A 56,728-nucleotide genomic window follows, 5' to 3' on the forward strand; every position below is an offset into this window, starting at 1 on the left:
CACCCGACCCGGGCGGGGTCAGGCCGGGGCGGGGCGAGGCGGGTGGGTAGGCCGGAGTTGGTCAGAAGCCGAGGGCCTGAGCGCGGCGCTTGACCTCGCGGGCCAGGTCTCCGCCCAGGGCGACGGCCGGGGTGCCGGGGAGGGTGTCGTCGGGCTCGTAGAGCCAGCGCAGCGCCGCCTCGTCGTCGTAGCCGGCGTCGGTGAGCAGGTTGAGCACGCCGGGTAGGTGCTTGAGCACGGTCTGGTTGGCCACCAGGTCGGCGGGGATCCGGCGGACGCCGTCGCGGCGTACCGCGATGAGTTCGCGGTCCCGGATCATCTGGTGGACCTTGCTGATCGACAGGTCGAGCCGTTCGGCGACGTCCGGCAGGGTCAGCCAGGCGGCCAGGTCGGTGGGTCCGGGCAGGTCCGCGCCGGTGGCGGCCTGGTCGGCGGGTATGGAATCGGTCACCCGACCACCCTGCCACGTGCCCCGTCCGGGCCCGGCAACGGCACCCCCACCGATGCGACGACCGGGACCCCGTGGGCGGGGCGAGCGCGGCGGGACGGGGCGGATCGGATCCCGGCTGTAGCATCCTGTTCAACCTTCACCCTCCCGACACATAGACTGCCTGCCGATGGACACACAGGTCGCCGACACGTTGCTGGGCTCGCTGATCGACGGGCGCTACCGCATTCGCGGTCGCGTGGCCCGCGGCGGCATGGCGACCGTGTACACCGCCACCGACGAGCGCCTCGAGCGCACCGTGGCGGTCAAGATCATTCATCCGACCCAGGCCCCGGAGGCCCGGTCCCGGATGGCGGGCTTCGTGGCACGGTTCACCGACGAGGCGAAGACCATCGCCCGGCTGACCCACCCGAACGTCGTCGCCGTCTACGACCAGGGCACCCACCGCGGCCTCCCCTACCTGGTGATGGAGTACGTCCGCGGTCGCACCCTGCGCGACGTCCTCGCCGAGCGGCGTCGGCTCAACCCGGACGAGGCGCTGGCCATCGCCGAGCAGATGCTCGCCGCGATCGCCGCCGCCCACCGGGCCGGCCTGGTGCACCGGGACGTCAAGCCGGAGAACGTCCTGATCGCCGAGGCGCCCACCGGCGGCCCGGCCAACCTGGTGGACAGCGTCGTCAAGGTGGCCGACTTCGGGCTGGCCCGGGCGGTCGAGGCGAGTGCCGAGGAGGAGAACGGCAACCAGCTGATGGCCACCGTGGCGTACGTCGCCCCGGAACTGGTCACCGAGGGGCGCGCGGACACCCGCACCGACGTCTACTCGGCCGGGATCGTGCTGTTCGAGATGCTCACCGGCCGGGTCCCGTACGACGGCGACCGGCCGGTGGACGTGGCCTGGCAGCACGTGGACCGGGACGTGCCGGCCGCCTCGACGCTGGTGCCCGGCCTGCCCAGGGTGCTCGACGACCTGATCGCCCGAGCCACCCGGCGGGATCCGGGGGCCCGCCCCGCCGATGCCGGCGCGCTGCTGGCCGAGGTGCAGGTCGCCCGGGACGACCTGGGCAACGCGAACTCGCACACCGCCATGCTGCGGCGGCTCGGCGACGACACCGGGCCGATGTCCCAGCCGACCATGGCGGTGGCCGCCCTCCGGCCCGCCGAGCGCCCCGCCTGGGCCCGGCTGCCCGAGGCTGGCGGGCCGCGCCCGCACCGCCGTCGGGCCGCGCCGGAGGGCGCCGACCTGGGCGGCCGGCTGGCCGGGCTGCGTACCCGCGTCATGGGTTCCCCCCGCGGCCGGCTGGCGGTCGCCGCAGCGGCCGTGGTGCTGGGCCTGGTGGCCGCCTTCGGCGGCTGGTGGTTCGGGGTGGGGCGGTACACGGTCGCCCCGCAGTTGGTGAGCCTGAGCAAGGCCGACGCGGAGGGGCGGGCCGCCCGCGCCGGCTTCACCCTCGCCTACGCCGAGCCGCGGTACGACGAGAAGGCGCCCAAGGACAGCGTGCTCGGCCAGGACCCGGTCTCCGCCACCCGGATCGTCAAGGGCGGCACGATCACGCTCACCCTGTCGCTCGGGGCGGAGCGGCTGCCGGTGCCCGACGTGGTGGGCAAGGACTTCGAGCTGGCCCAGGCGGAACTGACCGACGCCAAGCTGGTGGTGGCCAAGGGCACCGCCCGGTACGACGACAATCTGCCCTCCGGGGTGGTGGTGGCCACCGAACCGAAGGGGGGCACGGTGGTCAAGCCGGGCAGCAAGGTGACCGTCGTGCTGAGCAAGGGCAAGGCCCCGATCTCGGTGCCGAACCTGGTCGGCAAGAACATCAACGAGGCCCGGGCGGCGCTGGCGCAGCTCGGGTTGACGCCGGTGGAGACGTACAAGGACTCGGACAAGCCGAAGGACGAGGTCCTCGGCCAGAGCCCGGCCGACGGCACGGGTGTGGAGAAGGGCGCCCAGGTCAAGCTGGACATCAGCAAGGGCCCGGCGCAGGTGGTCGTCCCCCGAGTCATCGACCTGCCCTGCCCGCAGGCCCAGCAGCAGCTGCAGAGCCAGGGCTTCCCGGTGACGGTGCAGGGCGATCCGAACGCCGTCGTCCGGTTCCAGAATCCGGCCGAGAACTCCCCGGTGCCGCCCGGCACCCCGGTCACCATCGGATGCCTGTGAACGCGCACCGGCCGATCGGCTCGCACACCCCTACGTCGGGCGGGCTGGCGAAGGCGGCCCTGCCGTACGTCGAGGCGACCGGCTCCGAGGTGGTGCAGGTCTACGTCTCCAACTCGCGCGGCTGGGCGCTGCCCGCGGGTGACCCGGCCCAGGACGCGCTGTTCCGCGACGGTTGCGCCGAGCGCGGCGTCCCGGTGTATATCCACGCGTCGCTGCTGGTGAATCTCGGCTCCCCCACCCCGGCGACGGTGGAGAAGTCGGCGCAGACCCTGGCGCACGCCCTGCGCCGGGGGGCGGCGATCGGCGGCCGGGGCGTGGTCTTCCACGCGGGCAGCGCGGTCGACGCGGGGCACGCGGAGGCGGCGATGCGGCAGGTCCGGGAGGTGCTGCTGCCGCTGCTGGACGAGGCGGCGGCGGTCGGTGGGCCGATGCTGCTGGTCGAGCCGAGCGCGGGCGGGGGCCGGTCGCTGGCCTCCCGGGTGGAGCAGCTCGGCCCCTACCTGGACGCGGTGGACCGGCACCCCGGGCTGGGGGTCTGCTTCGACACCTGCCACGCCTGGGCGGCCGGGCACGACCTGGCCGCCGAGGGTGGCATGACCGCGACGCTGGACGCCCTGGTGGCGACGGTCGGGCCGGGCCGGTTGACGCTGGTGCACGCCAACGACTCGAAGGACCTGCGCGGCTCGACCCGGGACCGGCACGAGAACATCGGCAAGGGCACCATCGGGGAGCCGGCGTTCGCCGAGCTGATGCGCCATCCGGCCACCGCGGGCGTCCCGATCGTGGTGGAGACCCCGACGGAGAAGCACGTCGGCCACGCCGCCGACATCGCCACCCTCAAACGCCTCCACCCCTGACCAAACCGGCCGAGGGCCGGCGTGCGACGGGCGGGGTCAGCCGCGCAGGACGCGGGTGAGTACGGTCGCCGCGCGGTCGACCGCCGCGTCGTCGACGTCCAGGTGGGTGACCAGGCGGGCGGTGCGCGGGCCGAGCACCGACATCAGCACGCCCTCGGCGCGGGCGGCGGCCGCGAGGGCCTTCGCGTCGAGCGGGTGCTTGGTGAGGTCCAGCGGAACGATGTTGGTGCGGACCGCCGTGGCGAGCACGCCGAACGGGGCGACCGCCTCGGCCAGCCGGGCCGCCTTCGCGTGGTCGTCGGCGAGCCGGTCGACGTGGTGGGCCAGGGCGTACCGGCCGGCGGCGGCGAGGAAGCCGACCTGCCGCATCCCGCCGCCCATCCGCTTGCGGACGAACCGGGCCCGGGCGATCTTCTCGGCGCTGCCGACGACCAGCGAGCCGACCGGAGCGCCGAGGCCCTTGGAGAGGCAGACCGACAGGGTGTCGAAGAGCGCGCCGTACTCGGCCAGCGGCACGCCGTCGGCGACGTGCGCGTGCCAGATCCGGGCGCCGTCGCAGTGCAGGGCCAGACCGGTGTCGTCGGCGACCCGGCGCAGCTCGCGCAGGGTCGCCAGGGGGATCACCCCGCCGCCGCCCCGGTTGTGGGTCTGCTCGACCGCGATGGCCCGGGTGGGGACGGCGAAGTAGCCGTCAGGCCGGACCATGCCGGCTACCACGTCCGCGTCGATCTCCGCGCCGACCGCCGGCCAGGTCCGCGACGAGATCCCGCCGTACGCGGCCGCCGCCCCGATCTCGTACGTGACGACGTGCGCGTCGGCGTCGCAGAGCAGCTCGTCGCCGGGGGGCACGACGAGCTGGAGGGCGATCTGGTTGGCCATCGAGCCGGTCGGGGCGAACAGCGCCGCCTCGTGCCCGAAGAGCGCGGCGACCTCGGCCTCCAGCGCGGCGACGGTGGGGTCCTCGCCGTACACGTCGTCGCCGACCTCGGCGCCGGCCATCGCCTCGCGCATCCCGGCGGTGGGCCGGGTCACCGTGTCGGACCGCAGGTCGATCAGGTTGTCAGCCACGCAGCATCTCCGCTACCAGGAAGGCCAGCTCCAGCGACTGCTGGGTGTTCAGTCGCGGGTCGCAGGCGGTTTCGTACCGGTCGGGCAGGTCGAGGTCCTCGATGCCCTGGGCGCCGCCGAGGCACTCGGTGACGTCCTCGCCGGTCAGCTCCACGTGCAGGCCGCCGGGGTGGGTGTCCAGGCCGCGGTGCACCTCGAAGTAGCCGAGCACCTCGTCGACGATCCGGTCGAAGTGCCGGGTCTTGTAGCCGTTCGAGGACTCGTGGGTGTTGCCGTGCATCGGGTCGCACTGCCAGACCACCTTGGCGCCGGCCGCGGTGACCTTGGCGACGATCGGCGGCAGGGCGTCCCGGACCCGGTGGTTGCCCATCCGGCTGATCAGGGTGAGCCGGCCGGGGATGTTGTCCGGGTTGAGCTTCTCGCAGAGCTCGATCGCCTCGTCCGGGGTGGTGGTCGGGCCGAGCTTCACGCCGATCGGGTTGGCGATCCGGGAGATGAAGTCGATGTGCGCCCCGTCGATCTGCCGGGTCCGCTCGCCGATCCAGAGGAAGTGCCCGGAGAGGCCGTACGCCCGCTCGTCGGAGACCCGGGTGAGGGCCCGGTCGTACTCCAGGGCGAGGGCCTCGTGGGAGCAGTAGAGGGTGACGGTCCGCAGCGCCTCGTCGTCGTTCATCCCACAGGCCCGGATGAAGGCCAGCGCCCGGTCGATCTCCCGGGCGATCGCCTCGTAGCGCTCGCCAGCCGGGGAGTTCTTGACGAAGCCCTTGTTCCAGTCGTGCACCGCGTGCAGGTCGGCGAGCCCGCCGGCCAGGTACGCCCGGAGCATGTTCATCGCGGCGGCCGAGTTGGCGTACGCCCGGATCATGCGCTGCGGGTCGGCGACCCGTGCCTCCGGCGTGGCCTCCAGCGAGTTGATCATGTCGCCGCGGTAGGCCAGCAGGCCGCGCGCGTCGGTCGGCAGCGACCGGGGCTTGGTGTACTGGCCGGCGACCCGGGCCACCTTGACCACCGGCAGCGACGCGCCGTACGTCAGCACAATCGCCATCTGGAGCAGGGTGCGGGCGTTGGTCAGCAGGTGGCTCTCGGTGTTGTCGGCGAAGGTCTCGGCGCAGTCGCCGCCCTGGAGCAGGAACGCCTTGCCCTCGCAGACCAGGGCGAGCCGCTGCCGGAGCTGGTCGACCTCGTAGGGCGCGACCACCGAGGGCACGGTGTCGAGCACCTTGCAGACCTGGGCCACCGTGTCCTGGTCCGACCACGGCGGGGTCTGCGCCCGGGGAAGGTCCCGCCAGCGGTCCAGGCCGAGGGCCGCGTCCTCGGCGGAGTCGACGGTCGGACGACTGGTCTGCAGGCCCGGGCTGCCCACCGCGGGGTGACTCAGCTGATGCCACTCATGGCGCATGACAGAAAGCCTACGGCGACCGTCGGGGCGGCCCGCCGCCGAGGGGACGGTTCCGGCAGTTGGGAGATGAGCGACACAGCCGGGGCGGGCGCAGGTCAGCGCCGGGTGACCCGGTCAGGGGGTGACGCCCGGCTCCGGGGTGTTGCCGCCCGGCGCCTCGGCGGAGATGCACCAGTCGGCACCGCTGCGGGTGACGGTGAACAGCACCGGCCGGGTGGCCTTGCGGCTGCCGACGGCGACGGCGACCGCGGTGCTGACCTCCTGCCCGTGCGGGCCGGACCGGACGTCGGTGATGGTGGCCTGCGGGACGGTGAAGTGGTCCGCGAAGTCGCCGTTGGGGCCGGTGGCGGCGGCGTCGAAGGGCTTCTGCAGGGGGGCGCAGAGCTGAGTGCGGCCGGCGTCGACGTCCTTGGCCGCCATCGCGTCGAGGTATGCCTGCACCCGTTCCCGGGACTTGGCGGCGGCCTCCTCGGCCGGCGCGCGCTGCGCCTGGGTCGCCGGGGCCTGGGCCTTGTCGTCCCCGCCGATGCCGCAGCCGGCCAGGGTGAGCGGCAGGAGCGCGAGCAGGGCGACGGTGCTCGCCACCCTCAGGTGCGTCGGGCCCATCGGTCCCCCTCCATCGGCGCGGACATCGGGACATGTCGAGCGGCGAGTCTGTCACATCGACGCACTTGCATATCGCGCCCGCCATGCCCGAAACTTTTAGTTAACTTTCCTTAAGAAAAAGGAGAACTCATGATCCGACGACACCGGGCCCCCGTCGCGGCGATCGGCGGCATCCCCATCCTCGCCTGCGTGGCGCTGGTCAGCCAGGCCGACGCGCAGGGCAGCATGCAGTCCCCGGTCAGCCGGACGTACGCCTGCGCGCTCCCCCCGGGCGGGACCTGGACCTTCGCCTACCGGGCCACCGCCCCGCGCGGCACCTTCGAGCTGTACGTCACCCGCGACGGCTACCGCCCGACGCAGCCGCTGCGCTGGGCGGACCTGGAGCTGTTCCACACCGCCACCGACCCGGCGCTGACCGACGGGAGGTACCGGATGACCGCACGGTTGCCGCAGCGCGCCGGGCGGCACCTGATCTACTTGATCTGGCAGCGCTCGGACAGCACGGAGGCCTTCTACACCTGCTCGGACGTCACCTTCGGCGCGGGCCGGGGCAGTTCCGCGCCGGCACACTGACTAGTCTGCTGTGCACGAGGCCCGTCCGGCCGCGCCGTCCGGGAGGTGACCAGTCATCCTTGCTGTGGCGTCGGTCGACACCGCGGGGTTGCCCGCGGCCGAGCGGTTCGACTTCTGGCGGGAACTGGTCGCCCGCGAGTCGGTGCCGGCCCGGATCAGCAGCGGGCACGAGGCGGACTTCACCGCCTCGGCCCGCGCGGTGGACCTCGGCGTGGTCCGGCTCGGCGCCTGGCGGTACCCGTCGCTGGAGCTGACCCGTACGCACCGCATGATCCGCAGCACCGACCCCGAGCTGTACCAGCTCGCCCTGCCGCTCTCCGGCCACGGCGTGATGTCGCAGGGGCGGCGGGCCGGTCCGCTCGGACCGTCCGGCTTCGCCTTCATCGACACGGTGCGCCCGCACGCCTCCACACACCGGTCGACGGGCCCGCTCCCGGGCCCGCTGCACACCGTCACCGCGCTGGTGCCGCACGCCGCGCTGCCCCTGCCGGCGCACCGGCTGGCGGCGCTGCTCGCGACCGAGATCCCGGCCGACACCGGGATGGGGGCGCTGCTCGCCGGCTTCCTGCGGCAGATCGTCGCGCACCCCGAGCAGTACGCCGCGGCCGACGCGCCGGAGCTGGACCGGGTCGCCCTGGACCTGATCGCCGGCACCCTGGCCCGCCGGTTGGACGTCGAACGGGACCTGCCGGTCGAGACCCGGGTCACCGGCCTGCGGGCCGGGGTCGAGGCGTTCGTGCGGCGGCACCTGACCGATCCGGACCTGACCCCGGCCGCCGTGGCCGAGGCTCACCACCTGTCGCTCCGGTCGCTGCACCGGCTCTTCGAGGGCACCGACACGACGGTCGCCGCGCTGATCCGTACCGGCCGATTGGCACGCTGCCGCCGCGACCTGACCGACCCTCGGCTCGGGCAGCTGACGGTCCGGCAGGTCGCCGCCCGCTGCGGCTTCCGGGAGCCGGCCCACTTCAGCCGGGCGTTCCGGGCCGCGTACGGGCTCTCGCCCCGGGAACACCGCGAGCGGGGCGGCCGGGGCTGAGCACGCGGGCGGGGAGGGACCGGCGCGTTCCCTCCCCGCCGTGCGGGTGATGCGTCGGCGCTCGGCTCAGCCGAGACCGCCCTTGATGGCGCCGATCAGCTCGCCGTTGCCGGTGTCACCGGAGAGCTCCCAGAAGAAGGCGCCACCGAGGCCCTGGTTCTTCGCGTACGTCATTTTGCCGCCGATGGTGGACGGGGTGTCGTAGCTCCACCAGTTGCTGCCGCACTTCGCGTAGGCCGTGCCGGCGACGGTGCCGGTGGCCGGGCAGGTGTTCTTGAGAACCTTGTAGTCCTCGATGCCCTGCTCGTAGGTGCCCGGGGCGGGGCCGGTCGCCGTGCCGCCCGGGGCGGCCTGGGTCACCCCGGTCCAGCCCCGGCCGTAGAAGCCGATGCCGAGCAGCAACTTGTTCGCCGGTACGCCCTTGCTCTTGAGCTTCTGGATCGCGGCGTCCGAGTTGAAGCCCTGCTGCGGAATGCCGGCGTACGAGGTGAGCGGCGAGTGCGGGGCGGTGGGGCCCTGCGGGTTGAAGGCGCCGAAGTAGTCGTACGTCATCGGCATGAGCCAGTTCAGGTTCGGCGCGGCGCCGGCGTAGTCGGTGGCGTCGATCTTGCCGCCGGTGCTGCCGTCGGCGGTGATCGCCGCGGTGACCAGCGCCGACGAGCCGAACTTGGCACGCAGGGCGCTGATCACGTTCTTGAAGGCGTTCGGGCCGCTGGCGTCGCACTGCAGGCCGCAGGCGTTGGGGTACTCCCAGTCGACGTCGATGCCGTCGAAGACGTCCGCCCAGCGCGGGTCCTTCACCAGCGCGTAGCAGGAGTCGGCGAAGGCGGCCGGGTTCTGCGCGGCCTGGGTGAAGCCGGCCGACCAGGTCCAGCCGCCGAAGGACCAGAGCACCTTCAGGTTCGGGTACATCTTCTTCAACTTGCGGAGCTGGTTGAAGCTGCCGCGCAGCGGCTGGTCCCAGGTGTCGGCGACGCCGTCCACACTGTCCGCCGCGGTGTACGCCTTGTCGTAGTCGGCGTAGCTGTCGCCGATGCTGCACCGCCCGCCGGTGGTGTTGCCGAAGGCGTACAGGATGTGGGTGAGCTTGGCCGCGGACCCGCTCGTGTGGATGTTCTTGACGTGGTAGTTGCGGGCGTAGACGCCCCACTCGGCGAAGTAGCCGACCACCTTCTTGTCCCCGCTGGGCGGGCTCGTGGTCGGCGGCGTGGTGGTCGGGGGCGTCGTGGTGGGGGGCGTGGTGGTCGGGGGTGTGGTGGTCGGCGGGGTCGTGGTGGGCGGCGTCGTGGTGGGCGGCGGGGTGCCGCCACCGGAGCAGGACGCCCCGTTGACGGTGCAGTTCAGCGGCCCGGCGTACGGGCCGACGCCGTTGTAGCCCCAGCTGAAGCTGGTGCCCGGGGCGAGCGGGCCGGCCCAGCTCTTCTTCACCGCGACGTAGTGGTTGCCGCTGCTGGTGACGTCGGCGTCCCAGAAGGTGCTGATGGTGGTGCCCGAGGGCAGGTCGAACTCGATGCGCCAGGTGTCGACGCTGGCGCTGGTGCCGTTGGTGACGGTCACCTTCGTCTCGTGACCGGTCCCCCAGTCCTGCACCTTGGCGAACGTGGCGGTCACGCTGCCTGCGGCGGCGGCGGTGGCCATCGGCACCGCCGCGACCGCCAGCGCGACCACGGCACCGGCCCAGAGGGACCGGCGGAGCGATCTCTTCATGTGGCGTCTCCTCAAACAGTTAGGAAACTTTCCAGATTGGATGGTGAGACGCTACTCACGCCGTCATCACTTCGTCAAGATGTGCATACGTCGATTCCTCCGACCGTCGCCGCACCCGTCCAGGAAGAGCGCGTAGCCTCGCGGCATGACCGTTTTCGACGTCCAGATCGACGCCCTCACCGGCGGCCCCGCCGACCTCGCGCAGTACCGGGGCCGCACCCTGCTGGTGGTCAACGTGGCCTCCCGGTGCGGGCTGACCCCCCAGTACGCCGGCCTGCAGGCCCTCGCCGACGAGTACGCCGACCGGGGACTCACGGTGCTCGGGGTGCCGTGCAACCAGTTCGCCGGCCAGGAGCCCGGCACGGCCGACGAGATCGGCGAGTTCTGCCAGGTCAACTACGGCGTGACCTTCCCGCTCACAGAGAAGGTCGACGTCAACGGGCCGGACCGGCACCCGCTCTACGCCGAACTGGTGTCCACCCCGGACGCCGAGGAGCACTCCGGCGACATCCGGTGGAACTTCGAGAAGTTCCTGGTCGCCCCGGACGGCACGGTGGCGGCCCGGTTCGCCCCGACGGTGACCCCGGACGCCCCCGAGCTGCGCGCCGCCGTCGAGAAGGTCCTCCGCGCCTGACGTCCTGACCGGTGGGCGTCCCTGGCGGCCAGCTTCGCGTTCCAGCTCAGGCTCGCGGCGGTCACCGACGCGCTGCCCAGCTCCGCCGCCGGCTGACCGCGGGAGGGCGGCCGGGCGAGCCGGCGGACTAGGCTCCCGGGATGCGGCTGATCACGGGGGACGACATCACGGCGGCCGAGCAGCGCCTCGACGGGCGAATGGTCCGAACCCCGCTGCTGGCGGCTCCCCCGCTCAGCGCGGAGCTGGGCCTCCGGATCTCGGTGAAGGCGGAGAACCTCCAGCACACCGGCAGCTTCAAGGCCCGGGGCGCGACGAACGCGCTGCTCGCCCGCGCCGAACGCGAGGGCATGCCGGCTGGTCTGGTGGCCTTCTCCGCCGGCAACCACGCGATCGCGGTGGCCTTCGTCGGCCGGGCCTTCGCCCTCCCCACCGTGGTCTGCATGCCGCCCGGCGCGGTGCCCACCAAGGTGGACGCCGTCCGCCGTCTCGGCGCCGAGGTGGTCCTCACCCACGACCTGCTGGACACCGCGCGGAGCCTCGCGGCCGACCGCGGCTACCACCTGCTGCCGCCCTTCGACGACCCCGACGTGATCGCCGGCCAGGCCACCATCGGCCGGGAAATCCTGGCCGACGGCCCGGTCCCGGCGGTGGTGCTGGTGCCGGTGGGCGGTGGGGGCCTGATCAGCGGCATCGCGGCGGCGGTGAAGGAGGCGTCCCCGAGCACCCGGATCGTCGGGGTGGAGCCGGACGGCGCGAACGCGATGTCGTACGCCCTGCGCACCGGCACGCCCACCCCGCCGGTACGACCGGTCTCCGTCGCCGACGGCCTGGCCGCCCCGTTCGCCGGGCGGCACACCCTGGCCCACGTCCGGGCGCTGGTCGACGACCTGGTGGAGGTGCCGGAGGAGTCGATCCTCCCCGCCTGGTCGGACCTGGTGGACGCGACGAAGCTGCTGGTCGAGCCGGCCGCCGCGGTGACCCTGGCGGCGCTGCGCGCGGGCCTGGTCGAGGTGGCCCCCGGCGATCGGACCGTGCTGGTCCTGAGCGGTGGCAACGTCGCCCTGTCCCGCCTCACCACCCTCGGCTGACGCCGCTCGGACCGGTCCCGGCTCGGGCCGGACGGCGGCCGGTCAGACCGGGCGGCGGCCGGCGAAGCCGCACTCCAGCCGGTGGTACCAGCGCACGTCGGTGTCGCCCTCCAGCCAGCACCAGAGCACCTGGCGGCCGTCCCGCTCGCCGGGGAAGTCCAGCAGCACCGGGGCGATCCCCTTGACCTGGATCTCGTGGGTGTGGAACTCGTCCACGGTGGCGTGCAGCCGGGCTTCGAGGGCCTTGACCTCGGCCAGCCCGCCGAGCACGCTGGCCCCGTGGTCGGCCAGGTCGACCCGCAGTTCGGCCAGGTCGGCCCGGAGCCGGATCAGCTCGTCGACGCGCGGCCGCAGGGTGGCCACCAGGTGTCGCGCCTGCGCGAGTGTGAACACCGCGCCAGTATGCGGCACGGCCCGCCGCCGCTCGCCCCCACCGTCGGGTGGCGCGCCCGGCGACCCGGTGACACCCGGCTGGCCTCAGTCCGCCTGGGCGGCCAGCTCGCGGGCCCGGTCCCGGGCGGCTTCCAGCGCGGCCAGCATGGCGGCCCGGACGCCGTGGTTCTCAAGCTCGCGGATCGCGGAGATCGTCGTACCGGCCGGTGAGGTGACCGCCTCGCGGAGCTTGACCGGGTGCTCGCCGGAGTCGCGCAGCATCACCGCCGAGCCGATCGCGGTCTGCACGATCAGCTCGTGTGCCACCTGCCGGGGCAGGCCGAGCAGAATCCCGGCGTCGATCATGGCCTCGACCAGCAGGTAGAAGTAGGCGGGGCCGGAGCCGGAGAGTGCGGTCACCGCGTCCTGCTGGGACTCGGGCACCCGCATGGTCGCGCCGAGCGGCGTGAACATCTCCTCGGCGAGCGCCAGGTGCTCGCCGGTGGCGTGGGCGCCGGCCGAGATGGCGCTCATCGCCTCGTCGACCAGGGCCGGGGTGTTGGTCATCACCCGCACCACCGGCGTGCCGTCGGGCAGCCGGCGGCTGAAGAAGGTGGTGGGCAGGCCGGCGCAGAGCGAGATCACCAGCTTGTCGGCCGGGACCTTGGGGCCGATCTCGTCGAGCAGCGCGGCGGCGTCCTGCGGCTTGACGGAGATGGCCAGCACCGCCGCCTCGTCCACCGCGGTGAGGTTGTCCACCACCCGGACGCCGTACCGGGCGGTCAGCTCCTCGGCGCGGCTGGGCCGCCGGGCGGTGGCGAGCAGCCGATCCACCGGCCAGCCCGAGCGGAGCAGCCCGGAGAGCATCAGCTCGCCGATCTTGCCCGCGCCGATCACCGCGACCGTGTGCCCCCCGGATGCCATGACGCCGTACCCCTCTCGGTCGAAGCCGCGGCGCGGCGGGTCCCCTGCGGGCCGCCGCGCCGCGCGCCGTCGATCAGCTGCCGAAGAAGACCTCAGCCTCGGCGTACCGCTCCAGCGGCACGGTCTTCAGCTCCCGGGTGGCCTCCGCCAGCGGCACCCGGACGATGTCCGTGCTCTGCATCGCGACCATCTTGCCCCAGTCGCCCTCGTGCACCGCGTCGATGGCCTGGAGGCCGAGCCGGGTGGCGAGCACCCGGTCGAACGCCGTCGGGGTGCCACCGCGCTGGATGTGGCCGAGCACGACGGTGCGGGCCTCCTTGCCGGTCTTCGCCTCCAGCTGCTCGGCGAGCCACTGGCCGATGCCGCCGAGGCGGACGTGGCCGAACGAGTCGAGCTCCTGGTTGTGCAGGACCATCTGGCCGTCCAGCGGCTGGGCGCCCTCGGCGACCACGACGATCGGGGCGTACTGGTGCTGGAAGCGCTTCTCGACGTAGCCGGCGACCTGCTCGACGTCGAACTGCCGCTCCGGCAGCAGGATCACGTTGGCGCCGCCGGCGAGGCCGGCGTGCAGGGCGATCCAGCCGGCGTGCCGGCCCATCACCTCGACGACCAGGGTGCGGTGGTGGCTCTCCGCCGTGGTGTGCAGCCGGTCGATCGCCTCCATGGCGATGTTGACCGCGGTGTCGAAGCCGAAGGTGTAGTCGGTGGCGCCGAGGTCGTTGTCGATCGTCTTCGGCACGCCGACGACGTGGACGCCCAGCTCGTACAGCCTGGTGGCGACGCCGAGGGTGTCCTCGCCGCCGATCGCGATCAGCGCGTCCACGCCCTGCGTGGTCAGGTTCTCCTTGATCCGCTCCACCCCGTTCTCGATCTTGAAGGGGTTGGTGCGGGACGAACCGAGGATGGTGCCGCCGCGCGGCAGGATGCCACGGACGTCCGCGATGCTGAGCGGCCTGGACAGCCCCTCCAGCGGGCCCTTCCAGCCGTCCTGGAAGCCCACGAACTCGTGACCGTAGGTGGCGACGCCCTTACGGACCACCGCCCGAATGACCGCGTTGAGACCTGGACAGTCGCCGCCGCCGGTGAGCACGCCGATACGCATGATCTGCTCATCCTCCTGGAGCATCAGGTGAAGCCCGGATAAGCCCCAGGATATGCGTCAGATCAGACCATCGGCGCCGTTGCCGGCCCGGGGCGGGCCGTCAATGCGCACTGTAGTCGGCATGGGTGTCCGCCGACACCGCGCCCCGGGCCGGTCCCGCCCGCCGAACCGGCTACCAATCAGTACTGACCTCGTGGTTCACCGCCGCCTTGGCGAAGCCGAGCAGGTTCACCACCGTGCCGCCCGGCGAGTCCCAGTACTCGGCCGAGCCGGCGTGCACCTTGATCAGCGTGATTCCCGGGGTGTCCAGCCCGTCCGGGAACCAGGTCTTGAGCAGCGGGTTCCACAACCCCTCGGCGCGGGCCCGGTCCCAGCCCTCCTGCGCGGTGCCCGCCACGGAGACCCAGGCATGGTGGCGCTGGTCGGAGAAACCGACGTTGACCTGTGGGTTCACCCGGATCTGGCGGACCTTGGCGGAGTCGGCGTAGGCGAAGAACCAGAGGTCCCTGTCGAACTCCGCGGCCTGCAGGCCCATCGGCCGGCTGACCAGCCGCCCGTCCACGGCGATCGTGGTCAACAGGCAGATCCGGGCGTCCCTGATCAGCTCGGTGACCCGCCCCCGGGCGCCCTCGGCGGTGGTCGGCTCCGTAGTCATGGCGCACTCCCTCGCATCGGCTCGATGCCAAACCGTGCCCGGGACAGAACCGGTCAAACCTGTGGGAAGTCGTGTTCCGGACAGCTCACCGCCGGGTCATCGCCCGCCACCGCGCCAGGTTGTGCCGGGCGTCGACCAGGGCGTCGTGCCGGTCCGCCTCGGCGTCCGGCAGCTTCGGGCGACCCCGGTCGTCCCAAAGCTGGCGCAGCTCCTTGGTGAAGCGGGGGATCTCCCGGGGCAGCGCCGGCATCGCGCCCCACAGCTGGGCCAGCACCAGGTGGTCGTACGCGGCGTACCAGGCCCAGAGTTCGAGCTGCTCGCCCGGCCGGTCCCGGACCGGTTCCATCAGGAAGTCGTACAGGTCGTCGCGGATGCGCTCCCGCGACCGCCAGGACCGGTCGGCCGGCGAGGGGAGCTTGTCGAGGACGTTGCGGCGCACCCAGGGCACGGCCCGGGAGTCGTCGAACTCGGTGGAGACCGCGTAGAACTCGCGGCCGTACTCGTCGACGACGCCGATCGACACGAGGTCGACGATCCGGCCGTCCTCGATGAACTCGCAGTCGTAGAAGTAGCGGTAGACCATCCCGACCATCCTCGCCCACCGCGGCAGGAGGCCGGTCGGCGGGGCACCGGTGAACCGGGCGGCACCCCTACGCCGCAGCTCGGCAGGGTCACGGAAGTGCTTCCAGGGGTGTACAGCAAGCGACCGGACCGTCATGATCTGATGTGTACCTACCGGCCGCCGAACCGGTTCAGAACCTCGTACCGGGGGCTGTCAGGTTCACCCGGCTGCGAGTTGTGGTCCTTGACCGGGGAGGGGTTGGGCCGTGGAGGTTCGCCTGCCGGAGCCGGGTGATGCGCTCACGGGCGTCGACATGTTCGCCGGGCTTGAAGCGGAGGTGCGACAGCGGGTGATCGCCGCGGCGGTGCCCCGCACCTACCGCAAAGGCCAGCTGCTGTTCGTGGAGAACGATCCCGGCGAATCGCTGATCGTGCTGCGCCGGGGGGCCGTCGCGGTGTTCCGGACGGCGCCGACGGGCGAACGGGCGATCCTGACCGTGATGCGCCCGCCGGACGTGCTGGGTGAGGTCTCGCTGCTGGACGCCTCGACCCGGTCGACGTCCGCCGAGGCGATCGAGGACACCGCCGCGCTGGCGCTGGGCCGGGGCGCGTTCATGGAGCTGGTGCACTCCAACCCGCGCATCCTGGACGCGGTGATGCGCTCGTTGGGCGGCCTGATCCGCCGGCTCACCGAGCAGAACGCCGACCACGTCTTCCTCGACCTGCCCGGCCGGGTGGCCAAGACGCTGGTCCGGCTGGCCGGCGAGAGCCAGGCCCCGATGATCACGATCGAGCTCAACCAGAGCCAGCTCGCCGAGATGGCCGGCGGTTCCCGGCAGAGCGTCAACCAGGCGATCGGCTCGTTCGCCAGCCGCGGCTGGCTGCGTACCGAGGGACGCCGGATCGTGGTGACCGACGTGGCCGCGCTGCGCCGCCGCGCCGGGATGAACGAGCGCTGAGCCGCGCGGGCGGCGACGGCGCAGGGACGTACGCGAGGGGCCGGGGTGGCGTCGCCGCCCCGGCCCCTCGCGGCTCCGGCCTCAGACGCCCGCGCTGCCCGGCCCCGCCCACGCGGTGGTGCTGCCCGGCCCGGCCCAGCCGGTGGTGTCCTTGCCGCTGGACCCCTCGCTGACGATCCCGTCGGCCTGCAGCGCCGCGAGCGTGGCGGCGTCCACGTCGACCGACTCACCCGCGGAGTGGTTGACCCCGTCGGCGTCGGTCCAGTCGCTCTCCAGCTTCACGTACACCATGGCGTGTCCCCCTTGATCGCGGTCTGCGTTCGGCACCCGAATGTAGCTCTTGACGGCGTCCGGAGACTGTCCACAAGCCAACAGCCGGGTACCTGACACCGCCGCCAGCGGCGATACTCACGGTGGACGCCGCGGGGGGCGCGGCGCCCGGCCGCGGGCCGGCCGGCAGAACCGCCAGTGGAGGGTGTCATCTCCGCGCAGTGTGACCGATGTGGACGTACCGCCGCCGACGGCGACCGCTTCTGCGGTGGCTGCGGCGCGGAGCTGGGTGCCGTCTGCCCGCACTGCCTGCGCCCGCTCGCCACCGACGTGGCGTTCTGCACCTCGTGCGGGGCGCCCCGGACCGGGGCGCAGCGACCGGCCGCGGCGCCGCAGGAGGACCGCCGCCGGGTCAGCGTGCTCTTCGTCGACCTGATCGACTTCACGCCGTACGTCGAGCGAGCCGACCCGGAGCAGGTCCGGGGCATGCAGACCGGCTTCTTCTCGGCCGCGAAGCGGGTGGTCGGTCAGTACGGCGGCGTGGTCGAGAAGTACATCGGCGACGCGGTGATGGCACTCTTCGGCGCCCCGGTGGCCACCGAGACCGACGCGCTGCGCTGCGTGCGGGCCGGTCTGGAGCTGCAGCGGGTGCTGACCCGGTTCGCCCCGACCGGCGCCCATGAGCTGCGTTTCCGGGTCGGCGTGGCGACCGGTGAGGCGCTGGTCGACGTGGCCGCCGCCCGGGACGGCGGGCAGGCCATCGTGGCCGGTGACGTGGTCAACACCGCGTCCCGGATGCAGTCGGTGGCGCCGCCCGGCGGGGTGCTGGTCTGCGGCACCACCCACGCGCTGACCAAGGACGCCATCCGGTACTCCGAGCAGCCGCCGGTCACCCTGCGCGGGCGTTCCTCCCCGACCGAGGTCTGGCTGGCCCTCTCCCCCGTCCGCCGGCAGCCGACCGACCGGGAACCGGACACCACCCCGCTGATCGACCGGGAGCACGAGCTCGGGCTGCTGGTCAACGCCCTGCACCGGTCGCTACGGGACCAGATCCCGCAGGTGGTGACCGTCTTCGGGCGGGCCGGCATCGGCAAGAGCCGGCTGGTCCGCGAGCTGTACCGGCACGCCGGGCGGCTGGCCGACGAGCCGCTGACCTGGCGTACCGGGCGGTGCCCGCCGTTCGGCGAGAACGTCACGTTCGCCGCGCTGGCCGACGTGGTGAAGACCGAGGCGGGCATCCTGGACACCGACCCGGCGCCGACCGCCGCGCAGCGGCTGGCCTCGGCGGTGACCGAGCTGGTCGGGCCCGGGGAGCGGGACCGGATCGTCGACGCCCTGCGCCCGCTGGTCGGGCTGGCCGGCACCGCGCTGCCGGCGGAGGAAGCCGAGTCGGCGTGGCGGCGCTTCCTGCTGGCGCTGGCCGCCCGCCGGCCCACCGTGCTGGTCTTCGAGGACCTGCACTGGGCCGACGACGCGATGCTGCGCTTCGTCGAGCTGCTCGGCGCGGCCGCCCGGGACGTGCCGCTGCTGCTGCTCTGCACGGCCCGGCCGGAGCTGGTCGACCGGGACCCGAGCTGGGCCGGGACGATCACCGGGTCGGTCACCATCACCCTGCCGCCGCTGCGGGACACCGGCATCGCCTCGCTCTACGCGCACATGTTCGGCCAGGCGGCCTTCTCCGCCGACATGCTCAGCCCGCTGGTCGAGGTGGCCGGCGGCAACCCGCTCTACGCCCACGAGTACGTCCGGATGCTGATCGAGCAGGGCTCGCTGCGCCAGTCGGGGCGGGGCTGGTCGCTGGAGAAGCATCTCGACCTGCCGATGCCGGAGAGCGTGCACGCGGTCATCGCCAACCGGGTCGACCTGCTCGACGCCAAGGACCGGGCGGTGCTGCTCGCCGCCTCGGTGGTGGGGGTCCAGTTCTGGCCGGGCGCGGTGGCCGCCGCCCTCGGGCTGGCGGCGGAGTCGGTGGAGCGGGCGCTGCGCCGGCTGGAGCAGCGCGACTTCGTGCACGAGCAGGCGGCGTCGACGATGGCCGGGCAGCCGGAGTTCCAGTTCCGGCACGTCCTCGTCCGGGACGTCTGCTACCAGCGGCTGCCGCGCACCGAACGGGTGGCCCGGCACGAGCGGACCGCGGACTGGCTGGACGCGTTGTCGCAGAGCCGGGACACGGACCTGGCCGAGGTGCTCGCGCACCACCGCTGGGCGGCGCACGAGATCGCCCGGACGCTGGACATGGACACCCACCGGTACGCCGGCCCGGCCCGGGCGGCGCTGCACCGGGCGGCCCGCCGGGCGTACGCGCTGCACGGCCTGGACGCGGCGGCCGGCCACGCGGGGCGCGCGCTCGGCCTGGCCGACGACGGCGACCCGGTCGGCCGGCTCCAGCTGGAGCTGCTGAGCACGGAGATCTCGTTCTACCGGGACGGCAACGCCTTCCTCTCCGGCGGCGGGCCGGAGCAGTTGCAGACGCTCGCCGACCGCCTGCTCGCCCACGACGACGACGCCTGCGCCGCCCGGGCCTGGACGCTGCTCGGCCAGGCGGCCTGGCTGCGCGCCGACCGGGGTGCGGCGGTGGCCTGCCTGGACCGGGCGGTGGGGCTCTTCGAGCCGCTGCCGGACAGCGCGCAGAAGGCGGACGCGCACGCGGAGCTGGGCCGGCTGCACATGCTCAACTACGAGCGGGACGCGGCGGTCGCGGCGGCCGAGACCGCGGCCGAGATCGGCGAGCGGCTGGGGTTGGCGGAGACCCGCACCAACGCCCGGATCACCGCGGCCACCGCCCGCTACCAGGCCGGCGACCGGGTCGGCCTGGACGAGCTGTACGCGCTCGTCGAGTACAGCCGGACGCTGCAGTTGCTCGCCCTGCCCCGGGCGGTGCAGAACCTCGCGTACGCGGTCCGCGAGGAGGGCGACTGGCTGCGCTCGGACGGCCTGCTGTCGGCCGCGCCGGCGCGTACGGTCAGCGGGCAGACGCTGACCACCAGCTACTCGGGCGAGGCGATGCGGGCGTACTTCGACGTGGACTTCCCCCGCCTGCTCGCCGCCGCGGACGCGTTCGTGGACACCCCGACCGGCGGCTGGGACATGCAGGTACGCGGCCTGCGCTCGTGCCTGCTGGTGCTGCGCGGCCAGCCGGTCCCGCCGGCGCCCCGGCCGGCGCCGCCGCAGCGGGACACCGCCTCGGCGGCGGGCCGGGACGGGGCGCGGTACCTGGACGACGTGGCCGCCGCGCTGGACACCGCTCGCCGCAGCGGCTTCCACCGGCCGCACTGGACGATGCTCGGCATGGCGGCGCTCTGCCGCGCCCTGCAGGGGCGGGCCGACGAGGCGGCGGCGCTGGTCGAGGAGCTGGCCGACTCCTGGTCGGCGGTGCCGGCGCTGGCCAGCGGCGAGTGGATCGCCGCGGCGTCGTACGCGGCGGCCCTGGCGGGCCGGGACGCGGCGGTGCGGGTACGCGCGATGCTGGACCGGCTGGGACACCGCACGCCCTGGTCGGAGGCGGCGCTGCGGACGGTCACCGGGGCGGTGGCCGCGGCCGACGGCGATCACCGGCGCGCCGGCGAGCTGCACCTGGCCGGCGCCGAGATCTACGCCCGGATCCCGGACGTGACCGACCGGATGCTGGCGCTCGCCCTGGCCACGGCCGAGCTGGACCGGGCCGGTGATCCGGCGGCGGCCGGGGCGCCGCTGGCCGAGCTGCGGACCTTCGCGCTGCGCAACGAGGCGCCCGGCCTGCTCGCCCTGGCCCGGCGTCCGGTTTCCGACACCGGGCCCGCGGTGGCCTGCTGAGGCCCGCTCAGACGGGGACGGGCTCGGCCGGGACGGCCGGCTGGCTCTTCGCCTTCTGGGCGTACATGTCGACGTACTCGCGGCCGGAGAGCTCCATCAGCTCGTACATGATCTCGTCGGTGACCGCGCGTTCGACGAACCGGTCGCCGGTCAGCCCGGCGTACCGGGAGAAGTCCAGCGGCGCGCCGAAGCGGATCCGCACCCGCTTGACGTTGGGGATCAGTTGGCCGGGGGGCTGGATCTCGTCGGCGTTGAGCATCGCCATCGGGACGACCGGGGCGCCGCTCTCCAACGCCAGCCGGGCCACCCCGGTCTTGCCCCGGTAGAGCCGGCCGTCCGGCGACCGGGTGCCCTCGGGGTAGATGCCGGCGATGCCGCCGGACCGCAGCACAGTGAGCTGGGTGTCCAGCGCGGCGCGGGCGGCGCGACCGCCGGAGCGGTCGACCGGGATGGCGCCGGAGCCGACGAAGAACAACTTGGTCAGCCAGCCCTTGATGCCCTTACCGACGAAATATTCCGCTTTAGCGATGAATGTTACTTTTCGCTTGACGATGAGCGGGGTGAAGATCGAGTCGGAGAAGGAGAGGTGGTTGCTGGCCAGGATGACCGGCCCGGTCTCCGGGACGTTCTCGAGCCCTTCCACCTGCGGGCGGAAGATCAGCCTCAGCAGCGGGCCGAGGATGATGTACTTCATCAGCCAGTACAGCACCGGTGTCCTTCCAGCGGGGGCGGCGACGCCCGTCGCCGGGAGCCCGGCCGGGCCACCGGCACCCGCCCGGGGCGCCGTCGGCGGGCGGGACTGTCGGGGAAGAGCCTACGAACCGGGAGCGGCACGCCACAACGCACTCCCGGAACCGGGTCCTGACGTGTCACGATTCAGGGCACGGCGTAGGGCGCGCCGCGGCGACCGCACCGCCAGGTGCGACGAGGAGGGTGTCCGGTGTCAGCGGGTGGGCCCCGCCGGGGACGGCGGGACAACGGGCTCGACGCGAGCGAGTACGCCGTCGCGGGCGACGTGGACCCGCGCGTCGGCGAGCATCTGCTCGACGTGCTCGCCGCCGGCGGCATCGCCGCGTACCTCCAGCCCTCCGCCGACCTCAACCCGGTGACCCGCACCACCACCGTGCCGTCCCGGCCGGTCGACCGGCTCTACGTCGACCGCTCCCACCTGACCACCGCCCGGGACTACCTGACCCAGCTCGCCGACGAGGGCACCCCCGAGCCGCCCCGGGACGACGAGCCCGACATCGAGGCCGAGTGGGCGCGGATCGTCGCCGGCTTCCACACCGACCCGGCCCCCGGAAGCCACCCGTGGCCCGCCGCGGAGGACGTCGACGACCCGGCGGAGCCGACCGAGCCGACCGGTGGGGCGGCGCCACGCGCCGGGGCCGAGGAGTCCGGTGGCCCGACCGCCACCGACGTGCGGCGGCTGCCGTACGCGGCCGACATCTCCGGGATCTCGGTGAGCCGCGGCCGGCAGGACGAGCCGTCGCTCCTGGACGGCCTGGACACCTTCGGCGCCGACCTGCCCGAGGACGCCGACGAGGAGCACTACACCCCGCCACCGCCACCCCCGCTGCCCCGCTTCTCGAAGTACGCGGTGGTCGGCGTGCTGGCCATCGTCGTCGGCTTCGCGCTCTTGCTCTACCCCACGGCACTCCCGGTCGACCCCTCGGTGGTGACGCTGCTCGGCTTCACCGGCATCCTGGCCGGCTTCGTGACCCTGGTCTGGCGACTGCGTCCCGGCGACACCGACGACCACGACCCGGACGACGGCGCGGTCGTCTAACCCCCGCCCGCATGCCGGGACGCCGACCGCCCCGGGCCTCCGGCGTAACAATGGTGTAACTTACGGTCAGTAGGAATACCGCTGTAGGTCGCTTCCCCCACTGACTGCCCGGTTCCTCCTCACTCGCGGCGGTCAGCCCTCTGCTGATCGGAATGCCCGAGATGCGACAGAGTCCCCTCGTGGTGGTCGCCAACCGCCTCCCCATCGACGACAGTGTGGCGCCGGACGGCGCCTGCGAGTGGCGCCGCAGCCCCGGCGGACTGGTGAGCGCCCTGCACCCTCTGCTGCGACACACCCCGGCCACCTGGGTCGGCTGGGCGGGCGGCACCGGCCCGGCGCCGCACCTGCCAGAGGTCGACGGCGTCCGCATGCACACCGTGCCGCTGACCGCCGAGGACCTCCGCGACCACTACGAGGGGTTCGCCAACGCGACCCTCTGGCCGCTCTACCACGACGCCGTCGAACAGCCCGAGTACCACCGCCGCTGGTGGGAGGCGTACCAGCGGGTCAACCAGCGGTTCGCCGAGGCCGCCGCCGAGGTGGCCGAGCCGGGCGCCCTGATCTGGGTGCAGGACTACCACCTGCAACTGGTCCCCGGCCTGCTCCGGGCCCTCCGGCCCGACCTGCGGATCGGCTTCTTCCTGCACGTGCCTTTCCCGCCACCGGAGCTGTTCATGCAGCTGCCGCGCCGGGCCGAGCTGCTGCGCGGGATGCTCGGCGCCGACCTGATCGGCTTCCAGCGGGACCAGGCGGCGCACAACTTCGCGCAGCTGGTCGCCAAGGTGCTCGACCTGCCCGCCACCGACCGGCGGGTCTGCGTCGACGACCGGGTGGTCCGGGTCGGCGCGTTCCCGGTCTCCATCGACACCGCCGAGATGGCCGCGCTCGCCGCCCGACCGGAGGTCGCCGACCGCGCCCGCCGGCTGCGCCGCGACCTCGGCGACCCCGAGCACGTCATCCTCAGCGTCGACTGGATGGACTACACCAAGGGCATCGAGCAGCGGCTCAAGGCGTACAGCGAGCTGCTGGCCAGCGGCGACGTCAAGGTCCGCGACACGGTGCTGGTACAGGTCGCGGTGCCGAGCCGGGAACGGGTCGGCCAGTACCAGATCCTGCGGGACCGGGTGGAACGCGAGGTCGGGCGGATCAACGGCGAGTTCGGCCGGGTCGGTGAGCCGGCGATCCACTACCTCACCCAGACCTTCGACCGGGCCGAGCTGGCCGCCCTCTACCGGGTCGCCGACGTGATGGCGGTGACCCCGCTGCGGGACGGGATGAACCTGGTCGCCAAGGAGTACGTCGCCGCCCGGGTGGACGACACCGGCGCGCTGCTGCTCAGCGAGTTCGCCGGGGCGGCCACCGAGCTGTCCCAGGCGTTCCTGGTGAACCCGCACGACCTGGAGGGACTCAAGCAGGAGCTGCTCTCCGCGCTGCGGGCGACGCCGGCCGACGTGGCCGCCCGGATGCGGGCGATGCGGGAGCACCTGCACCGCAACGACATCCACGCCTGGGCCAGCTCCTACCTCAGCGCCCTGGACGAGAGCGGCTCGCTGCTCACCCGGTTCGCCGGGACCGACTGACCCGCACCCGGCGCCCAGGGCGCGAGGCTCAGCCGGCCGTCGGCGCCGGGTCCTTCTCCAGCCAGTCCAGGATCGCGTCGATCGGCTCCCGCCAGCGGGCGTCCAGCATCAGGTCGTGGCCCATGCCGGGAAAGAGCAGCGGGGCCGAGGCGTACCGACCGGCCGCCCGGGTCAGCGCGGCGGCCGGCACCACCCGGTCGTCGGGGCTGCCCAGCACCAGCACCGGTGGGCGGCCCACCGCCGGCTCGGGCTCCCGGCCGGTCAGCAGCTGCCACTGCGCGCGCCGGCCGGCCCGGCCCAGCCGGGCGACGTGGCGGCGGGCCTCGCCGTCCGGCAACTCCCGGCTGAACAGCTGCCGGCGGCGCAGCCGCAGGCCGCCGCCGAAGACCGCCGGCAGGGTGCCACCGGGATTGCGCCGCAGCGCCGCGCCGAAGGTCCCCCAGCCGCCGAGCACCGGCGCCACCAGCACCGCGGCCCGGGCCGGGTAGCGGGCCAGCGCGTGGGCGACCACCCGGGCGCCGGCGCCGTGCCCCACCAGCACCGCCTGCCGCGGCAGGGCCGCCGCCACCTGGGTCACGTCATGGGTGTACGACCGCAGCGTCGCCTTCGGCGCCGGCTCGCTGCCGCCGTGCCCGCGCAGGCTGAGCGCGTACGCCGGGAAACCGCGGGACGCGGCGTGCTCCAGCCAGTGCTCGGCGAACGCCCACGCCCCGTGCCCGAACCCCGGCACGAAGAGCAGCGGCGGCCGTCCCTCCTCCAGCTCCGGCACGGCGCTGAGCACCTCGCGACGGGCCGGGCGCTCCGGCCGGGCCCACTCCCGCACCCGTACGACCCGCACCCGGTCGGTGGTCACTGGACCTTCCTTTCGTTCGCGACTGCGGGGCTCCGCTGCGCTGCACTCCTCGCGCTCACCGGGGCCTTCCTTTCGTTCGCGACTGCGGGGCTCCGCTGCGCTGCACTCCTCGCGCTCACCGGCTGCCCTCCAGGTCGTCCAGGGCGCGTTCGAGCGCCCGCAGGTAGTCGGCGTGGCCGACCTCGAACCAGTGCCGGGTGCTGTCCTTGACCGCGCCGGAGTAGCGCTCGCCGATGCCCGCGGCGACCTTCCGGTCGAACGCGGCGGCCCCGTCCGGCCGGCTCGCCCGCAGCCGCAGCAGCCGGGCGAAGAGGACGCTCTGCCAGTGCGAGATGGTGAAGATGCCGGAGTCCGGCTGCACCAGACCGACCACCGCCAGGGTGGGGTGACCGGCGGCGAACTCGTTCAACCAGAGGCGGGGCCGGCCGACGCCCTCGTCGTCGCCGAGCACCTTCGCCTCGAGGAACTCGAAGCGCGGCAGGTAGCCGGTGGCGAAGACGACCAGCTCGGGGTCGATCCGGCGACCGTCGGTCAGCTCGACCGACCGGTCGTGGAACCGGGCCAGCTCCGGCACCGGGGTGATCTCCCCGTGGCCGACGTAGTAGACGAGTTGGCTGTTGGCGATCGGGTGGGTCTCGTAGACCCGGTGGTCCGGCTTGGGCAGGCCGAACCGGGTGAGGTCGCCGACGGTGAGCCGCAGCGTCCAGTGGTAGAGCCACTGGCGGACCCGCAGCGGCACCCGCAGCGCGAGCAGGGTGTCGTTGACCTGGTCGGCGGGACGGCCGAGGATGTACTTCGGGGCGTACCAGTAGCCGCGGCGGGTGGAGTGCCAGCAGCGGGACGCCTGCTGGGCCGCCTCGACCGCGATGTCGCAGCCGGTGTTGCCGGCGCCGACCACCAGAACCCGCTTGCCGCGCAGCTGCGCCGGGTCCTTGTAGGACGACGCGTGCATCACCTCGCCGCGGAACTCCTCGAGCCCCTCGTAGCGGGGCAGCTTCGGCGACCAGTTGTGCCCGTTTGCGATGACCACCGCGGCGTAGCGGGAGGTGCGCTCCGGGCCGTACCCGCCAGTGCTGCGGGTGGTGACGTCCCAGCGGTCCCCCTCGACCGGCTCCACCCGGACCACCTCGGTGCCGAACCAGATGCGCCGGCGCAGGTCGAAGTGGTCGGCGTACCGCTCAAAATAGGAGAGCAGCTGGCTGTGGTGCGGATAGTCCGGCCAGTCGTCCGGCATCGGGAAGTCGGGGAACTGGGTGAACGGCCGGGACGAGATGAGGTGGGTGCTGGCGTAGACCGGGCTGCGGTCGTGCCGCCAGTTCCACGCCCCACCGACGCCGGTCTCCCGCTCGTAGCAGTCGACGCCGAAGCCGTGCTCGGCGAGGTTCTTTATCGCGGTGAGGCCACTGGCCCCGGCCCCGATGACGCAGACCGTGTCACCCCGGTCCGAGACCGGGCGGCCGTCCCGGGTCAGGGCGAGCGTCGCCGTCGGAGGATCGGGGCGGCCAAGGTCGGTGGAGGAGGACACCGGGGAATCTCCTTTGTGCGGCACGGTGTGCCGGGTCGCTGCGAAATCCTGCCGACAACTCCCGCCGTTGTCCAGCCCCGCCGCGCCGGCCGTGGTCGGCGGTTCAGTCGACGGCGGGCAGCAGCAGGTCGACCAGGACTGGGAAGTGGTCGCTGGCCCGGCGGGTCTGTGGCGTGTCCACCACGTCGTAGTCGACGACGGTGATCCGCGGGTCGACGAAGAGGGCGTCGATCCGGCGGCGCGGGTCGGCGCAGGGGTAGGTGTGCCGGTCCGCCCGGTCGGCCGCGACCGCGGCGTCGGTCAGTCCCTCCGCGACGGTCCGCCAGGCGGGCCCGTCCGGCCCCTCGTTGAGGTCGGCGCCGGCGATCACCGGCAGCGTGGCGGCGGCCAGCTCCCGCTTGAACGTCGCCGCCTGGGCCGGCCGTTCCGCCGGGTCGGTGGACAGGTGCGAACCGGCCAGCAGGAACCGCGCGGCCCCGACCTGGCACTCGGCGTACGCGGCGCCGCGCAGGTGCCGGCCGGGGGTCAGCGGGTAGCGCTGGCAGCGGGTGCTTCGCACCCGGATCTGGAGGCTGGTCAGCAGCAGGTTGCCCAGCGACGGCAGGCCGCCGGCGGCGACCACCAACCCGAACGACTCGGCCAGCGTGGCCGACTTCTGCCGCCACCGGAACCGCCGCGGCGCCTCCTGCACGATCACCACGTCCGGCGCGGCTTTCCGCACCACGGCGGCCAGCGCGGCCGTGTCGTCCCGCTGGCTGTGGATGTTGTACGACACCACGCGCAGCGGCACCCCCTGCACCGGCACCTCAGATCCGGCGGGCGAGGTCGGCGGCGCCGATGACGCCGGCGCTGTTGCCCAGCTCGGCCGGGCGGATCTCGGCCACCGGGAGGCGGCTGCGCTGCGCGAGGGCCTCGGTGAACGACCGACGGGTCGGGCCCATCAGCAGGTCACCGGCGTCGATCACGCCACCGCCGACGACGAGCACCTGCGGGTCGAGGATCTGGGCCATGTCCGCGAGGCTGGTGCCGAGCCAGCGCCCGACCTGGGCGAACGCCTCGGCGGAGACCAGGTCGCCGCCCTTGGCGGCCGCGGTCACCATCGGCCCGGTGATCGCCTCGGCCTCGCCGCCGGCCAGCTCCAGCAGGGCGGTCGCCCGGTGCGGCTCCTGGCGGGCGGCGGCGCGGGCGAAGCGGACCAGGGCGCTGCCGCTGGCGTACTGCTCGATGCAGCCCAGCCGGCCGCAGCCGCACTGGTGGCCGTCGGGCACGGTGAGCATGTGCCCCAGCTCCGCCGCGATGCCGTGGGCGCCGCGGAGCAGCTCGCCGTTGAGCACGATGCCGCCGCCCACGCCGGTGCCGATGGTGAACATGACCATCGAGTCGTCGGCTTCCCGCGCCGCGCCGTAGCGGAACTCCGCCCAGGCGGCGACGTTGGCGTCGTTCTCCACGATCACCGGCAGGCCGGTGGCGGTGCTGACGTACTCGCGCAGCGGCTCGTCCCGCCAGGCCAGGTTGGGGGCGAAGAGCACGGTGGAGCGGCTGGCGTCGATCCAGCCGGCCGCGCCGATGCCGACGGCCGCGATGCTGCGCCCGACGGCCAGCTCGGTGACCAGCTCGATGATGACGTCCCGGGTCTTGGCCACGTCGTCGGCGGGGGTGTCCCGTCGGGCCTGCACGAGAACCTTGCCGGTGTCGTCAACGACACCGCCGGCCACCTTCGTGCCACCGACGTCGACTCCGATGGTCAGCGTCACCGCTGCCACTCCCCTCTGCTCTGCTGCCCGACAGCGGCCGAACCGGCCGTGCGCTGTCCGGATGTCCGGTGGTCAGGCCCGGTCGCCTGGTACGTCCTCGCCCACCTCGCCGGACGCCCGCGAGGCGGGCACCACGGGACGGCCGGCCGGCGGCCGGATCGTCACCGGCGCGTCCGGCCCGGCGCCATCGGCGGGCGGCACGACGGAACCCGGATCGGCCGCGCCCTGCCCCCGGGTGGCGGCGGACCAGACGTCCTGCTCGGGTGCCGGCTGAGAATCATGCCCGGTACGGGTGGCCTCGCGCCACACGTGGTCCCCCGCCGCAGCTCCGGCGGCCGCTCCGGCGGACCCGCCGGCGGTCGGCTCGTCCGCCGGGCGGGCGGGTTCGGCCGGGGCGAACGCGCGCAGCAGACTGGCCACACCGGCGGCCAGGTCACCGGCTCCGGTGGCGAGCCGCTCGGCGAATTCGGGACTCGGGTCGCGCAACGCGGCGACACCCCGACAGACCGGGCAGATGCAGCATTCGGCCGAGCCGGTGGCGAAACCGACCGGCCCGGAGCCGGCACCGGACGCCGGGCCGTCCTCCCCGACGGTCCGGCCGGAGCCGGTGGTGTGACCGAGGACACCGGAAAGGATCCCACCGAGCGGACCCCAGGGCCCCGCCCCGGAAGCCGAACCGGCCAGCCGGGCGGTCGCCAGCAGCATGGCGACCAGACGTTCCGCCTCTTCCCGGGCCGAACCCGGATCCGTACTCCCCATGGTCGGCTCCTCTACCGTGCAGACCGGGTCGCCGGTCGGGTCAGTGGGCCGCACCGGGTGCTTCTACCCGGCGCTTGAGCTGCTTCAACGCGGTATCCATGATCATTTTCTCGGCCTTGCGTCGAAACATGCCGAGCATGCCCACCGAGAGCTCCACCTCGAGCGTGTACGTCACCGTCGTGGTGCCGTCCGGGTTGCCGACCAGGTCGTACGAGCCGCGCTGGGCCTTCTGCATCTTCGAGGGCTCGACCAGGTGCCACTCGATCCGCGAGAGGTCCTCGGCGTACTCGTAGGCCAGCACGTACTCGTCGGCCATCACGCCGGCGTCGATGGTGAACCGGACCTGGCTGGCGTACCCGTCCTCGTACTCCTCGACCACCTCGGCCCGCCGCACCGCTTCGGTCCACTCCGGGTAGCTGGGGAAGTCGCAGATGACCGCCGCCACCCGGTCCGGTGACGCGCCGATGATGATCGACTGGGTGGAGGAGTCCGCCATGGGGGGAGGCTACCCGGCGGCGGCCCCGGGCGCGCCGCTCCACCCCCACCCCCACGCCACCGGCGTCGGCGGCGCGGGGGCGGTGTCCCAACAGCCGGGCGGGCAACCTCCCTACCTCTCCCACCGGGGTGGCCAGGTAGGTTTCGACAGAGCCGACCACGGCCGGCCCGGCCAGTGCGAGCACGAGGGAGTGCAGGTGCGCGAGTTCTCCGTTCCGCCCATCGTCACCGTCGGCGACGCGGCGAACCTGACCGACCCGGTCTGGGACAACGCCGAGGTCGCCCCGGACACGGTGCAGTTCGTCCGGCCGACGCCGGCCGGCACCGAGAGCCGGGCCAGGGTGGACGTCACCTGCCGGCAGTTCCGCGACGAGGTCGTCGCGGTGGCCCGCGGCCTGGTCGCCGCCGGCATCTCCCGCGGCGACCGGGTCGCCCTGATGAGCCGCACCCGCTACGAGTGGACGCTGCTCGACTACGCCATCTGGACGGCCGGCGCGGTCACCGTGCCGATCTACGAGACCTCCAGCGCCGAGCAGGCCGCCTGGATCCTCGCCGACTCCGGCGCGGTCGCCGTCGTCGTGGAGAGCACCGCGCACGCCACCATGGTGGCCGGGATCCGGGAGCGGCTGCCCGAGCTGCGCCACGTCTGGCAGATCGAGCTGGGCGCGGTCAACGAACTGGTCGCCGCCGGCGAGTCGGTCGACCCGGCCGAGATCGAGGTACGGCGCAAGACGGTGAAGGCCGGCGACATCGCGACGATCATCTACACCAGCGGCACCACCGGCCGCCCCAAGGGCTGCGTGCTGACCCACCGCAACATGTACGCCAACATCGCCAACGCGGTGCCGGTGCTGCCGAACCTGTTCCGGCAGGGCGCCTCCACCCTGCTGTTCCTGCCGCTCGCGCACGCCTTCGCCCGACTCATCCAGATCGGCGTGGTGCAGGCCCGGGCCACCATGGCGCACTGCGCCGACCCCAAGAACCTGGTCGGCGAGCTGCAGGAGGTCAAGCCGACCTTCGTGCTCTCCGTACCCCGGGTCTTCGAGAAGGTCTACAACGGCGCCCGGCAGAAGGCCGAGGCGGACGGCAAAGGCAAGATCTTCGACCGGGCGGAGCAGGTCGCCCTCGCGTACAGCGAGGCGCTGGAGACCGCCGACGGGCCCGGCCTGTCGCTGCGCGCCCAGCACGCGGTCTTCGACAAGCTGGTCTACCGCAAGCTGCGGGCCGCGCTCGGCGGCCGCTGCCGTGACGCGATCTCCGGCGGCGCCCCGCTCGGCGCGCGGCTCGGGCACTTCTTCCGGGGCATCGGGGTGACCATCTGCGAGGGCTACGGCCTCACCGAGACCTCGCCGGCCGCCGCCGCGAACCTGCCCACCGGCACCAAGGTCGGCACGGTCGGTCGCCCGCTGCCCGGAGTCACGGTCCGGATCGAGGACGACGGCGAGATCCTGATCTCCGGCGACCTCGTCTTCCAGGGCTACTGGCACAACGAGGCGGCCACCGCCGAGGCGCTGACCAGTGACGGCTGGCTCCGCACCGGCGACCTGGGCCATCTCGACGAGGACGGCTACCTGAGCATCACCGGCCGCAAGAAGGAGATCATCGTGACCGCCGGCGGCAAGAACGTCGCCCCGGCCGTCCTGGAGGACCAGGTCCGCGCGCACCCGCTGATCAGCCAGTGCGTGGTGGTCGGCGACCGGCAGCCGTTCATCGCGGCGCTCGTCACCATCGACGAGGAGGCACTGCCGAAGTGGCTCGCCGCGCACGACCGGCCGGAGACGACCACGGTCACCGAGCTGCGGGACGACGAGGCGTTGCGGGCCGAGGTGCAGGCCGCGGTCGACCAGGCCAACCAGTCGGTCTCCAAGGCCGAGGCGATCAAGGTCTTCCGGATCCTGCCGCACGACTTCACCGAGGCCACCGGCGAGTTGACCCCCTCGCTCAAGGTCAAGCGGCAGGTCGTGCACAAGACGTACGCGGCGGAGATCGCCGACATCTACCGAGGCTGACTACGATCCGTCACGTGCCCGCCTCCACACCCCGCCAGCCCCAGACGCAGACCCTCGCCGCCGCGGCGCGCGGGGTCCTGCTCGCGCTGGTCGCCGTCCTCACCCTCTTCGCCACCCGCGACGTCGCCCAGCTCTGGTGGATAGCCCTGCTGGGCGTCGCCGGGCTGCCGGCCGTCCTCGCCCCCCAGCACCGGCTGCTCGGCCCGCTGAGCCGGTTCGCAGAGGTGGTCATCCTCGGGCTGGCCGCCAGCCAGGTCGCCGCCGACACCCAACTCACCGGCGTGATCGCCGGGCTGGGCGCCTCGGCGGTGCTGCCGTACCTCGCCGTGCCGGTGACCGTGACGGCGCTGCGCCGCCGGTTCGCCGAGGGTGCGGCGCTGCTCGCGGTCGCTGCGGCCACGCTGCTGGTCGCCGGCGCGTTCACCGAGGCCGACGGCGGCCGGCAGGTCACCGAGCCCGGCTACCTCGCGGTCTGCGCGCAGTGGCTTATCCTCGCCGGGCTCGGCCTGTACACCGCCCGCACCCTGCAGCGGGTGATGCGGGTCCGCAGCGAGGGCAAGCCGCAGCCGTACGCGGAGGCCACCCGCCTGCTGACCCAGCTTCGTACGGTCGCCCGCCAGCTGCCCGGGGCCACCCTCGACCCGGGCGGCATCTCCGAGCACCTGCTGGAGGAGCTCCGGGTGGTGGCGAAGACCGACCGCGGTGCGGTGCTCTCCGCAAGCGGCGGCGGCCGGCTGGTGGTGCTCGCCCAGGTCGGTGTGGACCGGGTCGACTGGGAGACCACCCTCGACGCCGACTCGGCGATCGCCGACGCCTGGGCCAGCCAGCAGGCGCAGACCTCGGCCCGCTCACAGGCCCGCTCGCACCGGTCCGGCGAGGTGTCGGCGCTGATCGTGCCGCTGGTCGCCGGGGTCCGGACGGTCGGCCTGGTGGTCCTCGAGGCGGACGCCGGGCACGCGTACCCGCCGCCGGTGGTGTCCCGGGTGACCGCGCTGACCGGGCCGGCGGCCCTACGGCTGGAGGCCGCCCTGCTCTTCGACGAGGTGCGGTCGCTGGCCACCAACGAGGAGCGGCAGCGCCTGGCTCGGGAGATCCACGACGGGGTCGCCCAGGAACTGGTGATGGTCGGCTACGGCATCGACAACGCGCTCGCCACGGTGCACGACGACACGGAGGAGACCGCCGAGTCGCTGCGCACCCTGCGCCATGAGGTGACCCGGGTGATCACCGAGCTGCGGTTGAGCCTGTTCGAGCTGCGCAGCGAGGTGGACCGGCACGGCGGCCTGACCGCCGCGATCGCCGAGTACGCTCGCACCGTCGGCGCGTCCGGCGGCCTGCGGGTGCACCTGTCGCTGGACGAGTCGACCGCCCGGCTGCCCGCCGCCACCGAGGCCGAGCTGCTGCGCATCGCGCAGGAGGCGGTGACCAACGCACGCAAGCACGCCGGGGCGTCCAATCTGTGGGTCACCTGTGAGGTGGACCCCCCGTACGCCCAGATCGAAGTGTCGGATGACGGTCACGGCATCGGTGACCAGCGCCCGGACGGGCACTACGGTCTTGCGATCATGGCCGAGAGGGCGGAACGTATCCGGGGCCGGTTGGAGATCAGGCCGCGGCAGCCCAGCGGGACGACCGTGGCGGTGGTACTCGGCTCCTCGCCCCGGCGCGATAAGGTGCGCGGCAGCACAGCAGCAGAAGGGGAGTAACCCGAGGATGACCACAAGTCCGACACCGGCCACTCGCACCAAGGTCCTCCTTGTCGACGATCACGATCTGATCCGCAAGGGTCTGCGGCACGCCTTCGAGCGGGACCGGCAGTTCGAGGTCGTCGGCGAGGCCGCGACGGCGGCGGAGGGCGTACGCCAGGCAGGGGCGCTCCAGCCGGACGTAGTGATCATGGATCTGCGGCTGCCCGACGGCAGCGGGCTGGAGGCCACCCGGGCGCTCCGCAAGTCCAGCGCGTCGATGGGCATCGTCGTGCTCACCATGTACGCCGGCGACGACCAGCTCTTCGGCGCCCTGGAGGCGGGGGCCAGCGCCTTCGTGCCGAAGACCGCCCCGGCCGACGAGGTGGTGGCCGCCGCCCGGCACGCCGCCTCCTCCCCCAGCGCCTTCACCGCGGCCGACCTGGCCGAGGCGATGAAGCGCCGGCTGGCCCCGTCCGGCCCGCAGCTCTCCCCCCGCGAGGGACAGGTGCTGCGACTGCTCGCCGACGGCATGAGCGTGGCGGGCATCGCCAAGCAGCTCTTCGTCAGCGAGTCGACCGCCAAGACGCACATCTCGAAGCTCTACGAGAAGCTGGGCGCCGCCAACCGGGCCCAGGCGCTGATGACCGCGCTGCGGCTCGGTCTGCTGGAGGCCCCGGACGCCCCCAAGTTCTAGGGGCTCCGACAGCTCACCCGAGAGGCCCGCGTCCGGATCACGGACCGGGCCTCTCCGGCATTCCGGGCCGTTCCGGCTGCACACGGTGAGGGCCCGACCGCACAGTGACGGGGGTCTTTGCACCGCGACAACGGGCGGGCAGAATACCCGGTGGCCCACGGGGCCGTGCTTCCACGCGGTGTCGACAAAAAGGGGCAGGGGCATGCAGCGGCCGGACTGGGCACCCGACACGATCGACATCGAGCGTCCCAGCGTCGCCCGCATGTACGACTACTACCTCGGCGGGTCGCACAACTTCGCCGCCGACCGGGCGGCGGCCCGGGCCATGGTGGAAGCGGTGCCGGAGGCCCCGCTGATGGCCCAGGCCAACCGGGCCTTCCTCCGCCGCGCGGTGCAGTTCCTGGCCGACGCCGGGGTACGCCAGTTCCTCGACATCGGCTCCGGCATCCCCACCGTCGGCAACGTGCACGAGATCGCCCAGCGGATCGACCCGGCGTCGCGGGTGATCTACGTCGACGTCGACCCGGTGGCGGTGGCGCACAGCCGGGAGATCCTCAACGGCAACGACCGGACCACCGTCATCCAGGAGGACCTGCGCCGGCCGGCGGCGATCCTGGCTCATCCGGAGGTCACCAAGCTGCTGGACTTCTCCCAGCCGGTCGCGGTGATGATCGTGGCGGTGCTGCATTTCATCCCGTACCAGGATCGGCCGGAGGAGATCCTGCGGACGCTGCGGGCGGCCCTTGCGCCCGGGAGCTACCTGGTGATGTCGCAGGCCAGCGACGACGGTCGCGGCGAGACCGGTGAGCGGGCCGAGGCGGAGCGGGTCTACCGCCGCACCGACAACCAGCTCTGGATCCGCAGCCGGTCCGAGCTGACCGCGCTCTTCGACGGCTTCGAGCTGGTCGACCCGGGCGTGGTCTGGGTGCCGCAGTGGCGTCCGGAGTCCCCGGATCAGGCGGAGAACGCGGAGCAGGCGGTGTTCATCGGCGGCGTCGGGCGGCTCGGTGGGTGACGGGGCCGCCGGGGTCCGCACCTGCCCCGGCACCTTCGCCCGGGCCTGGGCCAAGGCGGTCTCCGGGACGAGCTACCTGCCGATGACCCAGGCCCAGCTGGAGGCGCTGCTGCAGCGGCTCACCGAGCGGCTGGCCGTGGCGATCCAGGCCGAGCCGTTCGACCTGCGGATCGGTCAGCAGGTCGGCGCCGAACTGGTGGCGGCGCACATCGCCTCGGCGGAGGGGCTCGGCCGGACCATCGAGGTCATCCAGCTCCGCCTGGTCCGCGACCTCGGGCTGGTCGCCGACGACGTCGAGGACCGGATGGCCCGGCTGCTGGCCACCGTGGCCACCGGGTACGCCCGCGCGCTGCGCGACCGGACCCTGGACGAGCAGGAGTCCATCCGGCGGGCCGCGATGGTGGCCCGGGCGCAGGCCGAACGGGCGCTGCGGGACAGCGAGGCCCGGTTCCGGCACCAGGCCACCCACGACCCCCTCACCGACCTGCCCAACCGCACCCTGTTCACCGAGCGGCTCTCCGCCGCCATCGACGAGCCCGGCCGGGGCGCCGACCGGGTCGGGGTCTGCTTCCTCGACCTGGACCGGTTCAAGGTGGTCAACGACTCCCTCGGACACCAGGTCGGGGACGCACTGCTGGTGTCGGTGGCGCAGCGACTGCGCCGCGTCCTCGGCGAGCACCTGGTGGCCCGGCTCGGCGGGGACGAGTTCGTGATCCTGGTCGAGCGGACCGATTGCACCGACGACGCGGTCAAGGTCGCCGAGGCGGCCCTCGCGGCGGTGAGCGAACCGGCCCTGGTGTACGGACACGAGCTGACCGTGTCGGCGACCATCGGCATCGTGGAGCGGCAGGTGGCCGGCACCTCGCCCGGGGAGCTGATGCGGGCCGCCGACAGCACGCTGCACTGGGCCAAGGCGGCCGGCGGCGCCCGCTGGGCCCTGTTCGACGCTGACCGCAACCGTCGCGAGCTGGCCCGGTACGCCCTCTCGGCGGCCATCCCCACCGCCCTCGACCGGGGCGAGTTCTATCTGGACTACCAGCCCCTGACCTCCCTGCGGGACGGGCGGGTGGTCGGCATGGAGGCGCTGGTCCGCTGGCGCCATCCCCAGCTGGGCGTGCTCCGGCCGGATAGCTTCATCGGGCTGGCCGAGGAGACCGGGCTGATCGTCCGGCTCGGTGGCTGGGTGCTGGCCGAGGCCTGCCGGGAGGCGGAGCGCTGGTCGGCGGGGCACGACGACGCGCCGTTCGTCAGCGTCAACCTCGCCGTCCGGCAGGTGCACCGCCCCGGCCTGGTGCAGGAGGTGCAGGGCGTGCTCCGGCAGACCGGGCTGCCCCCGGAACGACTCCAGCTGGAGATCACCGAGAGCACCATGATGAGCGCCGTCGAGGAACCGGTGCGGGCCCTGCGGGTGCTTGCCGATCTGGGGGTGCGGATCGCCATCGACGACTTCGGCACCGGCTACTGCAACCTCGCCTACCTGCGGGACCTGCCGGTGACCGAGCTGAAGGTGGCCGGCGAGTTCGTGGCCGGACTGCGCGCCCCGGCCACCGACCCGGGCAGCCGTACCGACGAGCGGATCCTCGCCTCGCTGGTGTCCCTCGCGCACGCCCTGGACCTCACCGTCACGGCCGAGGGCGTGGAGACCGCCGACCAGGCCGACCGGCTGCGGGCGATCGGCTGCGACGCCGGTCAGGGCTGGCACTTCGGCCGTCCGGCCCCCGCCGACCGCGTCCTCACCCACCTGGCCTGAGCTCCCGCCGCGCCCACCGGAACCCGCCTGGGGGCCCGACGGCGCGACACGATGGGCCCGCCAGGGCCGGTGGGACGGAGGTCAGCCGGCGAGCAGGGCGGCCATCCGCTGCGCCTGGGTCTCCCAGCGCCACTCCCGCTCCACCCAGGCCCGGCCGGCCGCGCCGAGCTGACGGGCCAGGTCCCGGTCGGCGAGCAGCGTCGCCACCCGGTCGGCCAGCTGGGCGACGTCCCGACCGCGGACCACGTAGCCGGTCTCCCCCTCGCGGACGGCGTCCGGCGCCCCGCCGGAGTCGCCGGCCACCACCGGCAGCCCCGTCGCGCTGGCCTCCAGGTAGACGATCCCCAGGCCCTCGACGTCCAGGCCGCGATTGCGGGTGCGGCACGGCATCGCGTACACGTCGCCGGCCGCGTAGTGCGCCGGCAGCTCCGCCGACGGCACCGAGCCGGTGAAGACCACGTCCCGCTCCACGCCGACCTGCCGGGCCAGCTTCTCCAGGGCCGCCCGGTAGGGCCCCCCGCCGACGATCAGCAGCGCGGCGTCGGGCACCCGCCGGCGGATCTCCGGCATCGCCCGGATCAGCATGTCCTGCCCCTTGCGCGGCACCAGCCGGGACACGCAGACCACCACCGGCCGGTCGGCCAGCCCCAGCCGGACCCGCACCGGCTCCCCGTCGACCGACGGGTGGTAGGTGTCCACGTCCACCCCGGGCGCAAGCCGGCGCAGCTCGGTCACCCCGTCCAGCACCCGGGCCAGCCGCGCCCGGGTGTACTCCCCCAGGTAGGTGGTGACGTCCACGCCCCGGCCGATCCGGCGCAGCGCGGCGCGGGCACCGGGCAGCGCCGCCCAGCCGACCTCGTGGCCGTGGGTCAGGGCCACCGCCCGCCGGATCCCGGCCCGCCGGCGCAGCCCCGCCGCGAGCAGCCCCAGCGGGGCCGCCGCGCCGAACCAGACCGTGTCGCAGTCGTACGCGCGGGCCAGTTTCGCCGCGCGCCGGGCGATCAGCGGGGTGGGCAGCAGCACCCGGGTGCGTTCCCGAACCACCTCGAAGGGCTGATCGGCGTCGAACTTCTCGGCGCCCCGCCAGCTCGACGCGTACACCACCACCGAGCCGGCGGGCTGGCGCACCGCGAGATTGTGCACGAAGGACTGGATGCCGCCGGGGCGGGGCGGGAAGTCGTTGGTGACCAGCAACGTCCGGCTCATCGGCCGCTCTCCCTGGCATAGGCGCGGGCGGCGGCGATCCGCTCCACGGTGGACGGGTGCGAGGCCGACCAGAGGTACTCCCACCGGGGCGGGTCGGGGTCGGCCAGGTTCACCCCGGCCAGCCGGCGCTGCATCGCCTCGAAGGTCGCGGGATCGCCGGTCAGGGCGAGCGCGTGCGCGTCGGCCCGGGCCTCCACCCGTCGGGAGACCAGCGCCTGGACCGGTGCGGCGACCAACCCGACGACCGTGACCAGCGCGATCAGGAGCGGAAAGGCGCGCGGCTCGGCCACGGAGTCGACCCCGGCCAGTCGCAGCAGCGGCGCCCAGGAGCCGATCAGGTAGAGCGCGACCACCGCGGCGGCGGCGCCCAGCGCCCCGGTCAGCGTGCCGACCCAGACGTCCCGGTCCTTCGCGTGCCCCAGCTCGTGCGCGACCACACTGGTCACCTCGGCCGGGGTCGCCTCGCGCAGCAGGGTGTCGTAGACCACCACCCGCCGGGTCGGCCCCAGCCCCGAGACGTACGCGTTGACCGCCTTCGTCCGCCGGGACGCGTCGGCGACCAGCACGTCGCGCACCGGCACGCCGTCCCGGGTGGCCAGCGTCATCAGCTCGCTGCGCAGCGGACCCTGCTCCATCGGGGTGAACCGGTTGAACACCGGCTCGACCAGCACCGGGAGCACGAACGACAGCAGCACCACCAGCCCGGCCGCGCCGGCCGCGCCGAACGCCCACCACCAGCGCGGGGCGACCCGGACGACGGCGTAGAAGCCGAGCAGCGCGAGCCCACCGATGATCGCGCTGACCGCGTACGACTTGAGCAGATCGACCGCCCAGCCGCCCCAGCCCTGGGTGCTCAGCCCGTACCGGGTCAGCACGGTCTGCCGCCAGGCGGCGAAGGGCAGGGTGAGCAGGTCGGCGAGGAGCACCACGGCCAGCCCGCCGAGGACCGCCCGGGCGGTCCAGTGGCCGCCGAACGGCCGGCCGGCCAGCTCCACCAGGCGGCTGCCGAGCGGGGTCAGCCCGAGCAGGAGGGCCACCGCCAGGCCGACGGCGAGCGCGCCGTACCCGCCGGGGCGCAGCGCGGCGTGGAAGGCCCGGCCGCGGGTCACCTGGTCGACCGGGAGGGACCGCAGCGCGGCGAGCTGGTCGGCCCGGGGCGCCGGGGGTCGACTCCAGGGGATCAGCAGGGCCCCGGCGACGACCAGCGCGACGGCCAGCCCGGCCAGGGTCAGCACCGCCCAGCCGCGCGGGCTCACCGCCACACTCCGCCGCCGCGCCGTACCCGCTTCATACCGCTCCTCCCGCCGTGAGCGCCCATCCTATTGCCCGACGCGGGCGTACCGGCTTGGGTGCCCGCGACCGGATCAGGCGGCCCGGTGGCGGCGTCGGGAGCGGGGCAGGGCGGCCGGCGGCGGCAGCACCTCCACCTCGAAGCCGGCGCGGGCGAACACCTCGATCGCCCGGTGCTCGGGGGCGCCGAGGTCGACGGCCGGCGAGCCGGTGTCGAGCAGCGCGGTCACCAGGCAGCCGGAACAGCCCGCGCCCCGGATCCCGCACCTGTCGCAGTCGATGAGCATCAACGCCTCCTGACGCGTTCGCGGCGGCGGCGGGCGGACGGCGTCGTGGCCGCCCGACCACCGTCGGTCACGTCGACGCTAGGCGAGGGGTGTGACAGAAACGGACAACGAGGTCGCAGCCACCCCGAATCCGATCAAGCGACGTCAGGAGCGGGCCAGCCGCCGCAGCAACGAGTCGGCGCCGAGCGGGTACGCGCCGTGCCGGCGTACCCCGTCGGCGACCTCCCGGTCGGAGGAGATCACGACCACCGGCCGGCCGGTGGGCTCGGCCCGGACCAGCCGGCGGATCAACTCGTCGGCGGTCTCCCCCTTGCGGGAGAAGAGCACCCGCACCCCCCTCGGCGTGGGCGGCAGGCCGTGCATCCGCTCGGCCCCGTCGAAGACCACCGTGACCTCGTCCCCGGTCTGCGCGGCGAGCCCGCCCAGGCCGGTGATCAGCCGCTTGCGCTGCTGCTCCAGGGACATCTCGCCGAAGCCGCGCTTGGTCACGTTGTAGCCGTCGACGACCAGGTGGGCCCGGGGCAGGGCGAGCAGCTGGTCCAGCCGGGCCGGGTCGTCGGTGTCCCGGGCCCGGGCGGCGGCGCCGGCCGGGGTGGTCGCCGACTGGTCGGCGAAGGCGTCGGCGACGAAGTCGGCCGGCAGCTTCTCCACCGGGTCCAGGGCCCGCTCGCGACGCAGCCCGACCGCCGCCTGGCCGATGGTCTCCAGCAGCAGCCAGAGCCGGGCGTCGTCGATCGAGCGGGCCTCCTTGGCGCTGGCCCGGGCGACCCCGGCGGCCGACTCCGCCTCGGCCAGCCGCGCGCGGGCCCGCCGCAGCTCCGCCTCGGTGTCCGCGGCGGCCCGGGCCGCCCGGCCGCGCTCGGTGGCGAGCAGCTCGTTGGCGCGTCGCTCCCGGGCCTGGGTCTCGCGCAGCGTACGGCTGACCTGTCGGGACTCCTCGCGGAGCTGGCCCAGCTCCTCCCGGACCCGGGCCAGCTCGTCGCGGAGCTTCTCGGCCTCGACCCGGGCCACCGCCCGGTCGTGCTCGGCGCGGGTGGCCCGCTGCTCGGCCTCGCGGACCAGCTCCGCCACCACCGCGCTGTCCGCCTCGGCCCGTACCGCGGCGCCGCTCGCCTCGATCAGCTCCCGCCAGCGGCGCGGCCGGGCGAGGTACGCCAGGGCGGCCACCTCCACCGGGTCGGCGGCGGCCGGCGCGGTCCCCTCGACCACGGCCGTCCCGAGATCGCCGGTGTCGGCCAGCACCCGCGCGGTCACCCGCTGCCGGAACAGCGGATCGGCGGTGAGCTGGGCGGCGATCGCCGGTGCGCCCAGCCGGGCCCGGCGGTTGGAGGCGAACTTGGCCACCCGGCGCAGCGGGACGGGCACCTCGTCGGTGGGCATCGCCGGCAGCACCGCGGCGGTGAGCGCCACGATCCGCTGGCGGACCGGCTCGGGCAGCGTCGGCTCGGGCTCCGGCGGGGTGGGTCCGGTCTCCCCCGGTCGGGACTGCTCGGCCTCGGTCGGACCGGACGCGAAGTCGTCCGCGCCGCCCCCACCGGCGTCCTGCCCGGCAGCCACCGGCCCCGCCTCGGGGAGGTGGTCGTCGTGCGGCTCGGTGAGGGGCGTGTGGCAAGTCTCCCACCGCGAACGGGCCCAGCGCCCAGCGAGTGAGCCGATCTCTCATCCTAGACCCATGGTGACTGCCGGGACCGTTGAGACGGGAGTGTCGGACCCGGCCGCTAGCGTGCCGCGGGTGGCACGAGCGGAGTACGTCCAGGAGTCGCTGGCCGGGCTGGACCGGACGGCGGGCGCGGGGGTGGACCCCGCGCTACTGCTGTACGCGACCACCTTCGTGGTGGTCGACCTGGAGAACCACCGGCGGCGCGCCGGACGGCGGCGGGATCACCGAGATCGGCGCGGTGAAGGTGCGCGGCGGCGAGCAGCTCGGGGTGCTCGCCACCCTGGTCAACCCGGGGGTGCCGATCCCGCCGTTCATCACCGTGCTGACCGGGATCACCCAGGCGATGCTCGTCCCGGCGCCGCCGATCGAGCAGGTGCTGCCGAGCTTCCTGGAGTTCGTCGACGACGCCGTGCTGGTCGCCCACAACGCCCCCTACGACGTGGGCTTCCTCAAGGCGGCCTGCGTCAAGCACGGCTACCGCTGGCCGAACCCCCGGGTGCTGGACACCGCGGCGCTGGCCCGCCGGGTGCTCACCCGGGACGAGGTGCCCAACCGCAAGCTCGGCACCCTGGCCGCCTACTTCCGCACCGCCACCCAGCCGACCCACCGGGCGCTCGACGACGCCAAGGCGACCGTGGACGTGCTGCACGGGCTGATCGCCAGGCTGGGCGGCCACCGGGTGGAAACCGTCGGCGACGCGATCGAGTTCGCCCGCGCGGTCACCCCGACCCAGCGTCGCAAGCGGCACCTGGCGGAGGGGCTGCCGAAGGTGCCCGGGGTGTACATCTTCCGGGCCGCCGACGACCGCCCGCTCTACGTCGGCACCTCCGGCGACATCGCCACCCGGGTGCGCAGCTACTTCACCGCCGGGGAGAAGCGGGCCCGGATCTCCGAGATGCTCGCCGCCGCCGAGCGGGTCGAGGCGGTCGAGTGCGCCCATTCCCTGGAGGCCGAGGTCCGCGAGCTGCGGCTGATCGCCGCGCACGCGCCGCCGTACAACCGGCGCTCCAAGTACCCCGAGCGGATGGTCTGGCTCAAGCTGACCGATGAGGCGTACCCCCGGCTGTCGGTGGTGCGGAACCTCGCCCCCACCGACACCGCGTACCTCGGGCCGTTCCGGTCCAAGCAGGCCGCCGAGCTGGCCGCCGCGGGCTTCCACGACGCCGTACCGCTGCGCCAGTGCACGCACCGGCTCTCGCGGCGCACCACCATGCCGGCGTGCGTGCTGGCCGAGCTGGGTCGCTGCCCGGCGCCCTGCGAGCATCGCGTCACCCCCGAGGAGTACGACCACCGCGCCGCCGCGCCGTTCCGCACCGCGACCACCAGCGACCCGCAGGTGGTGGTGGACGCGCTGCTCGCCCGGATCGAGGTGCTCGCCGGCGACCAGCGCTACGAGGAGGCGGCGGTGGTGCGGTCCCGGCTGGCGGCGGTGCTGCGCGCCACGGTGCGGATGCAACGCCTGGTCGGGTTGACCCGGGTCGCCGAGCTGGCCGCCGCCCGGCGCGCCCCGCACGGCGGGTGGGAGCTGGCCCTGGTCCGGCACGGTCGGCTGGCCGGCGCCGGGGTGTCCCCGCCGGGGGTCCACCCGCGACCGACCCTGGAGGCGATCCGGGCGACCGCCGAGACGGTGCTGCCCGGCCACGGTCCGGTCCCGCGGGCCTCCGCCGAGGAGTCCGAACGGATCCTGTCCTGGTTGGAGCGAGCGGAGACCCGGCTGGTGGAGGCCTCCTCCGGCTGGGCCTCGCCGGTCACCGGCGCGGGCCGCTTCCGGGACCTGCTGGCCAGGGCGGAGAACGGCGGGTCCCACCAACTCTCGACCGAACGCTCATGACCAAGTGACCGATCGGCCTACGTCGACTCCCTTAGGCTGTTGGAGAAGTGCAGTCCTGCCCGTTTCGCGGGCCTGCTCCCGGTCGTCGGTGACAGCGACCGTGGGCCGGGGTGAGGAGGTGTCCCAGGTGGACGTCGACGCCGGACACGGCGCCGCCCTGGGTGGCGCCCTTCCGATCCAGCCCGGGGAGCTGCCGCTGACCCGCCGGTTGCGCTCCCTGCTCACCTGGCCCACCAGCGACACCGACCCGGTCAGCGTGCTGGTCCGCGCCCATCGGAACATCCACGCCAGCGCGGACTCCTCCGTGCTGCGCCGGGCCTACACCATCGCGGAGAACATGCACCGCGGCCAGTTCCGCAAGAGCGGCGAGCCGTACATCACCCATCCCCTGGCGGTCGCGCAGATCTGCGCCGACCTCGGCATGGACACCATCACCCTGGTCGCCGCGCTGCTGCACGACACCGTGGAGGACACCCGCTACACCCTTCAGGCCCTCGCGGAGGACTTCGGCCGGGAGGTGGCCCACCTGGTCGACGGGGTGACCAAGTTCGACAAGGCGTTCTACGGCAAGGCCGCCGAGGCGGAGACCGTCCGCAAAATGATCATCGCGGCCGGCAAGGACGTCCGCGTGCTGATCATCAAGCTGGCCGACCGGCTGCACAACATGCGTACGCTCGGCGTCCGGTCCGCCGCCTCCCGGGAGCGCATCGCCCGCAAGACCCAGGAGGTGCTGATCCCGCTCTGCGACCGGCTGGGCATCCAGACCCTCAAACGGGAGCTGGACGACGTGGTGCTCCTGCACCTGGAGCCGGACGAGCACGCCCGGATCGCCCGACACGTGCACGACCGGCCGGGCTGGGACGCGTACCTCGAGGACGTGGTGGCGAAGACGAAGGCCGCGTTGCGCCGCAACCGGGTGGACGCCGAGGTCTCCCCCCGTCCGCGGCATCTCTACTCGATCTGGAAGGACACGGTGGCCGGCGGTCACGCCGCCCCGTTCGACCTGCCCCGCGTCGCGATCGTGGTGGAGGGCCCGACCACCGACTGTTACGCGGCGCTCGGCGCGGTGCACGGGCAGTGGCGCCCGATGCCCGGCCGCTTCAAGGACTTCATCGCCTCGCCGAAGAACAACCTCTACCGGTCGCTGCACACCAGCGTCCGGGGGCCGCAGGACCGCACGGTCGAGGTGCTGATCCGGACCGAGGAGATGCACCGCGCCGCCGAGTACGGCGTCGCCGCCCACTACCGCTTCCCGCGCACCACCGGCCGGACGGCCGACCGGGCCGACGAGCTGGCCTGGCTGCGCCGGGTGCTGGACTGGGAGCAGGAGGCCGTCGACCCGGCGCAGTTCCTCGAGTCGCTGCGCTGCGACCTGGCCGAGGCGCAGATCCAGGTGGTCGCCGACGGCCGGCAGGTGGTCCTCCCCGCCGGCGCGACTTCGGTGGACCTGGCGTACGAGCTGGGCGCCGAGCGCGGCGACCACTGCCTGGCGGCGCTCATCAACGGCCGGCTGGCGCCGCTCTCCTCCGAGCTGAAGGAGGGCGACGTGGTGGAGATCTTCACCGAGTCCGACGCGGAGAGCGGCTTCGAGGCCGACGCCGCGCCCCGGGGGCCGCGCCGGGAGTGGCTCGACTTCGTCAAGTCGCCGCAGGCCCAGATGCAGATCAACCGCTGGTTCGCCGGGCACACCGAGCCGGGCATCTCGATCGCCGACAAGGTACGCCTCGGCCGCGCCACGATCGGCCTGGCGCTGCGCAAGCACGACCGGGGGCTGGCCAGCGACCTGCCGCTGCTGCGGCTGTCGGAGGAACTGGGCTATCCCGACCTGGAGACCCTGCTGGTGGCCGTCTTCGACCGGGCGGTCGAGCCGGACGCGGTGGTCCGGCAACTCATCGACCTGGTCGACCACCGCCAGTAGCCGAACGCCGCTCGCACGGCGGGACCGGGCGGCCACTAGCCTGGAGGCATGATCCCCCGCGCGCGTGCCACCGGACGGGCCCTCGGCTACCAGATCTTCTACCGGCTCCCCGTCCCGCTGCGCCGCCGGTTGGTCCGGCTCGCCGTGCCGAAGTACATCGTCGGCGCGGTCACCCTGGTCCGGGACGCCGACGCGACGGGGTCCGGCCGGCTGCTGCTACTGCGCCAGCCGCCCGGCCACAGCTGGACGCTCCCGGCGGGGCTGCTGCAGCGCGGCGAGGCGCCGGTGGTCGGCGCGGCCCGGGAGCTGTTCGAGGAGTCCGGCATCCGGCTCTCCCCGGACCGGCTCCGCCCGGCCGTGCCGAACGCGGTGGTGCACGCCAAGGGCTGGGTGGACGTGGTCTTCGAGGTGGAGGTCCCGGCGTCGACCACCGAGCTGGTGGTGGACGGCGCCGAGGTCTTCGAGGCGGCCTGGCACCCGCTGGACGACCTGCCCCGGCTGAGCCGGGCCACCGCCAACCTGCTCGGCCGCTACGGCATCGGCCCACAGGCCGGGCAGGTCCCGCCGGCCGCCCCGCTGGGAGCGTGACCGGGGCCGGACCGGCCGACGGTCCCGCCTTTCACCACCGGGCCGGACCACCCGGCACTGGCTGGCGGGCGGAGGTCGAGGTGTGCGCGGTGGTGCTCGCCGCGGGCGAGGGCACCCGGCTGCGACCACTGACCGAGCGGCTACCCAAGGCGCTCTGCCCGGTCGGGAACCTGCCACTGCTGGACCGGGCCCTGGCCCGGCTGGCCGGGCTCGGTCTCGCCGGCCCGGACCGGGTCGCGGTGAACGCCTGCTACCTGGGCGGCCAGGTGGCCGACCACGTCGGGGCACGAGCCCACCTGTCGGTCGAGCCGGGCGACCCGCTCGGCACCGCCGGCGGGGTGGGCAACCTGCGGGGCTGGATCGCCGGCCGGGGCGTGCTGGTCGGCAACGCCGACGCGTACCTGGCCGACCCGCTGGCCCCACCCGGGCCGGACATCGCCGCGCTGCTGGACGGCTGGGACGGGCGGAGCGTACGGCTGCTCGGTCAGCCAGCCGACGACCCGGCGGCGCCCGGGACCTTCAGCGGCCACCGCTTCGCCGGTTTCTCGCTGCTGCCCTGGCGGCTGGTCCGCGACCTCCCGCCCACCTTCGGCGACCTGGTCCGGGCGGTCTGGCGGCCGGCGGAGGCGGCCGGCGCGCTGGCGGTGGTGCCGTACCGGGGGACCTTCTACGACACCGGGACACCGGCCGACTACCTCGCGGCCAACCTGCACGCGGCGGGGGGCGGGAGCCTGGTCGACCCGACCGCGACGGTGACCGGCCGGGTGGAGCGGGCGGTGGTCGGCGCGGACGCGGTCGTGCGCGGCGACGTGACCCGGGCGGTGCTCTGGCCCGGCGCGACGGTCGCCGCCGGCGAGCGCCTCACCGACGCCGTACGCGCCGACGGCGTCACCGTCCCGGCGGCTCCGCGGTAGCCCGATCGACGAGCCGGGGACGGCCGGCCGAAGGAAGCCTTTAGCATGGGCCACGACGTCGACGAACGGAGAAATGTCCCGTGATCACCGCGATCGTGCTGATCGACTGCGCCACCGACTCCATCCCCGAGGTCGCCGAGACCCTGGCCAACCTTCCCGGCGTCAGCGAGGTCTACTCGGTGGCCGGCCACGTCGACCTGATCGCGATGATCCGGGTCCGCGAGTTCGAGCAGATCGCCCAGGTCATCGCCGGCAGCATCTCCAAGGTCCCCGGTGTGCTCAACACCGAGTCGCACATCGCCTTCCGGGCGTACTCCCAGCACGACCTGGAGGAGGCATTCGCGATCGGGCTGGCCAACGCCGACTGAACGCGCGGCGGCCGGCCCGCCCCGGAGGACGGACCGGCCACCATCGGCTGTGCGACGTCAGCTGTTGCCCGGAGCCGGCGTCTCAGTGGTGCCCGGGGCCGGGGACTCGGTCGTCGTACCGCCCGGAGCCGGGGATTCGGTACCGCCCGGAGCCGGCGTCCCGCTGCCGCCCGGGCTGGGCGTGCCGCTGCCGCTCGGGCCGGGCGTGCCGCTGCCGCCCGGGCTGGGCGTGCCGCTGGCACTGGTCTGCGGGATCGGTACGCCCAGCGTCTGGGCCAGGGCCGACAGCGCGTCGACGTGGGCCTGCAGGACCGGCAGGGCGTCCTGGGCCAGCTGTACCACCGACGGCTCGGAACCCTGCGAGATCTCCGTCTGGGTGGCCTGGATGGCCTGGACGTTGCCGGCCAACTCGGCGGTCACCCACTCCTTGTCGAACTCGGCGCCGCTGAGGTTGTTGAGCCTGTCGATCACCTTCTGCTGGTCGGTGGTGGGCTGGGATGGCAACTGCACGTTCAGCTGCTGAGCGGTGGTCTGCACCGTCTGGTCCAGCTGGGTGTGGTCCGTCACGAACTGCTTGCCGAGGTCCTTGACCTGCTGGTTCTGGCCCTTCTGCTGCGCCAGGTTGCCCGTGACGATCTCCGTCAGGTTGACCTGGTGCAACGCCTGCAGGTACTGGGTGTCCTGCGTGGACGGCTGCGCCGCGGCCTGCGCCGCCGTCGCGGGCGCCAGCCCGACCACCACCACGGCGGCCAGCAGTCCGAGGCGTTTGATACCCAACATGTTTCCCCCCCTTTTTCGTTGGACCGCACGGATACCCGGCTGGCCGGGGTTATTCCTGCGATTCCACCCGTCCGTGGACGGGCCGGAGGGCGACGGGCGATAAGGCCACCGATGACCGGATCGGCAGGTTCCGAAAACGACCGTGGCGCCCGCCGGAGATCCGGCGGGCGCCACGGTCGGGCGTGTCGGGCGGGTCAGCGACGGCTCTCGCCGCTGCCGATCTCCTCCCGCTCCGGTCGGGGCTCGACCGGCGGGTGCCCCGGCGAGACCGGCGCCTCGGCCGGCTTCTCGATCGGGTAGAAGAAGCCCCGGATCGCCGGGCCGAGGGCACCGAGCCGGTTCATCTTCTTCGGTACGACCCAGCCGACGTAGTCCAGCTCGCCGTGCCCGTCGTGGCCGTCGACCGCGGTGAGCGGCTGGTGGATCTCGACGAACCGGCCGTCCGGCAGCCGCTTGATGATGCCGGTCTCCACGCCGTGGGCCAGCACCTCCCGGTCGTGCTGCTGGAGACCGAGGCACATCCGGTACGTGAGGTAGTAGGCCAGCGGCGGGACGAGCAGCAGACCCACCCGGCCCGCCCAGGTCATCGCGTTCAGGCTGATGTGGAACTTGTCGGCGATGACGTCGTTGGCACCGGAGAGGGTCAGCACGACGTAGAAGGACACCGCCATCGCGCCGACCGCGGTCCGGGCCGGGACGTCCCGGGGCCGCTGGAGCAGGTTGTGGTGCTTGTGGTCCTTGAGGCGGCGCGCCTCCACGAACGGGTACATCGTCGACAGGCCCACCAGGATGCCCGGCAGCACGACCGTCGGCCAGAACAGCGGCGGGATGACGTACCCGTCGCCGATCGGGATGTTGATCTGCCAAGCCGGCATGAGGCGGGTCGAACCGTCGAGGAACATGACGTACCAGTCGGGCTGGCTGGCGGCCGAGACCACCCACGCCTCGTACGGGCCGAAGTACCAGATCGGGTTGATCTGGAAGAGGCCACCCATCAGCGCGATCACGCCGAAGACGACCATGAAGAAGCCGCCCTGCTTGAGCGCGTAGCGCGGGAACATCCGCTCGCCGACCACGTTCTCGTTGGTCCGGCCGGGGCCGGCCCACTGGGTGTGCTTCTGCTTGAAGACCAGGCCCAGGTGGACGCTGATCAGCGCCACCAGCAGGCCCGGGATGAGCAGCACGTGGGCGATGAAGAACCGGCTGATGATGATCTCGCCCGGGAACTCCCCGCCGAAGACCGACGAGCTGACCCAGGAGCCGATCACCGGGATGGAGAGGATGATGCCGGAGGCGATCCGCAGACCTGTGCCGGAGAGGCCGTCGTCCGGCAGCGAGTAGCCGGTGAAGCCGGACAGGAAGCCGACCCAGAACAGCAGCGAGCCGATGATCCAGTTCGTCTCACGCGGCTTGCGGAACGCGCCGGTGAAGAAGACCCGGAGCATGTGCACCACGATCGCGGCCATGAACAGCAGCGCCGCCCAGTGGTGCATCTGCCGCATGATCAGGCCGCCCCGGACGTCGAACGACAGGTCCAGGCTGGAGGCGTACGCGGCCGACATCGGCGTGCCCCGCAGCGGGGCGTAGCTGCCGTCGTAGACGACCTCGGTCATCGCGGGCTCGTAGAAGAAGGTCAGGAAGACACCGGTCAGCAGCAGCACGACGAACGAGAAGAGCGCGATCTCGCCGAGCAGGAAGGACCAGTGGTCCGGGAAGACCTTGTTGAGCAGCTTGCGCAGCGGGGTGGCCACCTGGAAGCGGTCGTCCACTCCACCGGCGGCTTTGCCCGGCACCGCTGCTACGTCAAACTTTCGGCGCTTCATGGCCGCTCCCAGAAGTCGGGACCGATGGTTTCGGTGTAGTCGGACTTCGCCACGAAGAAGCCCTCTTCGTCGACCTCGATCGGTAGCTGCGGCAGCCGCCGGCTGGCGGGGCCGAAGACGGGCCGGGCGTTGTCGGTGATCAGGAACTGCGACTGGTGGCATGGGCAGAGCAGCCGGTTGGTCTGCTGCTCGTAAAGACTAGCCGGGCAGCCGGCGTGCGTGCAGATCTTGGAGAACGCCGCGTAGTTGCCCCACATGTAGTCGCCGTGGCCGACCCGGGCGTTGGCTTCCCGGGACTTCTGGGCGTCCGACTCCCGCAGGTGGATCAGCAGGGTCGGCGAGTCGGCGTGCTTGTTGCTCACGCCGTCCTTGATACCGGGGAAGGCGGTGATCTGGCCGCCCGCGCTGACGTCCGCCGGGCGGATCGGACGGCCGTCCTGGGTGACCAGCCGAATCTTCTTGCCGCCCTCGGGCAGTGCGAAGCCGGTGGTGAACATCTGGTTGTTCTTGTGTGGCTGGGAGATCAGACCACCGACCAGCGGCGCCGCGACGACCGCGCCGACCGGCGCGAGGCCGGCGAGCAGCGAGATGCCGAGCAGCGGCCGGCGCCGGACACCCATCTCGTCGGCGAGGTAGAGCATGGTCTCGCCGGTGATCTTGCGCTCCGCCGGCGAGCCGGGCTGGTCGTGCCGGTCCTGGATCGAGACCTCCTTGGGCAGCAACTTCTTGCCCCAGGTGAGGATGCCGAAACCGACGGCCAGGAGCGCGACGCCGAGGGTGACGCCGAGCAGCGGGGTGTAGTACTTGTCCCCGCCGCGGCCGGCCTCGTACTTCCACGGCCACCAGATGTAGATGACCAGGAAGGCGGTCGCGGCCAGGCCGGTCAGCAGGAACATGCCAGCGACCGTACGGGTCAGCCGGCGCTCCGCCTTGGTGCCGGGGAGGACCTGCGGCTCGTAGTGGACGATCTCGATGTCGTCCAGCCGGGCGCCTTCCCGGACGATGTCGAACCGGGAGAGCCGGGGGTCGTTAACGTCGAGCGGTTCCCGGCCCTGCGGGGCCTGGTGCTCGGTGTGGGTGCTCATGCCGTCACCTCGCTACGGGCGGCGCCGGGGGCCGGCACCACAGCACTGAAACGAATGATCCGCTCGGTCACGACTTGCCCGCAATCCACAGGCTCGCGAAGACCAGCGCGACGATGCCGATCAGGAAGGCCGCCAGACCCTCGGTGGACGGGCCGTACCGGCCGAGGTTGAGACCGCCCTGGTCCTGGTCGTGCTTCAGGGACTCCTGGATGTAGGCGATGATGTCGGCCTTCTGCTCCGGCCGCAGCTGGTTGTCGCCGAAGACCGGCATGTTCTGCGGGCCGCTCAGCATGGCGGCGTAGATCTGCCGGTCGCTCGCCGGCTTCAGGCTCGGCGCGTACTTGCCGGAGGAGAGGGCGCCGCCGCCGCCGCCGAAGGCGTGGCACTGCGAGCAGTTGATCCGGAACAGCTCACCGCCGGCCGACAGGTCGGCGCCCGCACGGAGGTTGCCCTGCGGGACCTGCGGGCCGCCGCCGAGCTCCTGGATGTACTGGCCGAGCTGACGCACCTGCTCGTCGGTGAACTGCGGGGGCTTCCGAACGGCCTGGGCTTCCTGCCGGGCCATCGGCATCCGACCGCTGCCGACCTGGAACTCGACCGAGGCCGAGCCGACCCCGATCAGGCTCGGCCCGCGTCCCTCGACACCCTGGGCGTTGCGACCGTGACAGGTCACACAGCTCACGTCGAACAGCGCCTTGCCCTCGCCGGCGGCGGCGCTCAGCGGCGGGTTTTCCTGCGCCTGCACGCCGGGGGCGAAGACGGTGTAGGCGCCGCCGGCCAGCGTCAGCGCGGCGATCAGCCGGACCGCGGCGCCGAGCCGGCGGCGGCCCCTGCTGCGCGCCACGGGCCGCCCGCGCAGGCGCGCGAGCAGACCGCGTCGGCGGTCGTTGTCAGAAGTCATGACCTGTGTCCTTAACCGGTTGGACCTTGTCTCAGGGGACGGAGCAGCGGCGCGGTTCGTGACGCGCCAAGATCACTGGAGCCAGTAGATCATGGCGTAGAGGCCGATCCACACGACGTCGACGAAGTGCCAGTAGTACGACACGACGATCGCCGACGTGGCCTGCGCCGGGGTGAACCGGCCCATGGTGGTGCGGACCATGAAGATGATGAAGGCGATCAGGCCGCCGGTCACGTGCAGACCATGGAAGCCGGTGGTCAGGTAGAACATCGACCCGTAACCGTCTGCGTTGATCTTCACGCCCTCGTGCACCAGGTTGCGGTACTCGTTCGCCTGGCCGAGCACGAAGAGCAGACCCATCACGAAGGTGATCGTGAACCAGCGCCGCAGGGCGTGGACGTCACCCTTTTCCGCGGCGAAGACACCGAGCTGACAGGTCACCGAGGACAGCACCAGGATCACCGTGAAGGTGGTCGCGTACGGGATGTTCAGAATCTCGGTGTGCTTCTCCCACTGCTCAGGCGCCGCAGCGCGGATGGAGAAGTACATCGCGAACAGCGCCGCGAAGAACATGAGTTCGCTGGAGAGCCACACGATCGTCCCGACGCTGACCATGTTGGGTCGGGTCAGGGAGTGGATCCGGCTCTTGTCAATGGCTGGGGCCGCAGTCACGCGGTCATTATTGCTCTTGACCGGGACCGACGATCAGCGGGGTGGCAAACCTGTGCCATCCGTGGCCCGACCGGGGTGGTCCGGTTCGCCTGGCCTACCCTGAAAAGCGTGCTGCACGTCGATCCGATCTTCGCCGCCACCTCGGTCGCCCCGTCGACCCTCGCGGCGGGGGGCGAGGCCGTCCCGCCACCCTTCACCGTCGCCCGGGTGTTCACCGAGACCCGGCTGGACAGCTGGCTCGCCCTCGGGCTGGTCGTCGCCGCCGGGCTCTACCTCTACGGCGTGTACCGGCTGCGGCTGCGCGGCGACCGCTGGCCGGTCGTCCGCTCGGTCTGCTTCCTCGGCCCGGGCCTGGGCGGCATCGCGCTGGTCACCGCCAGCGGGCTCGAGGCGTACGACACCGCGCTGCTGTCGGTGCACATGGTCCAGCACATGGTGCTGTCGATGGTGGCGCCGATCTTCCTGGCCCTCGGCGCACCGGTGACGCTCGCCCTGCGCACCCTGCCGGTCCGCCCGCGCAAGCGGCTGCTCGCGGTGGTGCACAGCCGGATCGCGCGGATCTACAGCTTCCCGCTGGTGGCGTTCGCCATCTTCGTGGCGAACCCGTTCGCGCTGTACTTCAGCGACCTGTACCGCTACACCCTGCAGCACGGGTGGGCGCACGAGCTGGTGCACGCGCACTTCATCATGACCGGCTGCGTGTTCTTCTGGCCGCTGCTCGGGCTGGACCCGCTCCCCGGCCGCTGGCCGTACCCGGCCCGGGCGCTGCTGATGCTGCTCTCGGTGCCGTTCCACACCGTGCTCGGGCTGACCATCATGCAGAGCACCACGCTCTTCGGCGGTGACTGGTACCCGTCGCTGCACCTGAGCTGGTCGGACCCCTGGAACGACCAGGTGGTCGCCGGCGGCATCCTCTGGGCCGGCGGCGAGTTCGTCAGCATCACCATGCTGGCGGTGCTGGTCGTCCAGTGGGTGAAGCAGTCCGAGCGGGAGGCCCGCCGGGTGGACCGCGAGCTGGACCGCCAGGAGGCGCTGCAACGCGCCGCGGAATCACCCGCCTGACCGTTCCCGGGCGGTACGCCCGGCGGCCGCCAGGGCGGGCCGTCCGGCCCGATGTGACGACCGCTACGATCAGCGGGCAGCTACGAGGTGGGAGCCAAGCCAGCGATGAGCGATCGTCTTTGCACCGTCCTGCTCTACAGCGACGACCCCGAGGTCCGCGACCGGATGCGGCTGGCCGTCGGCACCCGGCCCGCGCCGGGGCTCCAGATCGAGTTCGTCGAGGCCTCCGACTACGCCGCGTGCGTCCGGCTGGTCGACGACTACGAGATCGACCTGCTCCTGCTCGACGGCGAGGCCAGCCCGGGCGGCGGCATCGGCATCGCCCGACAGATCAAGGACGACCGGGACGACGCCCCGCCGACCTGCGTGGTGATCGCCCGGGCGGCCGACCGCTGGCTGGCCGCGTACGCCGAGGCCGACGCGACGCTGCTGCACCCGCTCGACCCGGTGACCCCCGGCACCACCGTCGCCGAGCTGCTGCGGCGTACGCACGCCGCGGCCTGACCGACCCCTCGGCGCCACGGCATCGCGGCCGTGGCGCCGACCTCGTTCCTCACCCGCATCTCCACGCCCGCTCGGGAGGCCCGCCATGGGCGAACGGACCTGGCCGCTGCTGCTCAACGCGCTGCTGCGCGGCGAGGAGCTCTCCACCGCCGACACCGCCTGGGCGATGGGCGAGATCATGGCCGGCTCGGCCACCCCGGCCCAGATCGCCGGCTTCGCGGTGGCGCTGCGGACCAAGGGCGAGACCCCGTCGGAGCTGGCCGGCCTGGTCGAGGCGATGCTGACCCGGGCGGTCGCGGTGGAGCTGCCGGAGGAGCTGCGCGCCGGCGCGCTGGACGTGGTGGGGACCGGTGGTGACCTCGCCCACACGGTGAACATCTCGACCATGGCCGCGCTGGTGGTGGCCGGCGCCGGCGTACCCGTCGTCAAGCACGGCAACCGCGCCGCCTCGTCCTCCTGCGGCACCGCCGACCTGCTGGAGTTCCTCGGCGTACCACTGGACCTGACCCCCGAGCAGGTCGCCCGGTGCGTGGCCGAGGCGGGCATCGGCTTCTGCTTCGCGGCCCGGTTCCACCCCGGGATGCGGCACACCGGGCCGGTCCGGCGGGAGATCGGCGTGCCCACCGCGTTCAACTTCCTCGGCCCGCTGACCAATCCGGCCCGGCCGCGGGCCGGCGCGGTCGGCTGTTTCGACCTGCGGATGGCCCCGGTGATGGCGGCGGTCTTCGCCGCCCGGGGCGACTCGGTGATCGTGATGCGCGGCGAGGACGGGCTGGACGAGTTCACCACCGCCGCGCCGACCCGCGTCTGGGTGGCCCAGCAGGGCGCCGTGCGAGAGGCGCTGCTGGACGCCACCGACCTCGGGGTACCCCGGGCCACCCTGGCCGATCTGCGGGGCGGGGACGCGGCGTACAACGCCGATGTGGCCCGGCGGTTGCTGGCCGGCGAGGCCGGCCCGGTCCGCGACGCCGTGCTGGTGAACGCCGCCGCGGCGCTGGCGACCCAGGGGCCGCTGGACGGGGACCTGACCGAGGCGCTGCGGGCGGGGATGTCCCGGGCCGCCGAGTCCATCGACTCCGGCGCCGCCGCCGGCGCGCTCGACCGCTGGCTCAAGGTCGCCCGCTCGCTCTGACCTGCCGCCGGGTCCGAGACGGACGTGTCGGACCCGCGTGCCAAACTACACCGGAGTAATTTTCCGTTCTCCGTCGATGGCGGACCTGCCCTCGGCGGGCACCGGAGCGAGAGGAGACGCCCGTGTCGGACCGCGAGCTCTACTGCGACACGTGCGAGGGCGTTCAGCCGTTCGAGGCCCCGCCCTGCGTCGACCGCCACGGCGTGGACTGCCCCGAGCTGGCCTGCACCGGCTGCGGCGCCGCCGTGCTGATCGCCACGTTCAGCTTCCGCGCCCCGCGCCTGGACAGCCGGCGCCGGCCCTTCACCCACCGCCGCGCGGCCTGACCCACGCCCCACCGGCACCCGGCCCGGGGCCACCCCCGGGTCGTGCCACCTCGCCGACCTCGCGCAGAACCAGGCCCGTCCGGAGCTGGTCACGGACAGGCGAAAGGCCCGCGTCCCCGGGGACGCGGGCCTTTCGGAAGGTTGTCAGCTCAGTGCTCGGCGGTCCGGCGGGTGCCGGTGTAGTACTCGAAGAGCAGGCCGCAGGCGCCGAAGATGACCGCCACCAGCCCCAGGCCCAGCAGCCAGAACTGCCAGAAGACCAGACCCAGGCCGGCGATCGCGGCGGCCAGCGCCAGCCCGAACGGCCAGTAGCTGCCCGGGCTGAAGAAGCCGACCTCGCCCGCGCCGTCGGCGATCTCGGCGTCCGCCCGGTCCTCCGGACGCAGGTCGATGCGGCGGGAGACGAACCAGAAGAAGCCACCGCACATCGAGCAGAGCAGGAAGGACAGCACCAGCGCCACGGTCCCGACCCACTCGACCCGGCCGCCCTCGCCGTACGTCCAGGCGCCGTAGAGGATCGCGACGCCGAAGAGGAAGGTCGCGATGACCAGGAAGATTCGCCACTCGGTCTTCATGCCGGATCCCTCAGCTTCCCGCGCCGACCGGAGCGCTGTCCGGGTTGAAGTTGTTCTTGTCGCGCCGGGTGTTGTACGGCTCGGTCTTCGTGGCGTACTCGGGCTCGCCGATCGCCTTGAGTGCCTCCTGGGTCGACTTGCCGGCCTTCTTCGCCGCCAGGAACTGCTCGTACTTCTCCGGCGAGACGACCCGCAGCTCGAAGTTCATGAAGGCGTGGTAGCTGCCGCACAGCTCGGCGCAGCGACCGACGTACGCGCCCTCCCGGTCGAGGCTGGAGACCTCGAAGACGTTGCGGATGTTGCCCGGCATGACGTCCCGCTTGAACAGCAGCTCCGGCACCCAGAAGGAGTGGATGACGTCGCGGCTCTGCTCCTCGAACCGGATCGACTTGCCGGTCGGCAGGACCAGCACCGGGATGACATCGCTGGTGCCGAGGACCGAGGCGACGGTGTTGGCGTCGCGGCCCTGGCCGTCGCGGTAGTTGAACTGCCAGTTCCACTTGAAGGCGACGACCTCGACGGTGACGTCCGGATTCTTCGACGTCTTGTCCACGCCGGTCTGCACGATCGCCGTGTAGTAGAAGAGCACGGAGACGATCAGGATCGGCGCGATGGTGTAGAGGAACTCCATCGGCAAGTTGTAGCGGGTCTGCACCGGCAGCTCGTTGCCCCGCTTCCGGTAGCGGATCACGCACCAGAAGATGAGGCCCCAGACGAAAACGCCGACCGCGAGCGCCGCGATGCAGGACGCGATCCACAGGTCGTACATCCGGTGCGACTCGGGGGTGATGCCGCCCTGCGGCCACCCGAAGCCGTCGAACGTCTTGCCGACGTCGCAGCCGGTGAGCAGAACCAGCAGCGCCGCTCCGCCGAGACCGAGCCCGGCGAGTCGACCAGCACCGCGCCCCCGGCGCCCACCGGCTCCTGGGGAAGCGCTGTGCCGTACGGCCGTCGGCCGTACCTCCGAACTCCTTGCGACCACCTGGTCCTGCCTCCCTAGCGCGCCGCGGTGGTTCCATCAGCACCGACGGCAAAGGCGTCACCGACGGTCGCAGATTACTCGACCATGACGGGCCAGACCGTCTTGGGGTCACCGTCCGCCCGCATCGGGGGGATCTTGGGCATACCGGCGCGGTAGCGTGGGTGTTCGTGAGCGCATCCCCGGTCTACCTGGACGCGGCCACCGCCGCGCCGCTGCATCCGGTCGCCCGGCAGGCCTTGCTGGCCGCGCTGGACGACGGCTGGGCCGACCCCGGCAAGCTGTACAGCCAGGCCCGCCGGGCCCGCCAACTGCTCGACGCCGCCCGCGAGGCCACCGCGCAGACCCTCGGCGTCCGCGCCGACGAACTCTCCTTCACACCCAGCGGTACGACCGCCGCGCACGCCGCCGTGCTCGGCGGCCTGGCCGGCCGGCGCCGGGTCGGGCCGAGCCTGGTGCACTCCGCGATCGAGCACTCCGCCGTGCTGCACGCCGCCGAACGGCACGCGGCGGCCGGCGGCACGGCGGTCCCCGTACCGGTGGACCGGGTCGGTCGGCTCGACCTGGACGCCTGGTCGGCGGCGGTCCGGGCACCCGGGGTGGCGCTCGCCGCGCTGATCGGCGCCAGCCACGAGGTGGGCACCGTGCAGCCGGTGCCGGCGGCCGCCGCCGAGTGCGCGGACGCCGGGGTGCCGCTCTACGTCGAC

53 protein-coding genes and 1 pseudogene (1 of these 54 cut by a window edge) are annotated in these 56,728 nt (G+C 73.3%); 25 read left to right on the forward strand and 29 right to left on the reverse strand.

Features of this window, described 5'->3' with window-relative positions; all coding sequences use genetic code 11:
• Positions 1 to 61: 61 nt before the first annotated feature.
• The gene (locus SLP03_RS01935; protein WP_319458729.1) at positions 62 to 451 is read right to left on the reverse strand and encodes an Rv2175c family DNA-binding protein; all 390 of its coding nucleotides are present in this window, start codon (positions 449 to 451) and stop codon (positions 62 to 64) included.
• Positions 452 to 617: 166 nt separating this feature from the next.
• On the opposite strand from SLP03_RS01935, the gene pknB reads away from it, so the two are divergent.
• Both pknB and SLP03_RS01945 read left to right on the forward strand, forming a co-directional pair.
• Positions 618 to 2,603: a Stk1 family PASTA domain-containing Ser/Thr kinase gene (gene pknB, locus SLP03_RS01940; protein ID WP_319458730.1), complete on the forward strand. Its 1,986-nt coding sequence runs from the start codon at positions 618 to 620 to the stop codon at positions 2,601 to 2,603.
• Complete coding sequence (locus SLP03_RS01945) at positions 2,600 to 3,460, forward strand: deoxyribonuclease IV (protein ID WP_413644169.1); 861 nt, start codon at positions 2,600 to 2,602, stop codon at positions 3,458 to 3,460. The genes pknB and SLP03_RS01945 overlap by 4 nt, the downstream gene beginning before the upstream one ends.
• 36 nt (positions 3,461 to 3,496) lie before the next feature.
• Here the strand turns inward: SLP03_RS01945 and SLP03_RS01950 are convergent, their stop codons facing one another.
• The 3 genes from SLP03_RS01950 to SLP03_RS01960 all read right to left on the reverse strand — a co-directional run bounded on the left by SLP03_RS01950 (position 3,497) and on the right by SLP03_RS01960 (position 6,533).
• A complete protein-coding gene (locus SLP03_RS01950; protein WP_319458732.1) occupies positions 3,497 to 4,528 on the reverse strand; it encodes a GntG family PLP-dependent aldolase in 1,032 nt (343 codons plus the stop codon).
• On the reverse strand, positions 4,521 to 5,927 hold the full coding sequence (locus SLP03_RS01955) for a class II 3-deoxy-7-phosphoheptulonate synthase (RefSeq protein ID WP_319458733.1): 1,407 nt from the start codon (positions 5,925 to 5,927) through the stop codon (positions 4,521 to 4,523). Before SLP03_RS01955 ends, SLP03_RS01950 begins: the two co-directional genes overlap by 8 nt.
• Before the next feature lie 114 nt (positions 5,928 to 6,041).
• Positions 6,042 to 6,533, reverse strand: coding sequence for a hypothetical protein (locus tag SLP03_RS01960; RefSeq protein ID WP_319458734.1), 492 nt, complete (start codon positions 6,531 to 6,533; stop codon positions 6,042 to 6,044).
• 129 nt (positions 6,534 to 6,662) lie between these two features.
• Here SLP03_RS01960 and SLP03_RS01965 point away from each other — a divergent pair, with 129 nt between their 5' ends.
• Together SLP03_RS01965 and SLP03_RS01970 are read left to right on the forward strand one after the other, a co-directional pair.
• Positions 6,663 to 7,106, forward strand: a complete 444-nt coding sequence (locus SLP03_RS01965; RefSeq protein ID WP_319458735.1) for a lytic polysaccharide monooxygenase auxiliary activity family 9 protein — start codon at positions 6,663 to 6,665, stop codon at positions 7,104 to 7,106.
• A 64-nt stretch (positions 7,107 to 7,170) separates the two neighbouring features.
• Positions 7,171 to 8,145 (forward strand): helix-turn-helix domain-containing protein, encoded by a 975-nt coding sequence (locus SLP03_RS01970; protein ID WP_319458736.1) that lies wholly within the window; start codon positions 7,171 to 7,173, stop codon positions 8,143 to 8,145.
• Between the two features lie 66 nt (positions 8,146 to 8,211).
• On the opposite strand, the gene SLP03_RS01975 is transcribed toward SLP03_RS01970, so the two are convergent.
• The gene (locus SLP03_RS01975) at positions 8,212 to 9,852 is read right to left on the reverse strand and encodes a glycosyl hydrolase family 18 protein (protein ID WP_319458737.1); all 1,641 of its coding nucleotides are present in this window, start codon (positions 9,850 to 9,852) and stop codon (positions 8,212 to 8,214) included.
• A 145-nt stretch (positions 9,853 to 9,997) separates the two neighbouring features.
• On the opposite strand from SLP03_RS01975, the gene SLP03_RS01980 reads away from it, so the two are divergent.
• A complete protein-coding gene (locus tag SLP03_RS01980; RefSeq protein WP_319458738.1) occupies positions 9,998 to 10,486 on the forward strand; it encodes a glutathione peroxidase in 489 nt (162 codons plus the stop codon).
• A gap of 140 nt (positions 10,487 to 10,626) precedes the next feature.
• Positions 10,627 to 11,574, forward strand: coding sequence for a threonine/serine dehydratase (locus SLP03_RS01985; protein ID WP_319458739.1), 948 nt, complete (start codon positions 10,627 to 10,629; stop codon positions 11,572 to 11,574).
• A 42-nt stretch (positions 11,575 to 11,616) separates the two neighbouring features.
• Here SLP03_RS01985 and SLP03_RS01990 read toward each other — a convergent pair whose 3' ends face one another.
• The 5 genes from SLP03_RS01990 to SLP03_RS02010 form a co-directional block, all read right to left on the reverse strand.
• On the reverse strand, positions 11,617 to 11,967 hold the full coding sequence (locus SLP03_RS01990; RefSeq protein WP_319458740.1) for a DUF2203 domain-containing protein: 351 nt from the start codon (positions 11,965 to 11,967) through the stop codon (positions 11,617 to 11,619).
• An 84-nt stretch (positions 11,968 to 12,051) separates the two neighbouring features.
• Positions 12,052 to 12,870, reverse strand: a complete 819-nt coding sequence (proC, locus tag SLP03_RS01995) for a pyrroline-5-carboxylate reductase (protein WP_319458741.1) — start codon at positions 12,868 to 12,870, stop codon at positions 12,052 to 12,054.
• Between the two features lie 73 nt (positions 12,871 to 12,943).
• A complete protein-coding gene (locus tag SLP03_RS02000; RefSeq protein WP_319458802.1) occupies positions 12,944 to 13,972 on the reverse strand; it encodes a 6-phosphofructokinase in 1,029 nt (342 codons plus the stop codon).
• Positions 13,973 to 14,144: 172 nt separating this feature from the next.
• Positions 14,145 to 14,627 (reverse strand): pyridoxamine 5'-phosphate oxidase family protein, encoded by a 483-nt coding sequence (locus SLP03_RS02005; protein ID WP_319458742.1) that lies wholly within the window; start codon positions 14,625 to 14,627, stop codon positions 14,145 to 14,147.
• 85 nt (positions 14,628 to 14,712) lie between these two features.
• Positions 14,713 to 15,210, reverse strand: a complete 498-nt coding sequence (locus SLP03_RS02010) for a polyadenylate-specific 3'-exoribonuclease AS (protein ID WP_319458803.1) — start codon at positions 15,208 to 15,210, stop codon at positions 14,713 to 14,715.
• 244 nt (positions 15,211 to 15,454) lie between these two features.
• On the opposite strand from SLP03_RS02010, the gene SLP03_RS02015 reads away from it, so the two are divergent.
• Positions 15,455 to 16,147: a Crp/Fnr family transcriptional regulator gene (locus SLP03_RS02015; RefSeq protein ID WP_319458743.1), complete on the forward strand. Its 693-nt coding sequence runs from the start codon at positions 15,455 to 15,457 to the stop codon at positions 16,145 to 16,147.
• Between the two features lie 81 nt (positions 16,148 to 16,228).
• Here the strand turns inward: SLP03_RS02015 and SLP03_RS02020 are convergent, their stop codons facing one another.
• Positions 16,229 to 16,438, reverse strand: coding sequence for a hypothetical protein (locus tag SLP03_RS02020; protein ID WP_319458744.1), 210 nt, complete (start codon positions 16,436 to 16,438; stop codon positions 16,229 to 16,231).
• A gap of 177 nt (positions 16,439 to 16,615) precedes the next feature.
• On the opposite strand from SLP03_RS02020, the gene SLP03_RS02025 reads away from it, so the two are divergent.
• A complete protein-coding gene (locus SLP03_RS02025; RefSeq protein WP_319458745.1) occupies positions 16,616 to 20,209 on the forward strand; it encodes an ATP-binding protein in 3,594 nt (1,197 codons plus the stop codon).
• Positions 20,210 to 20,216: 7 nt separating this feature from the next.
• On the opposite strand, the gene SLP03_RS02030 is transcribed toward SLP03_RS02025, so the two are convergent.
• Entirely contained in the window at positions 20,217 to 20,918 is a 702-nt protein-coding gene (locus tag SLP03_RS02030; protein ID WP_319458746.1) for a lysophospholipid acyltransferase family protein, read from the reverse strand.
• A gap of 231 nt (positions 20,919 to 21,149) precedes the next feature.
• Here SLP03_RS02030 and SLP03_RS02035 point away from each other — a divergent pair, with 231 nt between their 5' ends.
• Positions 21,150 to 21,998, forward strand: a complete 849-nt coding sequence (locus SLP03_RS02035) for a DUF308 domain-containing protein (RefSeq protein WP_319458747.1) — start codon at positions 21,150 to 21,152, stop codon at positions 21,996 to 21,998.
• Positions 21,999 to 22,159: 161 nt separating this feature from the next.
• Positions 22,160 to 23,578, forward strand: coding sequence for a trehalose-6-phosphate synthase (locus SLP03_RS02040; protein WP_319458748.1), 1,419 nt, complete (start codon positions 22,160 to 22,162; stop codon positions 23,576 to 23,578).
• 28 nt (positions 23,579 to 23,606) lie between these two features.
• Here SLP03_RS02040 and SLP03_RS02045 read toward each other — a convergent pair whose 3' ends face one another.
• From SLP03_RS02045 to SLP03_RS02070, 6 genes are all read right to left on the reverse strand, one after another.
• Entirely contained in the window at positions 23,607 to 24,431 is an 825-nt protein-coding gene (locus SLP03_RS02045) for an alpha/beta hydrolase (protein WP_319458749.1), read from the reverse strand.
• Between the two features lie 115 nt (positions 24,432 to 24,546).
• Positions 24,547 to 25,956: a flavin-containing monooxygenase gene (locus SLP03_RS02050; protein ID WP_319458750.1), complete on the reverse strand. Its 1,410-nt coding sequence runs from the start codon at positions 25,954 to 25,956 to the stop codon at positions 24,547 to 24,549.
• 103 nt (positions 25,957 to 26,059) lie between these two features.
• Positions 26,060 to 26,755 (reverse strand): endonuclease/exonuclease/phosphatase family protein, encoded by a 696-nt coding sequence (locus SLP03_RS02055; RefSeq protein ID WP_413644203.1) that lies wholly within the window; start codon positions 26,753 to 26,755, stop codon positions 26,060 to 26,062.
• A 7-nt stretch (positions 26,756 to 26,762) separates the two neighbouring features.
• Positions 26,763 to 27,710, reverse strand: coding sequence for an ROK family glucokinase (locus SLP03_RS02060; RefSeq protein ID WP_319458752.1), 948 nt, complete (start codon positions 27,708 to 27,710; stop codon positions 26,763 to 26,765).
• A gap of 72 nt (positions 27,711 to 27,782) precedes the next feature.
• Positions 27,783 to 28,469, reverse strand: coding sequence for a hypothetical protein (locus SLP03_RS02065; protein ID WP_319458753.1), 687 nt, complete (start codon positions 28,467 to 28,469; stop codon positions 27,783 to 27,785).
• A 40-nt stretch (positions 28,470 to 28,509) separates the two neighbouring features.
• Positions 28,510 to 28,965, reverse strand: a complete 456-nt coding sequence (locus tag SLP03_RS02070; protein ID WP_319458754.1) for an SRPBCC family protein — start codon at positions 28,963 to 28,965, stop codon at positions 28,510 to 28,512.
• 196 nt (positions 28,966 to 29,161) lie between these two features.
• Between SLP03_RS02070 and SLP03_RS02075 the strand changes: the two genes are divergently transcribed.
• The 5 genes from SLP03_RS02075 to SLP03_RS02095 all read left to right on the forward strand — a co-directional run bounded on the left by SLP03_RS02075 (position 29,162) and on the right by SLP03_RS02095 (position 36,120).
• Entirely contained in the window at positions 29,162 to 30,973 is a 1,812-nt protein-coding gene (locus SLP03_RS02075) for a long-chain fatty acid--CoA ligase (protein WP_319458755.1), read from the forward strand.
• Between the two features lie 14 nt (positions 30,974 to 30,987).
• Positions 30,988 to 32,679 carry a GAF domain-containing sensor histidine kinase gene (locus tag SLP03_RS02080; protein ID WP_319458756.1) on the forward strand — a complete coding sequence of 564 codons (1,692 nt, stop codon included), beginning with the start codon at positions 30,988 to 30,990 and terminating at the stop codon, positions 32,677 to 32,679.
• A gap of 7 nt (positions 32,680 to 32,686) precedes the next feature.
• A complete protein-coding gene (locus SLP03_RS02085) occupies positions 32,687 to 33,355 on the forward strand; it encodes a response regulator transcription factor (RefSeq protein WP_007072219.1) in 669 nt (222 codons plus the stop codon).
• 202 nt (positions 33,356 to 33,557) lie between these two features.
• A complete protein-coding gene (locus SLP03_RS02090) occupies positions 33,558 to 34,370 on the forward strand; it encodes an SAM-dependent methyltransferase (RefSeq protein ID WP_319458757.1) in 813 nt (270 codons plus the stop codon).
• Between the two features lie 82 nt (positions 34,371 to 34,452).
• Entirely contained in the window at positions 34,453 to 36,120 is a 1,668-nt protein-coding gene (locus tag SLP03_RS02095; protein WP_319458804.1) for a bifunctional diguanylate cyclase/phosphodiesterase, read from the forward strand.
• Positions 36,121 to 36,201: 81 nt separating this feature from the next.
• Here SLP03_RS02095 and SLP03_RS02100 read toward each other — a convergent pair whose 3' ends face one another.
• From SLP03_RS02100 to SLP03_RS02115, 4 genes are all read right to left on the reverse strand, one after another.
• Entirely contained in the window at positions 36,202 to 37,326 is a 1,125-nt protein-coding gene (locus SLP03_RS02100) for a glycosyltransferase family 4 protein (RefSeq protein WP_319458758.1), read from the reverse strand.
• Positions 37,323 to 38,582, reverse strand: coding sequence for a M48 family metallopeptidase (locus SLP03_RS02105; protein WP_319458759.1), 1,260 nt, complete (start codon positions 38,580 to 38,582; stop codon positions 37,323 to 37,325). Before SLP03_RS02105 ends, SLP03_RS02100 begins: the two co-directional genes overlap by 4 nt.
• A gap of 108 nt (positions 38,583 to 38,690) precedes the next feature.
• Positions 38,691 to 38,903 (reverse strand): hypothetical protein, encoded by a 213-nt coding sequence (locus SLP03_RS02110; protein ID WP_319458760.1) that lies wholly within the window; start codon positions 38,901 to 38,903, stop codon positions 38,691 to 38,693.
• A 144-nt stretch (positions 38,904 to 39,047) separates the two neighbouring features.
• Positions 39,048 to 40,559, reverse strand: a complete 1,512-nt coding sequence (locus tag SLP03_RS02115) for an NYN domain-containing protein (protein ID WP_413644205.1) — start codon at positions 40,557 to 40,559, stop codon at positions 39,048 to 39,050.
• 76 nt (positions 40,560 to 40,635) lie between these two features.
• Between SLP03_RS02115 and SLP03_RS02120 the strand changes: the two are divergent.
• The 5 genes and pseudogenes from SLP03_RS02120 to SLP03_RS02140 all read left to right on the forward strand — a co-directional run bounded on the left by SLP03_RS02120 (position 40,636) and on the right by SLP03_RS02140 (position 46,182).
• Positions 40,636 to 42,394 (forward strand): annotated as a pseudogene (locus tag SLP03_RS02120) (DEDD exonuclease domain-containing protein).
• A gap of 127 nt (positions 42,395 to 42,521) precedes the next feature.
• Positions 42,522 to 44,312: a RelA/SpoT family protein gene (locus SLP03_RS02125; RefSeq protein WP_319458805.1), complete on the forward strand. Its 1,791-nt coding sequence runs from the start codon at positions 42,522 to 42,524 to the stop codon at positions 44,310 to 44,312.
• 48 nt (positions 44,313 to 44,360) lie between these two features.
• Positions 44,361 to 44,900 (forward strand): NUDIX hydrolase, encoded by a 540-nt coding sequence (locus SLP03_RS02130; RefSeq protein ID WP_319458762.1) that lies wholly within the window; start codon positions 44,361 to 44,363, stop codon positions 44,898 to 44,900.
• 89 nt (positions 44,901 to 44,989) lie between these two features.
• Positions 44,990 to 45,814, forward strand: a complete 825-nt coding sequence (locus SLP03_RS02135; protein ID WP_319458806.1) for a nucleotidyltransferase family protein — start codon at positions 44,990 to 44,992, stop codon at positions 45,812 to 45,814.
• Positions 45,815 to 45,894: 80 nt separating this feature from the next.
• Complete coding sequence (locus tag SLP03_RS02140; RefSeq protein ID WP_319458763.1) at positions 45,895 to 46,182, forward strand: Lrp/AsnC ligand binding domain-containing protein; 288 nt, start codon at positions 45,895 to 45,897, stop codon at positions 46,180 to 46,182.
• 57 nt (positions 46,183 to 46,239) lie between these two features.
• On the opposite strand, the gene SLP03_RS02145 is transcribed toward SLP03_RS02140, so the two are convergent.
• The 5 genes from SLP03_RS02145 to SLP03_RS02165 form a co-directional block, all read right to left on the reverse strand.
• On the reverse strand, positions 46,240 to 46,962 hold the full coding sequence (locus SLP03_RS02145) for a DUF4142 domain-containing protein (protein ID WP_319458764.1): 723 nt from the start codon (positions 46,960 to 46,962) through the stop codon (positions 46,240 to 46,242).
• Positions 46,963 to 47,156: 194 nt separating this feature from the next.
• Complete coding sequence (locus SLP03_RS02150; RefSeq protein WP_319458765.1) at positions 47,157 to 48,785, reverse strand: cytochrome bc complex cytochrome b subunit; 1,629 nt, start codon at positions 48,783 to 48,785, stop codon at positions 47,157 to 47,159.
• Positions 48,782 to 49,870, reverse strand: a complete 1,089-nt coding sequence (locus SLP03_RS02155; RefSeq protein ID WP_319458766.1) for a ubiquinol-cytochrome c reductase iron-sulfur subunit — start codon at positions 49,868 to 49,870, stop codon at positions 48,782 to 48,784. The genes SLP03_RS02150 and SLP03_RS02155 overlap by 4 nt, the downstream gene beginning before the upstream one ends.
• 67 nt (positions 49,871 to 49,937) lie before the next feature.
• Positions 49,938 to 50,771 carry a cytochrome c gene (locus tag SLP03_RS02160; RefSeq protein WP_319458767.1) on the reverse strand — a complete coding sequence of 278 codons (834 nt, stop codon included), beginning with the start codon at positions 50,769 to 50,771 and terminating at the stop codon, positions 49,938 to 49,940.
• Between the two features lie 72 nt (positions 50,772 to 50,843).
• The gene (locus SLP03_RS02165) at positions 50,844 to 51,443 is read right to left on the reverse strand and encodes a heme-copper oxidase subunit III (RefSeq protein WP_319458768.1); all 600 of its coding nucleotides are present in this window, start codon (positions 51,441 to 51,443) and stop codon (positions 50,844 to 50,846) included.
• A gap of 108 nt (positions 51,444 to 51,551) precedes the next feature.
• Between SLP03_RS02165 and SLP03_RS02170 the strand changes: the two genes are divergently transcribed.
• The 4 genes from SLP03_RS02170 to SLP03_RS02185 all read left to right on the forward strand — a co-directional run bounded on the left by SLP03_RS02170 (position 51,552) and on the right by SLP03_RS02185 (position 54,467).
• On the forward strand, positions 51,552 to 52,505 hold the full coding sequence (locus SLP03_RS02170) for a cytochrome c oxidase assembly protein (RefSeq protein WP_319458769.1): 954 nt from the start codon (positions 51,552 to 51,554) through the stop codon (positions 52,503 to 52,505).
• 105 nt (positions 52,506 to 52,610) lie between these two features.
• Positions 52,611 to 53,009 (forward strand): hypothetical protein, encoded by a 399-nt coding sequence (locus SLP03_RS02175; RefSeq protein ID WP_319458770.1) that lies wholly within the window; start codon positions 52,611 to 52,613, stop codon positions 53,007 to 53,009.
• A gap of 85 nt (positions 53,010 to 53,094) precedes the next feature.
• Entirely contained in the window at positions 53,095 to 54,141 is a 1,047-nt protein-coding gene (trpD, locus tag SLP03_RS02180; RefSeq protein WP_319458771.1) for an anthranilate phosphoribosyltransferase, read from the forward strand.
• A 122-nt stretch (positions 54,142 to 54,263) separates the two neighbouring features.
• The gene (locus SLP03_RS02185) at positions 54,264 to 54,467 is read left to right on the forward strand and encodes a hypothetical protein (protein WP_319458772.1); all 204 of its coding nucleotides are present in this window, start codon (positions 54,264 to 54,266) and stop codon (positions 54,465 to 54,467) included.
• Between the two features lie 149 nt (positions 54,468 to 54,616).
• On the opposite strand, the gene SLP03_RS02190 is transcribed toward SLP03_RS02185, so the two are convergent.
• Together SLP03_RS02190 and coxB are read right to left on the reverse strand one after the other, a co-directional pair.
• Entirely contained in the window at positions 54,617 to 55,042 is a 426-nt protein-coding gene (locus tag SLP03_RS02190) for a cytochrome c oxidase subunit 4 (protein ID WP_319458773.1), read from the reverse strand.
• Between the two features lie 10 nt (positions 55,043 to 55,052).
• Positions 55,053 to 56,024 carry a cytochrome c oxidase subunit II gene (gene coxB, locus SLP03_RS02195; RefSeq protein WP_319458774.1) on the reverse strand — a complete coding sequence of 324 codons (972 nt, stop codon included), beginning with the start codon at positions 56,022 to 56,024 and terminating at the stop codon, positions 55,053 to 55,055.
• A 167-nt stretch (positions 56,025 to 56,191) separates the two neighbouring features.
• Between coxB and SLP03_RS02200 the strand changes: the two genes are divergently transcribed.
• Positions 56,192 to 56,728, forward strand: the 5' portion of a protein-coding gene (locus SLP03_RS02200; RefSeq protein WP_319458775.1) for a cysteine desulfurase family protein. Its footprint extends 615 nt past the window's final position; 537 of the gene's 1,152 nt are visible here — the first part of the coding sequence; it begins with the start codon at positions 56,192 to 56,194; its stop codon lies beyond the right edge, outside the window.

Source organism: Micromonospora sp. RTP1Z1, from assembly GCF_033804685.1.
Lineage (GTDB): Bacteria > Actinomycetota > Actinomycetes > Mycobacteriales > Micromonosporaceae > Micromonospora.

Excerpts from the sequence above, each read along its gene's own strand:
- pknB (WP_319458730.1), top strand. The coding sequence starts at position 618 with ATGGACACACAGGTCGCCGACACGTTGCTGGGCTCGCTGATCGACGGG.
- SLP03_RS01955 (WP_319458733.1), bottom strand. The coding sequence starts at position 5,927 with ATGCGCCATGAGTGGCATCAGCTGAGTCACCCCGCGGTGGGCAGCCCG.
- SLP03_RS01960 (WP_319458734.1), bottom strand. The coding sequence starts at position 6,533 with ATGGGCCCGACGCACCTGAGGGTGGCGAGCACCGTCGCCCTGCTCGCG.
- SLP03_RS01965 (WP_319458735.1), top strand. The coding sequence starts at position 6,663 with ATGATCCGACGACACCGGGCCCCCGTCGCGGCGATCGGCGGCATCCCC.
- SLP03_RS01975 (WP_319458737.1), bottom strand. The coding sequence starts at position 9,852 with ATGAAGAGATCGCTCCGCCGGTCCCTCTGGGCCGGTGCCGTGGTCGCG.
- SLP03_RS01980 (WP_319458738.1), top strand. The coding sequence starts at position 9,998 with ATGACCGTTTTCGACGTCCAGATCGACGCCCTCACCGGCGGCCCCGCC.
- SLP03_RS01985 (WP_319458739.1), top strand. The coding sequence starts at position 10,627 with ATGCGGCTGATCACGGGGGACGACATCACGGCGGCCGAGCAGCGCCTC.
- proC (WP_319458741.1), bottom strand. The coding sequence starts at position 12,870 with ATGGCATCCGGGGGGCACACGGTCGCGGTGATCGGCGCGGGCAAGATC.
- SLP03_RS02000 (WP_319458802.1), bottom strand. The coding sequence starts at position 13,972 with ATGCGTATCGGCGTGCTCACCGGCGGCGGCGACTGTCCAGGTCTCAAC.
- SLP03_RS02005 (WP_319458742.1), bottom strand. The coding sequence starts at position 14,627 with ATGACTACGGAGCCGACCACCGCCGAGGGCGCCCGGGGGCGGGTCACC.
- SLP03_RS02010 (WP_319458803.1), bottom strand. The coding sequence starts at position 15,210 with ATGGTCTACCGCTACTTCTACGACTGCGAGTTCATCGAGGACGGCCGG.
- SLP03_RS02020 (WP_319458744.1), bottom strand. The coding sequence starts at position 16,438 with ATGGTGTACGTGAAGCTGGAGAGCGACTGGACCGACGCCGACGGGGTC.
- SLP03_RS02040 (WP_319458748.1), top strand. The coding sequence starts at position 22,160 with ATGCGACAGAGTCCCCTCGTGGTGGTCGCCAACCGCCTCCCCATCGAC.
- SLP03_RS02065 (WP_319458753.1), bottom strand. The coding sequence starts at position 28,469 with ATGGGGAGTACGGATCCGGGTTCGGCCCGGGAAGAGGCGGAACGTCTG.
- SLP03_RS02070 (WP_319458754.1), bottom strand. The coding sequence starts at position 28,965 with ATGGCGGACTCCTCCACCCAGTCGATCATCATCGGCGCGTCACCGGAC.
- SLP03_RS02085 (WP_007072219.1), top strand. The coding sequence starts at position 32,687 with ATGACCACAAGTCCGACACCGGCCACTCGCACCAAGGTCCTCCTTGTC.
- SLP03_RS02090 (WP_319458757.1), top strand. The coding sequence starts at position 33,558 with ATGCAGCGGCCGGACTGGGCACCCGACACGATCGACATCGAGCGTCCC.
- SLP03_RS02095 (WP_319458804.1), top strand. The coding sequence starts at position 34,453 with ATGACCCAGGCCCAGCTGGAGGCGCTGCTGCAGCGGCTCACCGAGCGG.
- SLP03_RS02100 (WP_319458758.1), bottom strand. The coding sequence starts at position 37,326 with ATGAGCCGGACGTTGCTGGTCACCAACGACTTCCCGCCCCGCCCCGGC.
- SLP03_RS02110 (WP_319458760.1), bottom strand. The coding sequence starts at position 38,903 with ATGCTCATCGACTGCGACAGGTGCGGGATCCGGGGCGCGGGCTGTTCC.
- SLP03_RS02130 (WP_319458762.1), top strand. The coding sequence starts at position 44,361 with ATGATCCCCCGCGCGCGTGCCACCGGACGGGCCCTCGGCTACCAGATC.
- SLP03_RS02145 (WP_319458764.1), bottom strand. The coding sequence starts at position 46,962 with ATGTTGGGTATCAAACGCCTCGGACTGCTGGCCGCCGTGGTGGTGGTC.
- SLP03_RS02150 (WP_319458765.1), bottom strand. The coding sequence starts at position 48,785 with ATGAAGCGCCGAAAGTTTGACGTAGCAGCGGTGCCGGGCAAAGCCGCC.
- SLP03_RS02155 (WP_319458766.1), bottom strand. The coding sequence starts at position 49,870 with ATGAGCACCCACACCGAGCACCAGGCCCCGCAGGGCCGGGAACCGCTC.
- SLP03_RS02160 (WP_319458767.1), bottom strand. The coding sequence starts at position 50,771 with ATGACTTCTGACAACGACCGCCGACGCGGTCTGCTCGCGCGCCTGCGC.
- SLP03_RS02175 (WP_319458770.1), top strand. The coding sequence starts at position 52,611 with ATGAGCGATCGTCTTTGCACCGTCCTGCTCTACAGCGACGACCCCGAG.
- trpD (WP_319458771.1), top strand. The coding sequence starts at position 53,095 with ATGGGCGAACGGACCTGGCCGCTGCTGCTCAACGCGCTGCTGCGCGGC.
- SLP03_RS02190 (WP_319458773.1), bottom strand. The coding sequence starts at position 55,042 with ATGAAGACCGAGTGGCGAATCTTCCTGGTCATCGCGACCTTCCTCTTC.